The sequence below is a fragment of the Plantibacter sp. CFBP 8775 genome (genome assembly GCF_014839505.1).
Classification (GTDB): Bacteria; Actinomycetota; Actinomycetes; order Actinomycetales; family Microbacteriaceae; genus Plantibacter; species Plantibacter auratus.
Map to the genome: position 1 here is coordinate 170805 of NZ_JACYNV010000002.1, position 56815 is coordinate 227619.

51 protein-coding genes and 1 tRNA gene (2 of these 52 only partly in view) are annotated in these 56815 nt (G+C 69.7%); 18 read left to right on the forward strand and 34 right to left on the reverse strand.

All coding sequences use genetic code 11. The features are described 5' to 3' along the window. On the forward strand, positions 1 to 311 hold the 3' portion of the coding sequence (locus IFR14_RS13410) for a diguanylate cyclase domain-containing protein (RefSeq protein ID WP_079707181.1). It extends 862 nt beyond the left edge of the window; the window shows 311 of its 1173 coding nt (coding positions 863-1173); the start codon falls outside the window, past its left edge; it ends in the stop codon at positions 309 to 311. Between the two features lie 19 nt (positions 312 to 330). On the opposite strand, the gene IFR14_RS13415 is transcribed toward IFR14_RS13410, so the two are convergent. Further along, positions 331 to 969, reverse strand: coding sequence for a hypothetical protein (locus IFR14_RS13415; RefSeq protein WP_229939078.1), 639 nt, complete (start codon positions 967 to 969; stop codon positions 331 to 333). Between the two features lie 199 nt (positions 970 to 1168). On the opposite strand from IFR14_RS13415, the gene IFR14_RS13420 reads away from it, so the two are divergent. Both IFR14_RS13420 and IFR14_RS13425 read left to right on the forward strand, forming a co-directional pair. Continuing rightward, on the forward strand, positions 1169 to 2665 hold the full coding sequence (locus IFR14_RS13420) for a glycosyltransferase (RefSeq protein ID WP_079707182.1): 1497 nt from the start codon (positions 1169 to 1171) through the stop codon (positions 2663 to 2665). Continuing rightward, on the forward strand, positions 2662 to 3039 hold the full coding sequence (locus tag IFR14_RS13425; protein ID WP_137243289.1) for a hypothetical protein: 378 nt from the start codon (positions 2662 to 2664) through the stop codon (positions 3037 to 3039). Before IFR14_RS13420 ends, IFR14_RS13425 begins: the two co-directional genes overlap by 4 nt. Before the next feature lie 64 nt (positions 3040 to 3103). Here the strand turns inward: IFR14_RS13425 and IFR14_RS13430 are convergent, their stop codons facing one another. Both IFR14_RS13430 and IFR14_RS13435 read right to left on the reverse strand, forming a co-directional pair. Beyond that, positions 3104 to 4042, reverse strand: coding sequence for a response regulator transcription factor (locus tag IFR14_RS13430; protein ID WP_371742739.1), 939 nt, complete (start codon positions 4040 to 4042; stop codon positions 3104 to 3106). Positions 4043 to 4097: 55 nt separating this feature from the next. Continuing rightward, on the reverse strand, positions 4098 to 5159 hold the full coding sequence (locus IFR14_RS13435; RefSeq protein ID WP_191941400.1) for a glycoside hydrolase family 6 protein: 1062 nt from the start codon (positions 5157 to 5159) through the stop codon (positions 4098 to 4100). A 263-nt stretch (positions 5160 to 5422) separates the two neighbouring features. On the opposite strand from IFR14_RS13435, the gene IFR14_RS13440 reads away from it, so the two are divergent. After that, the gene (locus tag IFR14_RS13440; RefSeq protein ID WP_446728089.1) at positions 5423 to 7189 is read left to right on the forward strand and encodes a BCCT family transporter; all 1767 of its coding nucleotides are present in this window, start codon (positions 5423 to 5425) and stop codon (positions 7187 to 7189) included. Positions 7190 to 7198: 9 nt separating this feature from the next. Here IFR14_RS13440 and IFR14_RS13445 read toward each other — a convergent pair whose 3' ends face one another. Continuing rightward, a complete protein-coding gene (locus tag IFR14_RS13445) occupies positions 7199 to 8167 on the reverse strand; it encodes an aldo/keto reductase (RefSeq protein WP_191941402.1) in 969 nt (322 codons plus the stop codon). Between the two features lie 108 nt (positions 8168 to 8275). Between IFR14_RS13445 and IFR14_RS13450 the strand changes: the two genes are divergently transcribed. Together IFR14_RS13450 and IFR14_RS13455 are read left to right on the forward strand one after the other, a co-directional pair. Beyond that, on the forward strand, positions 8276 to 8824 hold the full coding sequence (locus tag IFR14_RS13450; protein ID WP_228501987.1) for a methylated-DNA--[protein]-cysteine S-methyltransferase: 549 nt from the start codon (positions 8276 to 8278) through the stop codon (positions 8822 to 8824). Then, a complete protein-coding gene (locus IFR14_RS13455; protein WP_191941403.1) occupies positions 8821 to 9408 on the forward strand; it encodes a DNA-3-methyladenine glycosylase I in 588 nt (195 codons plus the stop codon). The genes IFR14_RS13450 and IFR14_RS13455 overlap by 4 nt, the downstream gene beginning before the upstream one ends. Positions 9409 to 9418: 10 nt before the next feature. Here IFR14_RS13455 and IFR14_RS13460 read toward each other — a convergent pair whose 3' ends face one another. The 16 genes from IFR14_RS13460 to IFR14_RS13535 all read right to left on the reverse strand — a co-directional run bounded on the left by IFR14_RS13460 (position 9419) and on the right by IFR14_RS13535 (position 24393). After that, positions 9419 to 10180: a peroxide stress protein YaaA gene (locus IFR14_RS13460; RefSeq protein WP_191941404.1), complete on the reverse strand. Its 762-nt coding sequence runs from the start codon at positions 10178 to 10180 to the stop codon at positions 9419 to 9421. Positions 10181 to 10184: 4 nt separating this feature from the next. Beyond that, the gene (locus IFR14_RS13465; RefSeq protein WP_064295316.1) at positions 10185 to 10460 is read right to left on the reverse strand and encodes a F0F1 ATP synthase subunit epsilon; all 276 of its coding nucleotides are present in this window, start codon (positions 10458 to 10460) and stop codon (positions 10185 to 10187) included. 2 nt (positions 10461 to 10462) lie between these two features. Further along, positions 10463 to 11929, reverse strand: a complete 1467-nt coding sequence (gene atpD / locus IFR14_RS13470) for a F0F1 ATP synthase subunit beta (protein WP_064295315.1) — start codon at positions 11927 to 11929, stop codon at positions 10463 to 10465. 47 nt (positions 11930 to 11976) lie between these two features. Further along, complete coding sequence (locus IFR14_RS13475; RefSeq protein ID WP_064295314.1) at positions 11977 to 12870, reverse strand: F0F1 ATP synthase subunit gamma; 894 nt, start codon at positions 12868 to 12870, stop codon at positions 11977 to 11979. A 3-nt stretch (positions 12871 to 12873) separates the two neighbouring features. Further along, positions 12874 to 14502 carry a F0F1 ATP synthase subunit alpha gene (gene atpA, locus IFR14_RS13480; RefSeq protein ID WP_071262368.1) on the reverse strand — a complete coding sequence of 543 codons (1629 nt, stop codon included), beginning with the start codon at positions 14500 to 14502 and terminating at the stop codon, positions 12874 to 12876. A gap of 109 nt (positions 14503 to 14611) precedes the next feature. Further along, positions 14612 to 15409 (reverse strand): F0F1 ATP synthase subunit delta, encoded by a 798-nt coding sequence (locus IFR14_RS13485; RefSeq protein WP_191941405.1) that lies wholly within the window; start codon positions 15407 to 15409, stop codon positions 14612 to 14614. Next, entirely contained in the window at positions 15409 to 15960 is a 552-nt protein-coding gene (locus tag IFR14_RS13490) for a F0F1 ATP synthase subunit B (RefSeq protein WP_064295311.1), read from the reverse strand. The genes IFR14_RS13485 and IFR14_RS13490 overlap by 1 nt, the downstream gene beginning before the upstream one ends. Before the next feature lie 30 nt (positions 15961 to 15990). Next, a complete protein-coding gene (gene atpE, locus IFR14_RS13495) occupies positions 15991 to 16224 on the reverse strand; it encodes an ATP synthase F0 subunit C (protein ID WP_064295310.1) in 234 nt (77 codons plus the stop codon). A 46-nt stretch (positions 16225 to 16270) separates the two neighbouring features. Then, positions 16271 to 17050 carry a F0F1 ATP synthase subunit A gene (atpB, locus tag IFR14_RS13500; protein ID WP_175117868.1) on the reverse strand — a complete coding sequence of 260 codons (780 nt, stop codon included), beginning with the start codon at positions 17048 to 17050 and terminating at the stop codon, positions 16271 to 16273. A gap of 275 nt (positions 17051 to 17325) precedes the next feature. Further along, positions 17326 to 17811 carry a hypothetical protein gene (locus IFR14_RS13505; RefSeq protein WP_085513235.1) on the reverse strand — a complete coding sequence of 162 codons (486 nt, stop codon included), beginning with the start codon at positions 17809 to 17811 and terminating at the stop codon, positions 17326 to 17328. Beyond that, the gene (locus IFR14_RS13510) at positions 17808 to 19073 is read right to left on the reverse strand and encodes an MraY family glycosyltransferase (RefSeq protein ID WP_191941406.1); all 1266 of its coding nucleotides are present in this window, start codon (positions 19071 to 19073) and stop codon (positions 17808 to 17810) included. Before IFR14_RS13510 ends, IFR14_RS13505 begins: the two co-directional genes overlap by 4 nt. Further along, positions 19070 to 19738, reverse strand: coding sequence for an L-threonylcarbamoyladenylate synthase (locus tag IFR14_RS13515; RefSeq protein WP_191941407.1), 669 nt, complete (start codon positions 19736 to 19738; stop codon positions 19070 to 19072). The genes IFR14_RS13510 and IFR14_RS13515 overlap by 4 nt, the downstream gene beginning before the upstream one ends. Before the next feature lie 73 nt (positions 19739 to 19811). Next, positions 19812 to 20798 carry an MraY family glycosyltransferase gene (locus IFR14_RS13520; RefSeq protein ID WP_191941408.1) on the reverse strand — a complete coding sequence of 329 codons (987 nt, stop codon included), beginning with the start codon at positions 20796 to 20798 and terminating at the stop codon, positions 19812 to 19814. After that, complete coding sequence (locus tag IFR14_RS13525; RefSeq protein ID WP_079002758.1) at positions 20795 to 22615, reverse strand: polysaccharide biosynthesis protein; 1821 nt, start codon at positions 22613 to 22615, stop codon at positions 20795 to 20797. Before IFR14_RS13525 ends, IFR14_RS13520 begins: the two co-directional genes overlap by 4 nt. Before the next feature lie 12 nt (positions 22616 to 22627). Beyond that, positions 22628 to 23599, reverse strand: coding sequence for an NAD-dependent epimerase/dehydratase family protein (locus tag IFR14_RS13530; RefSeq protein ID WP_191941409.1), 972 nt, complete (start codon positions 23597 to 23599; stop codon positions 22628 to 22630). After that, positions 23596 to 24393: a glycosyltransferase gene (locus tag IFR14_RS13535; RefSeq protein ID WP_191941410.1), complete on the reverse strand. Its 798-nt coding sequence runs from the start codon at positions 24391 to 24393 to the stop codon at positions 23596 to 23598. Before IFR14_RS13535 ends, IFR14_RS13530 begins: the two co-directional genes overlap by 4 nt. 125 nt (positions 24394 to 24518) lie before the next feature. Between IFR14_RS13535 and IFR14_RS13540 the strand changes: the two genes are divergently transcribed. Continuing rightward, entirely contained in the window at positions 24519 to 25157 is a 639-nt protein-coding gene (locus tag IFR14_RS13540; RefSeq protein WP_342365704.1) for an HAD-IA family hydrolase, read from the forward strand. Between the two features lie 220 nt (positions 25158 to 25377). Here the strand turns inward: IFR14_RS13540 and prmC are convergent, their stop codons facing one another. Next, positions 25378 to 26286 (reverse strand): peptide chain release factor N(5)-glutamine methyltransferase, encoded by a 909-nt coding sequence (gene prmC, locus IFR14_RS13545; protein WP_241160911.1) that lies wholly within the window; start codon positions 26284 to 26286, stop codon positions 25378 to 25380. Positions 26287 to 26449: 163 nt separating this feature from the next. Between prmC and cysK the strand changes: the two genes are divergently transcribed. The 3 genes from cysK to IFR14_RS13560 all read left to right on the forward strand — a co-directional run bounded on the left by cysK (position 26450) and on the right by IFR14_RS13560 (position 29612). Further along, positions 26450 to 27388 (forward strand): cysteine synthase A, encoded by a 939-nt coding sequence (gene cysK, locus IFR14_RS13550; protein ID WP_191941411.1) that lies wholly within the window; start codon positions 26450 to 26452, stop codon positions 27386 to 27388. 9 nt (positions 27389 to 27397) lie between these two features. Further along, positions 27398 to 27964 (forward strand): serine O-acetyltransferase EpsC, encoded by a 567-nt coding sequence (gene epsC, locus IFR14_RS13555; RefSeq protein WP_191941412.1) that lies wholly within the window; start codon positions 27398 to 27400, stop codon positions 27962 to 27964. 91 nt (positions 27965 to 28055) lie between these two features. Next, positions 28056 to 29612: an ABC-F family ATP-binding cassette domain-containing protein gene (locus IFR14_RS13560; protein ID WP_191941413.1), complete on the forward strand. Its 1557-nt coding sequence runs from the start codon at positions 28056 to 28058 to the stop codon at positions 29610 to 29612. Between the two features lie 65 nt (positions 29613 to 29677). Here the strand turns inward: IFR14_RS13560 and prfA are convergent, their stop codons facing one another. From prfA to IFR14_RS13605, 9 genes are all read right to left on the reverse strand, one after another. After that, positions 29678 to 30757: a peptide chain release factor 1 gene (gene prfA, locus IFR14_RS13565; protein ID WP_071262434.1), complete on the reverse strand. Its 1080-nt coding sequence runs from the start codon at positions 30755 to 30757 to the stop codon at positions 29678 to 29680. Between the two features lie 109 nt (positions 30758 to 30866). Next, positions 30867 to 33086, reverse strand: coding sequence for a transcription termination factor Rho (gene rho, locus IFR14_RS13570; RefSeq protein ID WP_191941414.1), 2220 nt, complete (start codon positions 33084 to 33086; stop codon positions 30867 to 30869). Positions 33087 to 33318: 232 nt separating this feature from the next. Next, on the reverse strand, positions 33319 to 34275 hold the full coding sequence (thrB, locus tag IFR14_RS13575) for a homoserine kinase (protein ID WP_071262436.1): 957 nt from the start codon (positions 34273 to 34275) through the stop codon (positions 33319 to 33321). Positions 34276 to 34340: 65 nt separating this feature from the next. Then, positions 34341 to 35660, reverse strand: coding sequence for a homoserine dehydrogenase (locus IFR14_RS13580; protein ID WP_079002763.1), 1320 nt, complete (start codon positions 35658 to 35660; stop codon positions 34341 to 34343). Further along, entirely contained in the window at positions 35657 to 37063 is a 1407-nt protein-coding gene (lysA, locus tag IFR14_RS13585) for a diaminopimelate decarboxylase (RefSeq protein ID WP_191941415.1), read from the reverse strand. Before lysA ends, IFR14_RS13580 begins: the two co-directional genes overlap by 4 nt. A 323-nt stretch (positions 37064 to 37386) precedes the next feature. Beyond that, the gene (locus IFR14_RS13590) at positions 37387 to 38154 is read right to left on the reverse strand and encodes an LmeA family phospholipid-binding protein (RefSeq protein ID WP_191941416.1); all 768 of its coding nucleotides are present in this window, start codon (positions 38152 to 38154) and stop codon (positions 37387 to 37389) included. Positions 38155 to 38191: 37 nt separating this feature from the next. Further along, entirely contained in the window at positions 38192 to 38773 is a 582-nt protein-coding gene (locus tag IFR14_RS13595; protein ID WP_191941417.1) for a hypothetical protein, read from the reverse strand. A gap of 118 nt (positions 38774 to 38891) precedes the next feature. Then, entirely contained in the window at positions 38892 to 40562 is a 1671-nt protein-coding gene (locus tag IFR14_RS13600; RefSeq protein WP_137243306.1) for an arginine--tRNA ligase, read from the reverse strand. A 60-nt stretch (positions 40563 to 40622) separates the two neighbouring features. Next, the gene (locus IFR14_RS13605) at positions 40623 to 41456 is read right to left on the reverse strand and encodes a transglutaminase-like domain-containing protein (protein ID WP_086473968.1); all 834 of its coding nucleotides are present in this window, start codon (positions 41454 to 41456) and stop codon (positions 40623 to 40625) included. A 90-nt stretch (positions 41457 to 41546) separates the two neighbouring features. On the opposite strand from IFR14_RS13605, the gene IFR14_RS13610 reads away from it, so the two are divergent. After that, positions 41547 to 41621: transfer RNA gene (locus IFR14_RS13610), tRNA-Arg, on the forward strand. Positions 41622 to 41676: 55 nt separating this feature from the next. After that, a complete protein-coding gene (locus IFR14_RS13615) occupies positions 41677 to 42345 on the forward strand; it encodes a 4'-phosphopantetheinyl transferase family protein (RefSeq protein ID WP_191941418.1) in 669 nt (222 codons plus the stop codon). Between the two features lie 6 nt (positions 42346 to 42351). Here the strand turns inward: IFR14_RS13615 and IFR14_RS13620 are convergent, their stop codons facing one another. Then, on the reverse strand, positions 42352 to 43686 hold the full coding sequence (locus IFR14_RS13620; protein ID WP_137243308.1) for a M1 family metallopeptidase: 1335 nt from the start codon (positions 43684 to 43686) through the stop codon (positions 42352 to 42354). Beyond that, on the reverse strand, positions 43686 to 47690 hold the full coding sequence (locus tag IFR14_RS13625; RefSeq protein ID WP_191941419.1) for a Pls/PosA family non-ribosomal peptide synthetase: 4005 nt from the start codon (positions 47688 to 47690) through the stop codon (positions 43686 to 43688). Before IFR14_RS13625 ends, IFR14_RS13620 begins: the two co-directional genes overlap by 1 nt. Positions 47691 to 47849: 159 nt before the next feature. Between IFR14_RS13625 and IFR14_RS13630 the strand changes: the two genes are divergently transcribed. After that, positions 47850 to 49184: an aminotransferase class III-fold pyridoxal phosphate-dependent enzyme gene (locus IFR14_RS13630; protein WP_371416574.1), complete on the forward strand. Its 1335-nt coding sequence runs from the start codon at positions 47850 to 47852 to the stop codon at positions 49182 to 49184. Between the two features lie 223 nt (positions 49185 to 49407). On the opposite strand, the gene IFR14_RS13635 is transcribed toward IFR14_RS13630, so the two are convergent. Next, positions 49408 to 50238, reverse strand: coding sequence for a DUF3097 domain-containing protein (locus IFR14_RS13635; RefSeq protein WP_124769602.1), 831 nt, complete (start codon positions 50236 to 50238; stop codon positions 49408 to 49410). Positions 50239 to 50423: 185 nt separating this feature from the next. Beyond that, positions 50424 to 51170: a gamma-glutamyl-gamma-aminobutyrate hydrolase family protein gene (locus IFR14_RS13640; protein WP_064295286.1), complete on the reverse strand. Its 747-nt coding sequence runs from the start codon at positions 51168 to 51170 to the stop codon at positions 50424 to 50426. Between the two features lie 277 nt (positions 51171 to 51447). Here IFR14_RS13640 and IFR14_RS13645 point away from each other — a divergent pair, with 277 nt between their 5' ends. From IFR14_RS13645 to IFR14_RS13665, 5 genes are all read left to right on the forward strand, one after another. After that, positions 51448 to 53520, forward strand: coding sequence for a TPM domain-containing protein (locus IFR14_RS13645; protein ID WP_191941420.1), 2073 nt, complete (start codon positions 51448 to 51450; stop codon positions 53518 to 53520). 74 nt (positions 53521 to 53594) lie between these two features. Then, positions 53595 to 54368 (forward strand): PspA/IM30 family protein, encoded by a 774-nt coding sequence (locus IFR14_RS13650; RefSeq protein WP_064295284.1) that lies wholly within the window; start codon positions 53595 to 53597, stop codon positions 54366 to 54368. A gap of 79 nt (positions 54369 to 54447) precedes the next feature. Beyond that, positions 54448 to 55308 (forward strand): arginase family protein, encoded by an 861-nt coding sequence (locus IFR14_RS13655; protein ID WP_064295283.1) that lies wholly within the window; start codon positions 54448 to 54450, stop codon positions 55306 to 55308. After that, positions 55305 to 56720, forward strand: a complete 1416-nt coding sequence (locus IFR14_RS13660) for a dihydrolipoyl dehydrogenase family protein (protein WP_191941421.1) — start codon at positions 55305 to 55307, stop codon at positions 56718 to 56720. Before IFR14_RS13655 ends, IFR14_RS13660 begins: the two co-directional genes overlap by 4 nt. Continuing rightward, a protein-coding gene (locus IFR14_RS13665; RefSeq protein ID WP_064295281.1) for a hypothetical protein crosses the window boundary here: on the forward strand, positions 56717 to 56815 show its beginning. The gene runs 312 nt beyond the window's last position; only the first 99 of its 411 coding nucleotides appear in the window; it begins with the start codon at positions 56717 to 56719; its stop codon lies beyond the right edge, outside the window. The genes IFR14_RS13660 and IFR14_RS13665 overlap by 4 nt, the downstream gene beginning before the upstream one ends.

A 56815-nucleotide genomic window follows, 5' to 3' on the forward strand; every position in this document is an offset into this window, starting at 1 on the left:
TCCGTCGGTACGGCCCGACGCTCTCCGACATCGGCGAGGACGGCGCGGGGTGTCTCCTGATCGCGACCCCCGCAACGGACGCCGACGTCGCGCTCCAGGCGGCCAAGGGCATCCAGGACGGCCTGCTCGACCACCCCGTCGAGACCACGCCGCGCCTGCGCCCGACGGCCAGCATCGGGATCGCTCTGACCGACTACCTCGGGTACGACGTCGCCGTCCTCACGCGTGCCGCCAGCGACGCCAGCCTGCGTGCCGCAGCGTCCGGCGGGAACCGCACGGTCCTCGCCTCGTCCTCGCCGACGGGCCGCTGACGGATCGGATCGAGCTCGGTCAGGCGGGCGGGGCGATCGCGATGGTCAGGGTGTCCACCGCAGTCTGCTTCGCATATTCGGCGGACGTCGGCGTCGCCTGCACCAGCAGCTCGTAGGTGATCGTCAAGGTGACGCCGGTCGCGGTGCTGTCCACCTCGGGGAGGACGAACGTCTGGCTGTAGCTGTACGGTGCCTTGATGAGGTACCCCGGTGCCACCGTCGACTGGTCGGTGAACGGGGCAGGCGACTCCAGCTGCCCCTTCGGTCCGTGGACGGTCGTGGTGAGCGTCACCCGCGAGAGATAGAGCGCCTGGAGGTCGTCGGGGTTGAGCACGCCGCTGAGCGAGAAGCTCACCGGTTTGTTGACGTCCGCGGTCCACGCGTCCATCGACAGTGTGGACCAGTAGTCGACCGTGAGGGTGGCGGAGCCCGCCGTGAGCGTGTGCTTGGCACTCCCGCTCGCGAGTTCGTTGGTGATCGCACTCACCGTCGGCCTCGGTGTCTTCGACACGCGCGGCGAGCTGGTCGGCTGCGCGCCCGGCTCCTCCCACGGAGGCGTCCCGCAGGCGCTCAGCCCGAGGACGAGCGCGGCGGCGGTCGCGGCCTGGAGGGCGTGCCTGACGTGCCGGTTCCGGACCGGGCTTGGGTGGTTCGACATGAGGCTCCTGGCGGGTGTCGGAGGGATGATCGAGTGACCCTCGAGGGTCCGTATGACCCACGAACTGGGGCCAGCGCGAATCTTGAGGAAATCCTGAGCCGACGCTATCGCATTCACGCGCGAAAGCCGCGCCCAACGCGGCAGAGTTGCAACTGCAGCGCGAACCGTTGCACTCGACCCACTCGGAACAGGACCCCTGATGTCAGAACTCGAAGCGCGACCGGACAGCTCTCGGCCCAACGCCCAGCAGCCTGACCCTCGGTACATTCAGACGCAGCCGCTTCTCGCGCCCGAACTTGAAGCGTATGCCAACGAATTCATCGACTCGGTCAACTCGCTCCCCGAGTACCGCGCGACCATCGGGTGCATCATCCCCGCCTACAACGAGGAGGAGTCGCTGCCGGCGGTGCTCGCGTCCCTCCTCGAGCAGACGCGGATGCCCGATGTGATCCACGTGGTCATCAACAACACCACGGACCGGTCGGTCGACGTCGCCGCGCCCTACGCCGGCCCGCACTCCCGGGTCGACGAGGACGGCTACGAGCAGTTCACCGAGGTGTTCATCCACGACATCGGGAAGAACCCCGACAAGAAGGTGGGCGCGCTCAACTACGGCTTCACGCTCGTCGAAGGCTACGACTACCTGCTCGGTGTCGACGGTGACACGGTCGCCGACCCGACCGCGATCGAGTCGCTCGAAGCCGAGATCGTCTCGGACAGTCGCATCGGCGGCATCTCCGCGATCTTCTCGATCGACGACGAGCCGTTCAAGAAGCAGCTCGTCCCGGCGTTCCTCATCGCCGGCCAGCGCACGCAGTTCGCCGCGTTCAACATGCAGAACATGCTCCGAGGCCGCAACATGGCCGTGCTCGGCGGGCAGTACTCGATCTTCTCCGTCCAGGCCCTGCGCGACGCCATGGAGCAGAACCACCAGTCCACCCCGTGGGTGAAGGACTCCGAGGTGGAGGACTCGCTCCTGTCGCTGCAGATCAAGAGCGCCGGCTACCTCACGAAGATCAGCGCCCGTGCCCGTGCCGACGTCGGCGGGATGACCACGGTCCGCTCCCTCGACGCCCAGCAGGTCAAGTGGAACTACGGCGCGATCGAGCTCATGTGGCCCGGCCAGCGCGGCGACACCAAGGGGCAGCCGTTCCACCCGAACCTCCGACTGCGGTGGCTCGAGAACGCGGAGATGCTCCTCAACATCGTCACGCGCATCCTCTTCGTCGTGCTGCTCGCCGGGTCGCTGTCGATCCACGCCTTCGTGTTCAGCCCCGTGTGGCTCATCCCGCCGCTGGTCGCGATCTTCCTCAACCTGCGCATCGCGCTGTCGATGAAGAAGCGGAACGCCCGCGACATCCTCTTCGCGGTCCTCATCTTCCCAGCCGAGTTCTACATGTGGATCCGCATGGGCCACTTCATCCGTGCCTGGTCGAAGTTCGCGTCGAACAAGAAGGTCGACAACTGGGCCGAGCAGGCGAAGGCAGAACGCGGCTCGGGCAACGCGCACCTCGCGCCGCTCCTGTTCGTCCTCGCCGCCATCATCGCGATCGTCGCCGCCTGGACCCAGCTCTCCCCCGTCGTCCAGTCCACGATCCTCTGGGCGGGCTGGCCGGTCCTCGGCGTCATCACCGTGCTGCAGACGCTCAGCATGTTCGGCAAGCTCATCCGTCGTCAGCGCGGCTACCGCGTGTGACGTCCCCCGACCCGGGCACGGTCGACGCCGACGAACTGCGCAGGTTGCTCCGAGAACTCTCGGGCGACCTGCGCAGTCGTCGTCGGTTCGTCCAGACCTACGTCGAGATGTGGCCCACCCGTCTGGCACGTCTGGGAGCGGCGCTCGACGCGCATGACACCGACGAGTCCAAGGTCGTCCTCCTCAGCATCCGCTCCTCCAGCGTCATGCTGGGCGTGATCGGGGTGGCCGGACTCGCGAGTGCCGGTCTCCAGGCGATCGAGCTGGGGCGACTCGAACGCGCACGCGAGATCCACACCGCCCTCCAGGAGGTCGGCCGCCGCAGCTGCGAACGACTGCTCGAACTCGACGCGGCAGACGCAGCGGAATCCTGAGCTCCGTCCACCAGGCGTCGTTGGTCGCCGGCGAGGCTCCGTCGCGGTCGGGACCGCGGTGGTCTCAGTCGTCGGAGGTCATGCGGTAGCCGACGCCGCGCACCGTCTCGATGAACCGCGGGGCCACGGTGCTGTCCGCGAGCTTCCGTCGCAGGTTGGCGAGATGCACCTCGATCGCACGCTTGTCGGCTTCGCTGACGTAGTAGGCCGTGATGTAGCTCTCGCCACGGAGCATGAGCGCGAGGTCCGCCTTGCTGCGCACTCGACGGCGGGACTCCATCAGTGCCTGCAACAGGTCGAACTCGCTCCGCGTGAGGTCGACCTCGGTGCCGTCGACCTCGACGATGCGGGTGGCCGAGCTGAGCTTCAGACCGCGGTGGACGAGCCACCCCTCGCCGTCGTCGGGCGCTGCGGCAGCCGGTTGCATGATGATCGGGACGACCGACTGACCGACGGGAGCGGCATGACGCGCGACGGTCTCGTGGACGATCGTGGGGTCGGGCGACGACACCTGCTGCTGCAGCGGCGGAGTCGCGACCTGAGCGACGGGAGCCGGCGCGACCGCGGTCGGAGCCGGTTGCGCCGGTGCCGCCGCGGCGACGGCCGGAGCATCACCGTTCGCGCGAGGCCGACGCAGCATCGCCTCGATGCGGGCACGGAGCTCGCGCGGACGGAAGGGCTTGGTCATGTAGTCGTCGGCGCCGGAGTCGAGGCCCTGCAGGGTGTCGATCTCGTCGCCTCGGGCGGTCAGCATGACGATGTAGGTGGAGCTGATGGCGCGGATGCGCTTGGCAGCCTCGAAGCCGTCGATACCCGGCATGCTGACGTCGAGGGTCGTGACGAGGGGGTTGTGCCTCCGCACCGCCTCGACGCCGTCCAGACCGTTCGCAGCGGACACGGTCTCGAATCCGGCCTGCTCGAGAACGGTCTCGAGCAGTTGGCGGATGTCCGCGTCGTCTTCGATGACGACCGCGGTCCGACGTTCGCTCAGCTCTTCGGTCACGATGCCCCTACCCGTTCCACCCGTCAGCGACGTGCCGGATGTAGCCGTTGCCGACTCACCACGCGCTGAATCCCTTGGCCAGTTGCACGGCCTGCTCCGGCCACCATACCCCAGCAAGGGGGCCACCGTTGCACGCTCCGTCGCTCTCGCCGGGGGCTTTCACCCAGAGGTTCGCGTCGAGGTGTTCGGCCTGCGCGGTGAGGGGCTGCTGCCCCACCGTCCGGCCGGACGGGTTGCACCATTCGCCGTTCGAGCCACTGCCGTTCCGAGAGGTGTCGATCACGTAATGGGCGCCGTCGAGGAGGCCGCTCAGTTCCTCCGCATAGGCGATCTCGTCCTCGGTCGTGTTGTAGTTGGAGACGTTGGTGGCGAAGCCCGTTGCGTCGGCGACACCGGCCTCCCGGAGGAGCTCGGCCATCTCGGCGGGCGGTCGCCAGTCGGAGTGGCCGCCGTCGAGGTACACGGGGACCGATGCGTCCGCGAACTGCTCGGTCGCGGCTGCAAGTTGCCGCATCCGCGCGGTGCGGTCACCGCAGTCCGGCGCGAGCGCGACGGCATCCGGTTCGAGGATGACGGCGACGCGGTGATCCGCGACGGCGGCGACGATCTCGGCGACCCAGTCCTGGTACTCGTCGCTCGACAACCCACCGGCGGACTGGTTGCCGCAGTCCCGCTCCGGCACGCCGTAGACCGTGAAGACCGGCATGGACCCGGAGCGCTCGGCGGACCGGACGACCTCGGAGACGGTGTCCCGGACGGTTCCGATCGGGTAGCGCTCCGGCACGAGCCAGATCGCGGTCGGCTCCGCCGCGAGCCGCTGCGCCGCTGCGAGCTGTTGGGCGACGTCGCTCGGGTCGCCGTTCGAACCGCCGCTCGTCCCGGCCGTGGCGGAACTCGTCGGTTCCTCGGTCGCGGCCGCCGGATCGGCTGCGGCGGCTCGGGCGGCAAGCGAGGACGGATCGACGTACAACTGCGCTCCGTCGAACGGGCCGGCAGCGGCGTTCGGGACGCGGCTCACGAGCGACACCGCGAGCGCACCGCCGGCGAGGAGGACGGCGACGACGCCGAGGGCGACGGCCGTCCGGGTACGTCGTCGGTCGCGGGGCGTTCTCGGCACGGATCCTCCTGCATGGTCATCCGCAATTGTGCCCGACAAAGCCTCGCCACGGTGCCGATTCGCTCGAATCCGTGCCCCGAGTGGGGGTGGGCGCGATGTCCGAGAGGCACCGACGCGTCCGGGACCGCCCAGCCGGTCGACGAGCGCGCACGCCGGACTGCACACCAGGGCCCGCTGCGCAACGTTGTCCGGATCGCCGCGGCTCCCTACCCTTGATGATCGTGGCGACGCAGGGTCGCCCGCACGGCCCGAGGAGCGCACACGTGAGCACGAAGACCATCCCCACCTCCGACGCGGCGGCTGGTGGCGCCCCCGCGAAGGTCATCCCCTGGGTGCTCGGGCCGGCCCTCGTGGTCATCCTCGGTGTCGCGCTGTTCTCGATCCTGCTCCCGAAACAGGCCGAGTCCGTCTTCAACGCCATCCAGTCCGGGATCATCGGAGGCCTCGGGTGGTACTACGTCCTGCTCGTCGCCGGGTTCGTCATCGTGGCGATCGTCTTCGCCGTCTCGAAGTTCGGCGACATCAAGCTCGGCAAGGACGACGACGAACCGGAGTTCTCGCTCCTGTCCTGGTTCTCCATGCTGTTCGCCGCCGGAATGGGGATCGGCCTGGTCTTCTACGGTGTCGGTGAGCCGCTCACACACTTCCTCGAGCCGCGCCCCGGGGTCACGGGCTCCCAGCAGTCCCTGGCCCAGCAGGCCATGAGTCAGACCTATCTCCACTGGGGACTCCACGCCTGGTCGATCTACGCGGTCGTGGGTGTGGCGCTGGCGTACGCTGTGCATCGCAAGGGGCGCCCGATGTCGATCCGGTGGTCGATCGAGCCGTTGCTCGGCAAGCGCGTGCAGGGCGGCTGGGGCAATGCGATCGACGCGATCGCCGTCATCGGTACCGTGTTCGGCGTCGCGACCTCGCTCGGCCTCGGTGTGCTGCAGATCTCCGCGGGGCTCGGGTACACGGGCATCGCCGAACCGAACATCGTCACGCAGGTCATCCTCATCCTCGTGATCACCGGCGTCACGATCTTCTCCCTCGTCTCCGGCGTGCACAAGGGCATGAAGTGGATCTCGAACACCAACCTCGTCCTCGCGGCGCTGCTGCTGTTCTTCGTCCTGTTCGCCGGCCCGACGCTGTTCCTCCTCCGCGAATGGGTGCAGGCCATGGGCGCCTACCTCCAGAACGTGGTCGGGCTCACCTTCAACGTCTCCGCGTACCAGGGTGCGGCGGGCGAGGCCTGGCAGTCCTCGTGGACGACCTTCTACTGGGGCTGGTGGATGTCGTGGGCGCCCTTCGTCGGCGTCTTCATCGCCCGCATCTCGAAGGGACGCACCGTGCGGCAGTTCGTGCTCGGCGTCCTGCTCGTCCCGACCCTCGTCACCTTCCTCTGGTTCGCCGTGCTCGGCGGCACCGCCATCATGCAGTCGCTGGAGGGCCGTGACTTCAGCGGCGCCGACGGCCCGGTGGATCTCAACACCGCCCTGTTCAACATGCTCGCCGGGCTCCCCGGCGGATCGATCGCGACCGTCGGTGCCCTGCTGCTCATCCTCCTGTTCTTCGTGACCTCGGCCGACTCGGGATCGCTCGTGATGGGCATGCTCACCACCGGCGGCACGGAACCGCGGAACCGGGTGCGGATCGCGTGGGCGCTCGTGACGAGCCTCCTGGCCATCTCGCTGCTGATTGCCGGCGGTCTCGCATCGATGCAGACGGCGGCCATCATCACCGCGCTGCCCTTCAGCGTCGTGATCATCCTCATGTGCATCTCGTCGTTCAAGGCATTCGGGATCGAGGTGCGACGGGAGCAGCGGGCGAAGCGCCGCCTGTTCGCCGCAGAGCTCACCGAGAGCGTCTCAGCCGACGTGAGCGAACAGCTGTCGGATCAGGTCTCGGAGCAGGTCACGGAGCACTTCGGCACGATGACCGCCCAGCTCAACCTCCGGCAGCTCGCGTCCCCGGACGCACCGGGGTCATCGGCCGCATCCACGGAACCGCAGACGCAGGACCCGGAGCAGCGCCGCTCGAAGGACTGACCGGACGGCTCAACCGACGGGGAAGCGGTCCGAGATCCAGGCCGCTTCCTCGGCGGTCGGCGACCACGCCGAACCGGCCGCGGCGTTCGCGCGGATCTGTTGCGGAGTGGTCGCACCGGCGATGACACTCGTGAGCCCGTCCTGAGCGAGCAACCAGCCGAAGGTCGCCTCGAGCATGGAGATGCCGCGCTCGTCGCAGAAGGCCTGGTAGGCCTCGATCGCATCCCAGGGCGCCGTGTCGAGGAGGTGCTTGCGCTGGCGCATGATGCGGCTGTCGGCCGGCCCGCCGTCGCGGGAGAACTTCCCCGTGAACAGGCCGTTGTAGAGCGGGAAGTACGGGAGGAAGCCGACACCGGCGGCGCGCATGGCCGGGAACAGCTCGCGCTCCGCGCCCCGGACGAGCAGGCTGTACTCGTTCTGGGCCGAGATGAAGGCGGGGTGGCCGGCGGTACGAGCCGCCCAGTCCGCCTCGGTCAGCTGCCAACCGGCGAAGTTCGAGTGGCCGGCGTAGCGGATCTTCCCCTCCTGGACGAGCTCGTCCAGGGCCGCGATCGTCTCCTCGATCGGCGTGAACGGGTCGGGGGTGTGCAGCTGGTACAGGTCGATCCAGTCGGTGCCCAGACGGCGGAGCGAGCCCTCGACCGCGAGCCGGATGTAGCGACGGGAGCCCTTGGCCCCCCAGTTCGGAATCGGGCTCTCGTAGTCCACATGGCCGAACTTGGTAGCGAGCACGATCTCATCCCGCCGCCCGGCGATCGCCTGCCCGAGGAGTTCTTCGCTCAGCCCGTACTCCCGGCCGTAGATGTCCGCGGTGTCGAAGAGGGTGACCCCGGCGTCGATCGCCGTGTCGACGACGGCTCGCGTGCCGTCCAGGCTCTCGGTGACCGTGCCCTCGCGTCCGAAGTTGTTGCAGCCGATACCGACCGCTGAGACGAGGAGGCCGCTGCGACCGAGTGGGCGATAGTTGAGATCAGACATGCATCCAGGCTAGCCCGAGCGTCCTCCACAGGCACCCGTCGGCCCCCGACGCCGCGGCCAGGCCCACGCGACGCATCGCGCCGATCACGGGCTTCCTACGCTCGGTGCATGACCACACACCTCACCATCACCGATCCCGTACTCCCCTGCTCCGTCATCGCCGACCCGACCGCCGAGGGCTTCCTCAGGATGCCGACACCGGTGGGGCGGATCGAGCTCCGCTCCGTCGACGACGCGGTCTCAGCCGTGCGCTTCGAGCACCACGGGCGACTCCCACTCGACGGGGTGGACGAACGCCCCACCGCGGTCCTCCTCGACGCCGCGGAGCAGATCGACGAGTACTTCCGCGGACGACGCACCGTGTTCGACCTCCCGCTCGTCACGACCGGCACGCCGTTCCAGCAGGCGGTCTGGTCGGCACTCGGCGAAGTGCCGTTCGGCGACACCATCGGGTACGGCGCCCTTGCGGCCGCGGCCGGTGCCCCGCAGGGCGGCCGGGCGGCCGGCCAGGCGGTTCGGGCGAACACCATCGCGCTCCTCATCCCCTGTCATCGCGTCCTCGGAACCGGGCGGATCGTGACGGGCTATTCTGGCGGAGACGGACCGGCCACCAAACGCTGGCTCCTCGACCACGAAGGGATCCCGTACCGCCGATGAGTCCAGCCTCCCCGACCATCGTCGGCACCGACGGCCTGACCCGCTGCGCCTGGGCCGGGACGGACGCGGAGTACCAGCGCTATCACGACGAGGAGTGGGGCGTGCCGCTCCACGGACAGCGGCAGGTCTTCGAGAAGATCAGTCTCGAAGGGTTCCAGGCCGGGCTCTCCTGGATCACGATCCTTCGGAAGCGACCGGCGTTCCGGGAACGGTTCCACGGCTTCGACCTCGACGCCGTCGCAGCCATGACGGAGGCGGATGTCGAGAGCCTGCTCGATGACGCCCGGATCATCCGCCACCGCGGGAAGATCAACGCGGTCATCGGCAATGCCCGCACCGCCGTCGAGCTGGGCGACGACCTGGACGAGCTCCTCTGGAGCTTCGCTCCCCCGCCACGGCCCGCGCGGTTCGCCCAGTGGACCGAGGTCCCCGCGGTGACCCCCGAGTCCACCGCACTCAGTGCCCACCTGCGGAAGCGCGGCTACCGCTTCGTGGGCCCGACGACGATGTACGCCCTCATGCAGTCCGGAGGCCTCGTCGACGACCACCTCGTCGGCTGCTGGCGCTCCGACAGCGCTCCCTGATCCGGAGGGGTCAGACGACGAGGGCGAGCTCGGTCGCTCGACCGTCGTCGGCACGGGCGTGGACGTCGAGCACCCATCCGGTCGATCGCGCCCAGTCGAGCAACGAGTCGACATCAGGGTGGTCGACACCGGCCTCCAACACCGCGCGGGTGAACCGGCCCTTGCCCTGCTTGTTGAAGTGGTTGAGCGCGCGGCGGCGGCCATCGTCGCCGACCGTGAGCACACGCAGGTAGACGGCCCCGACGCGGGCCGGCAACGGCCCGAGCGCCGCGTAGCCTTCCGAGCGCAGGTCCAACAGGACACCCGGGACGACGTTCAACTCGCGGGCGACGGGCCCCGCCCAGTGCCGCTTGAGCACGAACCCCGGGAGCCTGGAGTCGTGGGAGAGCCGATAGGCCGGAATGGGATCGAGCGCGCCGACCGGGCCGAGCAACGCCGAGTGCACGACCAGGTGCTCAGCGGCGAAGCGTCGCGCGTCCGCTGAGAGCGTGTCTGCTTCGAGCGCGTCGTACAGCACCCCCGTGTACCGGTCGATCGCCGGCATCGTCGCGGACGTCGCCGCCACGCGGTTGCGCTGGACCTCACCGAGCTGCTTGGGACCGAGCTTCAGGGCCTTGACCGTCGCGGTCTCATCGGCAGCGAGCGACACCAGGGCGTCAACGACATCGTTCCGGGACGAGGAGAGCCCTGGAAACCGCAGCAGGGCGGTGTCCAGGGCTCGTCCGTCGCCGCCGTCCCGCTTCGTCTCCGAAGGGGGAAGGAGGATCAGCACCGAATCAGGAGCTGGTCACGAGCGTGGCGTTGCCGGCCACGACGGTGACGGTGTTGTTCTCGACCGACAGGAAGCCGTCTTCAGCGTTCGCGACGATCTTCGAGCCGTCTTCGAGCGTGACACGGACCTCACCGGCGGCGAGGATGGCCAGCATCGGCTCGTGGCCGGGCAGGATACCGATCTCGCCGTCGACGGTCTTCGCGATCAACTGGCGTGCCGGGCCCGACCACACTTCGTGGTCGGCCGCGACGACGCTCACGGTCAGAGGAGCGGAGGCCATGACTAGCCGTTCTCCTTCTGGATCTGAGCCCACTTCTCTTCGACGTCGGAGATGGCACCGACGTTGAAGAAGGCCTGCTCGGCCACGTGGTCGAACTCACCCTTGGCGATGGCGTCGAACGACTCGATCGTCTCCTTGAGCGGAACGGTCGAACCCTCGACACCGGTGAACTTCTTCGCCATGTAGGTGTTCTGCGAGAGGAACTGCTGGATCCGGCGCGCACGCGACACCGTGATCTTGTCTTCCTCGGAGAGCTCATCGACACCGAGGATGGCGATGATCTCCTGCAGTTCCTTGTTCTTCTGGAGGATCTGCTTGACCGTGGTGGCGACGCGGTAGTGGTCGGCACCCAGGTAGCGGGGGTCGAGGATACGGCTCGTCGAGGTCAGCGGGTCGACGGCCGGGTACAGACCCTTCGACGCGATCTCACGGGAGAGCTCGGTCGTCGCGTCGAGGTGCGCGAAGGTGGTCGCCGGTGCCGGGTCGGTGTAGTCGTCGGCGGGGACGTAGATCGCCTGCAGCGAGGTGATCGAGTGACCACGCGTCGAGGTGATGCGCTCCTGGAGGAGACCCATCTCGTCTGCGAGGTTCGGCTGGTACCCCACGGCGGACGGCATACGACCGAGCAGGGTCGACACCTCGGAACCGGCCTGGGTGAAGCGGAAGATGTTGTCGATGAAGAGCAGCACGTCCTGCTTCTGGACGTCGCGGAAGTATTCCGCCATAGTCAGCGCGGAGAGGGCGACGCGGAGACGCGTTCCCGGCGGCTCGTCCATCTGGCCGAACACGAGGGCCGTCTTCTCGAAGACACCCGCCTCTTCCATCTCGTGGATGAGGTCGTTGCCCTCACGGGTGCGCTCACCGACACCGGCGAACACCGACACACCACCGTGGTCCTGCGCGACGCGCTGGATCATCTCCTGGATGAGGACGGTCTTGCCGACACCGGCACCACCGAACAGACCGATCTTGCCACCGAGGACGTACGGCGTCAGGAGGTCGATGACCTTGATGCCGGTCTCGAACAGCTGCGTCTTCGATTCGAGCTGGTCGAACGACGGCGGCTGGCGGTGGATCGGCCAGCGCTCGGTGATCTCGATCTGCTCGCCGGGCTCGGCGTTGAGCACCTCGCCGATGACGTTGAAGACCTTGCCCTTGGTGACGTCGCCGACGGGCACCGAGATGGGCGAACCCGTGTCGGTGACCTCCTGGCCGCGGACGAGGCCGTCCGTCGGGTTCAGGGCGATGGCGCGCACGAGGTCGTCGCCGAGGTGCTGTGCGACCTCAAGCGTGAGGACCATCGTCTGCTCGCCGATCACGACGCTGGTCTTCAGGGCGTTGTAGATGCCCGGGATCGCGTCGTGCGGGAACTCGATGTCGACGACCGGGCCGGTGACGCGGGAGATGCGGCCGACGGCGCCGGCCTTCACCTCTGCAGCGCCCTGCTCGGCAGTTGCGGTGGGAGTCATGTTCTTCTCTTCTCTGTCTCTACAGATACGTGTGCGTGTTGCGATGACTAGGACGAGAGCGCGTCTGCGCCACCAACGATTTCGGAAATCTGCTGGGTGATCTCGGCCTGCCTCGCGTTGTTGCGGAGGCGGGTGTAGTCGGTGATGAGCTTGTCGGCGTTGTCGCTGGCCGACTTCATAGCCTTCTGCGTCGCGGCGTGCTTCGCGGCGGAGGACTGCAACAGCGCGTTGAAGATCCGGCTCTCGATGTAGTTCGGGAGCAGTGCATCGAGCACGCTCTCGGCATCCGGCTCGAACTCGTACAGCGGCAGCACAGCGGTGTCGGTGGGCTCCTCGACGCCTTCGACGACCTCGAGCGGCAGGAGACGGACGACCTCGGGGGTCTGCGTCATCATGCTCACGAGGCGGTTGTAGACGATGTGGATCTCGTCGACGCCACCCTCGGAGGCGTCCGTGAGGAACGCCTTGAGGATGGACTCGCTGATCTCCTGCGCCGTGGCGAAGTCGGGGTTCTCCGTGTTGCCGACCCACTCCCCTGCAGCCTGCATCCGTCGGAACGTGAAGTAGGCGACGGCCTTCCGGCCCACGAGGTAGTGCGTGACGTCCTTACCCTGGCTACGCAGGAGCTCGGTCAGCTCGGCGGCCTCACGGAGGACCTGCGAGTTGAAGGCGCCGGCGAGGCCTCGGTCGGATGCGAACACGACGACCGCAGCCCGCTCAACCTTCTCCGGCTCGGTCGTGAGCACGTGGTCGACGTTGGAGTACGTCGCGACGGCGGACACGGCACGAGTGATCGCACGAGAATAGGGTCCGGATGCCGCCACCCGCGCCTGCGCCTTCTGGATGCGCGACGCGGCGATGAGCTCCATCGCCTTCGTGATCTTCTTGGTCGTCTGCGCAGACTTGATCTTCTGCGTGTAGACCCGGAGTTGAGCGCCCATGGACTAGCGGCGACCCTTCACGATCTTCTCCTGGTTGACGTCTTCAACCGGGAGCTCCTCGACCTGCTCCGAACCGAGGGCAGCGCCCTCGCCCGTCTGGAACTCGAGCTTGAACTGGTCGACAGCGGCATCGAGCTTCGAGACGGTGTCGTCGTCGAGCACGTTCGTGTCGCGCAGCGTGGTGAGGACCTCGGTGTTCCGACCCAGGTAGTCGAGCAGTTCGCGCTCGAAGCGGAGGACGTCCTCGACCGGGACGTCGTCCAGCTTGCCCTTGGTTCCGGCCCAGATCGAGACGACCTGCTCCTCGACGGGGTACGGCGAGTACTGCGGCTGCTTGAGCAGCTCGGTGAGGCGGGCGCCTCGGGCGAGCTGACGGCGGCTGGCCGCGTCGAGGTCCGAGGCGAACATCGCGAACGCCTCGAGCGAGCGGTACTGCGCGAGCTCGAGCTTCAGCGTTCCGGAGACCTTCTTGATGCTCTTCACCTGAGCGTCACCACCGACGCGCGAGACGGAGATACCGACGTCGACCGCGGGGCGCTGGTTGGAGTTGAAGAGGTCGGACTGCAGGAAGATCTGACCGTCGGTGATCGAGATCACGTTGGTCGGGATGTACGCCGAGACGTCGTTCGCCTTGGTCTCGATGATCGGCAGACCCGTCATCGAACCGGCGCCGAGTTCGTCGGACAGCTTCGCGCAACGCTCCAGCAGACGGGAGTGCAGGTAGAAGACGTCACCCGGGTAGGCCTCGCGTCCCGGCGGACGACGGAGGAGGAGGGAGACGGCACGGTAGGCCTCGGCCTGCTTCGACAGGTCGTCGAAGATGATCAGGACGTGCTTGCCCTCGTACATCCAGTGCTGGCCGATGGCCGAACCGGTGTACGGAGCGAGGTACTTGAAGCCGGCCGGGTCGGACGCAGGCGAGGCGACGATCGTCGTGTACTCGAGCGCGCCGGCCTCTTCCAGCGCACCCTTGACGGAGGCGATGGTCGAGCCCTTCTGGCCGATGGCGACGTAGATGCAGCGGACCTGCTTGTTGACGTCGCCCGACTCCCAGTTGGCCTTCTGGTTGATGATGGTGTCGATCGCGATCGCGGTCTTGCCGGTCTGGCGGTCGCCGATGATGAGCTGGCGCTGGCCACGGCCGACGGGGATCATGGCGTCGATCGCCTTGATGCCGGTCTGGAGCGGCTCGTGAACCGACTTGCGCTGCATGACGCCGGGAGCCTGGAGCTCCAGTGCGCGGCGGCCGGTGCTGGCGATCTCGCCGAGGCCGTCGATCGGGTTGCCGAGCGTGTCGACGACACGGCCGAGGTAGCCGTCGCCGACGGGGACCGAGAGGACCTCGCCCGTGCGGGTGACGTCCATGCCTTCGACGATCTCGTCGAACTCACCGAGGACGACGACGCCGATCTCGTGCTCGTCGAGGTTCAGCGCGAGGCCGAGGGTGCCGTTCGCGAAGCGGAGGAGCTCGTTCGCCATGGCGCCCGGGAGGCCCTCGACGTGGGCGATGCCGTCAGCGGCATCGATCACGCGTCCGACCTCGGTGGCCGCGGCGGTGCCGGGCTCGTAGGCCTTGACGAAGTCCTTGAGAGCATCCCGGATCTCGTCTGGGCTGATCGTGAGTTCTGCCATCATGTTCCTTTTGGTTGTGGAACCCGGGGGTTCCGAGAGGTGCGATCCGTCAGGATCAACGTCTTGAGTTGTGGAGACCGTCGGGCCGGTCCCCGCGCTGCACGGGCCGTTATCCGGCCAGTTGCAGACGGAGGTCGTTCAGTCGGGCAGCGAGGCTGCCGTCGATGACGTCGTCCCCGAGCTGCACGCGCAGTCCACCGACGACGGCGGGGTCGATCACCTGGTTGATCTTCACCTGACGGCCGTAGGCCGTGGCGAGGTGGCGCTCGAGGCGCTGGAGCTGCGACGCCTCGATCGGTGCGGCTGCCGTGACCGTGGCGACCGCGAGGCCCTGCTGGTCGGCGACGATGCCTGATGCGTACCGGAGCAGTTCTCCGATCCGACGGTCTCGCGGCTGCTGCACGAGCTGACCGACGATGCTGACGGTCTGCGGGCTCGCCTTGCCCGCGAGGAGGGACGCCGCCAGGGCGCCCTTCGCAGCGGACGAACCGAGCTTGCTGCTGAGCGCGAGTTCGAGCTCGTGGTTGCTCGACACGAGCTTCCCGAACTCGAACAACTCGGCCTCGATGTCGCCCTGCGCACCGGCGGAGATCGAGGCGGCCCGGAGGCCGAGCTCCTCGATGCCTGCGAGCAGGTCGGTCTCGCTGGACCAGCGGCCGGAGACGACGGTCTGCAGCAGGCCGAGCGCCTGCGCGCTCAGCTGGGTGCCGAAGATCCGCTCGACGACGGTGCGCTTGGCACCGGCGTCGGCTGCGGGGTCGCTGAGCGCCGCGCTCAGGTGGCTCGAGCCGCCGATGGCCCGGCCCGCTGCGAACAGTCCGTCCGCGGTGGCCAGATCGGCCCCGGCGCCGAGGGCGGCGAGGGCCTCCTTCGACGAGGCGAGTGCTTCTCTGGTCGCGCTTCCCATTACTTGGCTGCCTTCTCCGACGCTTCGAGGTCCGCGAGGAACCGGTCGACGACCGCCGTGGCCTTCGCGTCGTCGTTCAGCGTCTCGCCGATGACGCCACTGGCGAGGTCGAGCGCGAGCGTGCCGACCTCGGCACGCAGCGACACGACGGCCGCCTGACGCTCGGCTTCGATCTGTGCCTGAGCGCTCGCGGTGACGCGAGCGGCTTCGACCGTGGCCTGCTCCTTGAGCTCGGCGAGGATCGTCTGACCCTCGACACGAGCCTGCTCGCGGATGCGGCCGGCTTCCTGACGGGCCTCGGCGAGCTGAGCGTTGTACTGCTCGAGCGCCGCTTCGGCCTGCTTCTGCGCTTCATCGGCCTTGGCGATGTTGCCCTCGATGGCCGCTGCGCGGTCGTCGAGGAGCTTCTGCACCTTGGGCAGGACCAGCTTCCAGAAGAAGCCGAGGATGATGATGAAGACGACGGCAGACCAGACGATGTCGTAGACCGCTGGGATGAGAGGGTTCGTCGGAGCGCCCTCTTCAGCAGCGATGATCACTGCATCAAACATCTTGCCTCCTTCGGAGATGTGAAAGGGGGCTTAGACGAAGATGAAGTAGGTCGCGATGCCGATGAAGGCGAGCGCCTCGGTGAAGGCGATACCGATCCACATGAGGACCTGGAGACGACCACCCAGCTCGGGCTGACGCGCGGTGCCTTCGATCGTCTTGCCGACGACGATACCCACACCGATGGCGGGGCCGATGGCTGCGAGACCGTAACCGACCGTCGCGATGTTTCCTTCAAGGGCGGCGAGAACGGTAGTTGCGTCCACGTTTGTTTCCTTCCGTTGGGTGAGACCTGGCGGGTGCCGGGCTCGATTAGTGCTCTTCTGCGACCGCGAGCTGGATGTAGACCGCGGTGAGGAGGGTGAAGACGTAGGCCTGGAGGACTGCGACCAGGAGTTCGAAGAGGGTGAAGACGAGGCCGAAGGCCAGCGTCCCGACACCCATCAGGGCGAACCATCCGCCGAGGTTCACGATGAAGAACTGCGTCGCCGCGAAGAACAGGACGAGGAGCAGGTGCCCGACGATCATGTTCATGAGGAGTCGGAGCGTCAGCGTGAGCGGGCGGATGACGAAGGTCGAGATGAGCTCGATCGGCGTGACGATGATGTACACCGGCCACGGCACCCCGGAGGGGAAGAGGGAGTTCTTGAAGAACTTGCCCGGGCTCTTCTTGATACCGGCGTAGATGAAGGTGACGTAGGACACCAGTGCGAGCACCAACGGGACACCGATGACCGAGGTACCGGCCAGGTTCAGCCCGGGGATGATGCCCGTCAGGTTCATCGCGAGGACCATGAAGAAGATGGTCGTCAGGATCGGCAGGAACCGGAGGCCGTCCTTCTTGCCGAGCAGGTCTTCCGCGATGTTGACGCGGACGAAGCCGAGCCCCATCTCGGCGAGGCTCTGCGCGCGGCCGGGGACGAGGCGCATCTTGCGCGTCGACAGCCAGAAGAACAGGAGGAGGGCGATCACCGCGATGAACCGGATCAGGATGACCCGGTTGATCGCGAAGGGCGTGCCCTCGAAGAGGATGATGTCGGGGAAGAACTCGTCGATCGACGGACCGTGGAACTCGCCATCTTCGGCGGCCATCGGTGCGATCAGGTGCACGGCGTTAGCGAACAGCACGTATCTCCAGTTTCGGGGGCGTGGAGCAGAGCTCTCGCGGCGACGAACAGGGGGGATGTCTCCTCGCCGCACGCCGAAGCGGTGCTAGTGGGAGGATTCGTTGACGAGTCTAGCAAGGAAACCCGGCCCCGACGAACCCAGGGGTGGTATTCCACGGCTATATTCCGAGCTGGGACCTCGGCTGTGCCTCGGATACCGGTTCCGGCATGCTCCCGCGCGACCTGGATGCGTCCGCAGCGTCAGCCCTGGTCGGAGTCCTGCGGCGACGCCTTCGGGAGGATGTCGTCCGAGACGTAGGGCACCCGCACCTTCGCCGCCACGACGGCGTCGATCACGAGCGATCCGACGACACCGACGATGACGCTCCCGAACAGGATCGGTGCGTTGACCCACGGCTGGTCCTTCAGGATGAAGCCGAGCACGAGGAAGATGACGAACTTCACGAGCCAGCTGCCCATCACCACCCCGAACAGGATGCCGACGAAGAACTCCTGGCCGGACCAGCGGTTGGCGAAGAGGATGCTCACCGAGGTGATGCCGAGGAACACGAGCGCCATCGCGGTGCCGATGAGCGCACTCGTGAGGCCGCGGGAACCGTCGACGCTCCAGCCGACCACTCCCCCGACGACGGCGATCACGAGCGCGAGGAGCGCGCTGTACCGGAGTGCCGTGCGGAAGACCCGGTTGGCGCTCGCGTGCGAGCCGGCCTGGGCGGGAGGAGTCATGGGTGCTGGTCCTTCTTGGCGAGAGAGTCGAGGGTGTCGAGGGTGTCGCCGCTCACGGGCGCCTCGGGGTCGCGCTGCCCGGAGGCCTCGTCGAGCCGATCGTACAGCGCCGACCCGGGAGCGCCCTCCGTGCCGGCGGCCACGCGCTGCGCGAGCCGGTCGGCCCGCCTGCGGCGACCGATCGGCAGGAGCGTGAACGCCGTGCAGGTGACGACGCCCACGGTGACGAAGAGCACGGCCAGCCAGGTCGGGGCCGCGAAGAACGCCAGGCATCCGACGGAGATGACGACCGTCCAGCCGTAGAAGATGAGGACGGCGTGCACCTGGCTGTGACCGAGGTCGAGCAGCCGGTGGTGGAGGTGCATCCGGTCGGCGCTGAACGGCGACTTGCCGGCGCGGAGACGACGGAGGACGGCCAGCACGAAGTCGGCGAGCGGCACGACCAGGATGGCGAACGGCAGCAGGATCGGGATGAACGCGGGCAAGAGTTGCGTGCGGCCCAGGGCAGCCGGGTCGACCTGGCCGGTCACGGCGGCTGCGGAGGTCGCCATGAGCAGCCCCACGAGCAGCGCACCGGCATCGCCCATGAACAGTCGGGCGGGGTGCCAGTTGAGCGGGAGGAAGCCGAGGCACGCACCGACGAGGATCGCGGCGATCAGCGAAGCGAGGTTGAAGTAGTCGCTCGCCCCGGTGGAGGTCACGAGCAGCTGGGTGTAGACGAAGAACACGGTGTTCGCGATGACGGCGACACCGGCGACGAGCCCGTCGAGTCCGTCGACGAAGTTGATCGCGTTCATCACGAGCACGATGGCGAAGACCGTCATCGAGAAGGACACCCACGACGAACCGACCGTCAGTCCACCGATGGGTAGGGAGTAGATCTGCACACCGAGCCAGGCGACGAGCCCTGCCGCCATGAACTGCGCGGCGAGCTTGATCATCCAGTCGAGGTCCCACAGGTCGTCGGCGACACCGATGCCGACGATGAACAGGGCGGCACCGAGGATCGCCAGCACCGGCTCCGGATCGGCGAACACGAGGTCGAAGAAGGGCAGCTGCCAGGCCACGCCGAACGCGACGAGGATGCCGATGAACATCGCGACCCCACCGAGGCGCGGCGTCGGCGTCTGGTGGACGTCCCGTTCGCGGATCGGCGGGTGGAGACCGTACTTCACACCGACCCGCCGCGCGAGGTGTGCGAAGCCGAAGGTGATGCCCGCGCTCACGACGAGCACGATGAGGTACCCGGAGAACTGGTTCATGGTTCGCGCGGCTCGGGGAGCAGATCGCCCACCACGCCGCGGATCGCCTCGCGGGAGACGGCTCCATCGCGCAGGACGACGATCCGTTCGTCGGCCGTGCCGAGTCGGGTCGCGTCGATGATCGTCGACGACTGCTCGCCGCTCTCGCCGCCGTCGAGGTAGACCGAGACCGAGTCGCCGAGCATCTCGAGCGCGGCAGCGGCGGAGGTGGCGGCCGGTCGGCCGGTGAGGTTCGCCGAGGAGACCGCGAGCGGGCCCGTGTCCTGCAGGAGTTCGAGGGTCACCGGGTTCGACGGCATCCGGAGCGCGACCGTACCGGCGGTCTCGCCGAGGTCCCAGGCGAGCGACGGCTGGGCGTCGAGCACGATGGTCAGGCCGCCGGGCCAGAACGCCTCGACCAGCCGGTGCACGGCATCGGGCACGGACGCCGCCAAGGCCTCGAGCGTGTTCACACCCGAGACGAGGACGGGCGGCGGTGACTGCCGGGTCCGACCCTTCGCGTCGAGCAGGCGCTGTACCGCGGCCGGCGAGAACGCGTCGGCGGCCACCCCGTAGACCGTGTCGGTCGGGAGCACGACCAGCTCACCCCTCGCCAGGGCCGTCCGCGCCAGGCGCATCCCGGCGAGCAGCTGCGCGTGATCCTGGCAATCGAAGGTCTGCGGCATGTGGTGGGTCCTGGCTGAACGGGGCCGCCGATCGGTGATCAGTCGGCCGGATGATCGGGGTGACGACGCTCAATCATAGCCTCGGGCGTCTTCCGAGCAGTCTGGGCAGGCACAGGTAGACGGCGAGGACGAGCAGGATGCCGAGGACGGCGAGGACCTGGAAGGGCCAGGCGCCGGTCGCGACGACCACCCCGAGGAGTCCGGTGGCGAGGGTCGCGACGCTGACGACGGCGGTGGACCCGAGGTGACCGAGTCCGCCGGCGGCGAGACGCTGGTACACGTGGCTGCGATGTGCCTCGTGCAGCGGCTCCCCCCGCCGCCAGCGCGCGATGATCGTCGTCCCGGTGTCCGCGACGTACACGAGGACCGGGCCGATCAGCGCGACGAAGGAGATACCGCTGAAGGCCGCGTAGATGGCGACCGCGACGAGGGAGCCGCCGAGGAGGTAGCTGCCGACGTCGCCCAGGAACATCCGGCGCCGAGCGAGGTTCCACGGCAGGAACCCGAGGAACGCGGCCGCCACGACGAGGCCGGCTGCCGTGACGCCCGGGAGACCGGCCACGGCGCCGAGACCGGCGTAGAACCCGCCGACGACCGTGCCGTGCATCGAGGAGATGCCGTTGACGCCGTCCATGAAGTTCGCGATGTTCGTGTAAGCGACGAGTGCCAGGATCCCGAGCGGGATCCACCAGAAACTCGCGGCCATCGACACGACGAGCACCCAGGTCGCCACGAGTCCGAGCACGACCTGCAACCCGAAGCGCACCCGGACGGGGAGTCCGCGGACGTCCTCCACGGCTCCGATGGCAGCGTTCACGACCGACACGGCGGCGACGATCCAGAGCGGCAGGCTGTGGAGCAGGACCGCCGCCGTGCCGAGACCGACGGCGACCGCGACGGCGACGCCGATCCCTCCCCCGCGGATCGTCGGGGTGACGTGCATGGATCGGTGGTTCGGGGTGTCGACGACCGACCGACGGATGAGGATCGGGCGGATGGCGAGCTGGGACAGCAGGCTCACGACGAGCGCGAACACCCCCGCCAGGATGGCAACCGTCATTGCACCAGGTGGTGGGTGCCGGCGCCCTCGTCGGCGATCGTCTCCCGCCAGACGGCGATGTCGAGCAGTGCCGGGTCGAGCGGCTGGATCCGCGTGTGCGAGACCTTCGGGTGCTTCGAGCGGTCGGCGATCTCGTCGGTGTCGATGAGGACCTCGTGCAGCTTCTCGCCGTGCCGGAGACCGGTGTACACGATCTCGACGTCCTTGCCGGACGCGGCGATCATGCGCTTGGCGACGTCGAGGATGCGGACCGGACGGCCCATGTCGAGGATGAGGACCTCGCCCGGGTCGCCGATCGCGCCGGCCTGGATGACGAGCTTCGACGCTTCGGGGATCGTCATGAAGAAGCGGGTGACGTCGGGATGCGTGACCGTGACCGGACCGCCGGCCTCGATCTGGGCGGTGAACGCCGGGATGGCGGAGCCGCGGCTGCCGATGACGTTGCCGAACCGGACCGAGAGGTAGCGCGCGTCGGTCTCCTGGGCGCTCATCCAGGCGGTGAGCTTCTCGGCGATGCGTTTGCTGTAGCCGAGGACGGTCGTCGGGTTCGCGGCCTTGTCGGTCGAGATGTTGACGAAGGTGCCGACGCCGACGGCCCGCGCCGCGTTCAGCACGTTCAGGGTGCCGAGGACGTTGTTCTTCCAGGCCTCGTCGGGGTACTGCTCGAGCATCGGAGCGTGCTTCAACGCTGCCGCGTGGAAGACGACGTCGGGACGGCGGTCCTCGAAGATCTCCATGAGCGACGGGAGGTCGCGGATGTCGGCGAGCACGACCTCCTTGGTGTCGAGCAGACCGTGTCCGGAGATCGAGAGCTGCGTGGTGTGGAGCCCTGTCTCGTCGCGGTCGAGCAGGACGAGCTCCGCCGGACCGAACTGGTTGACCTGCCGGGCGATCTCGGAGCCGATGGATCCGCCGGCACCGGTGACGAGCACGCGCTTGCCGGTGAGGTACCCCGCGATGCTCTCGACCTGCAGGTCGACGGTGTTGCGGCCGATGAAGTCCTCGACGTTGAGGTCGCGCAGGCTCGGCGCGCTCTCGCCCGTCCCGGGAGCCAGCATCGTGTCGATGGGCGGCACGACGAGCACCCGGAGCTTCGCCTCGTCGGCTCGCTCACTGACCTGGCGGATGAAGTCGTTGTCGACGTCCGCGATGCTGATGATGAGCGCCTGCGCCCCGGTGCGCTTGACGGCCGCCACCAGGTCGGCTCCCGTGCCGACCACGGCGACGGAGGCGATGCGGAAGTTGCGCTTCGAGGGGTCGTCGTCGATGACACCCACCGGGAGGTAGGGCGACTGCGGGTCGCGCATGAGCCGAGGGATGATCGACATCCCGAGCGCACCGGCTCCGTAGACGAGGACGCGCTGCGCCTCGATCGGCCGGCTGCGGCTGTCGACGAAGAGTCGCTTGACGTAGCGCGTGATGCCCATGAAGACGATCGCGAACGGGAACGCGATCACCGTGGTGGACCGTGGAACCCCCCACGCGACGCCGAACACCGCGTTGACCGCGATGAGGATCGCGGTGACGATCAGCGCGACGACGATGAGCTGTTTCGCCTCGTAGAAGCTGCCGAAGCTGTGCAGGCCGTGGTAGTAGCTCCACAGGTAGGCCACGACGAGCTGGGCGACCACAGCGATGACGCACAGGAGGACCGTCCCCACGAGGGCCACGCGCTCGTACTCGAGCTCGAACCGGACGAGCTGGGCGACCACGATGGCGAGCACCCAGCACAGTGCGTCGAGGGCGGTCTTCGCGGCGAAACGAGGACCGGGCGCCTGCGTCCATCTACGGGGGGCGTCGGGGAGCGTGGAGGTCATAACGTGTCGATCCTACCGATCGCCGGCTTCGCGTTGGCTGCGCACGGACTGCGCGTCGGGGCCGGGCGCACCGCGCTCCGCGGCGAGCGCTGCGATCGAGGACCGGAGACCGTCGTCCGTCGCCGTCGGCATGCGCTCGTGCCCGAGTGCACCGAGCAGTCGGGCTCCGGAGACGCGGTAGTCCTCGGTGAGCTTCGCGAGACGCCCGGAGTTGAGCGGCACGGCGGGGACGCGATCGCCGACGGCGGCCGCCAACCGCACGAGGGCCGGTGGGAGCGCCAGGCGACGGACCCGGCGACCGGTGACCTCGCCGATGAGGGTGACGAGGTGCCCCGTCGACACGGGCTCGTCGTCGGCGACGAGGTAGACACCCGTCGTGACGGCGGGCGTGTCGATGATGCTCGTGATCGCCCACGTGAGGTTCTGGATCGACACGAAGCTGCGCTCGTTGCGGAAGGCGTCGAGCGGGTACGGGATACCGCGGGACAGCAGACCGAACAGGAGGCGCAGGTTGCCCTTGTCCCCCGGCCCGTGCACCATCGTCGGACGGAGGACGATCGTCCGGCGACCGGCGGGCGGTTCGACGGCGAGCAGGAGCCGCTCGGCTGCGAGCTTCGACTTCCCGTACGCGGTCACCGGGTGGGGCTCGGCGGACTCGTCGAGCACGCCGTCGACCGTCGCCTCGTTCACCGCGGCGACGCTGCTCAGCTGGATGAAGGTGGCGGCGTCCGACGCCAGGAAGGCGACGTACGCGCGTTCGGCGAGGTCGGTGTTGATCCGGCGGTACACCTCGGGAGAGGCGGTGCCGTCGAGGTCGTGCGCCTTCCCGGCGAGGTTCACCACGACGTCGACATCCGCGGGGAAAGGCTCCCCCGTCCACCCGCGCAACGAGAACGGCACGACCTCGTGTCCGGCCGCCTCGAGGACGGGGACGAGGTTCGTCCCGATGAAGCCGGTCGCACCGGTCACGAGCACCCGGCTCATCGTCCGAACCATCCCCACGTGCGGAAGTACACGAAGGCCCCCTGGATCGAGTACCACATCAGCTTCCGGTTGTGATGCGAGCCCTTCGCGAAGTGGTGGTGGATCGTCGCGCCGGGGTAGTACGCGGTCCGGGACACCTGGAGGAAGCGACGGGTGAGGTCGGCGTCCTCGATGTACATGAAGATCCGCTCGTCGAAGAAGCCGACGCGGTGCAGGGTGGAGGTCCGGAGGAACATGAAGCAGCCCGAGAGGTAGGGCACGTCGAACATCGTCTTGTTGTAGTCGTGCGCCGGGTTCTCGTCGATGTCGCGGTACTCGTAGCGGGCCATGCGCTTCGCGACGAGTGGCTTCAGCGGACCGGGCAGGAACCGGCGGGCGAACAGGTCGAAGACGGAGGGGTTCCGCTTCACCAGGTACTGGAGGGATCCGTCGGGGTACAGCACCTTCGGCATGACGTGCCCGACCTCGGGGTGCTCGAGCATGAACTCGTGGAGCTGCTCGATCGCCTCCGGCTCGAAGTACACGTCCGGGTTGACCACCATGTGGAACTTCGAACGCCCGAGGACCTTCGCGATCGCGAGGTTGTGGGCGGCGCCGAAGCCGGGGTTCGAGGGGTTGTGCAGGTACTCGACCCGCGGGTCGGCCACGAGGTCTCGGAGCTCGTCCGTCGGCGAGTTGTCGACGAGGTACAGCGTCTCGACGAGCGGGCTCCCGAGGGTCGAGTCGATGGCCGCACGCAGCTTGTCGCGATCGTTCCGGTACATGACGATGCAGGCGGTCACTGGACGGTCCACGGTTCACCCTCTCCGGCGGCGGGGACGGCACCGCCGAGGCACGACGGACGTGGGCCCGACGCGCCTGGTCAGTCTACGTGCTGCCCGCGTCCGGTCCTGGGAGCCCGGGGCCGCATACTGGAGTGGTGCCAGAGCGTGTGTTCTTCTTCGACTGCGACAAGACCCTGTACGACTACGACTTCCGGAAACGCCTCCCGGCGCTCTCCCGGTTGACGGGCGTGAGCCAGTACCGGCTCGCGAAGCTGTGGTGGGTCGGCGGGCATGAGGCCGCGGCCAACATCGGTGAGTACCCGACGAGCGACGACTATCTGGCGGTGTTCGCCGAGGTCACCGGGTACCCGCTGTCCCTCGAGGAGTGGCGCGAGGCCCGCGCGGCGGCGATGACGCCGGTTCCCGGCGTCCTGGCCACCCTCGCCCGTACCGCGACCCTCGGCACGGTCTCCCTGCTGTCGAACAATCCGATCCCGTTCCGGGACTCCTTCGCGCGGCTGGCTCCCGAAGCCGCAGCCCTCCTCGGAGAGAACGACCTCGTATCCGCCGTCCTCGGAGCGGAGAAACCCGAGCCCCGTGTCTACACCCGCGCGCTCAGCCGGTACGGCGTCGCACCCGGCCGCACCATGCTCATCGACGACTCCGCGGCGAACTGCGCGGGCGCCGAGGCCGTGGGGATGCACGCGTTCCAGCTGACGAAGGACGCCTCAGGCGCCTTCGACGTCGCGGGACTCGACGCCGCGGTCGACGCCTTCGTGGCGGCCACACCCTGACTCGGCCCACCGGGCGGTACGTCCCACCGGCCACCGAACCGAACCACCGGTCCCTGAGCCGACCCATCGGTCCCTGAGCCGACCCATCGGTCCCTGAGCCGACCCATCGGTCCCTGAGCTTGTCGAAGGGCGGCGGATCCACGGCTCGGACTCGCCCTTCGACAGGCTCAGGGACCGGAAGAGGGGCCTCCGGAGCGGAGAAGCTCGGGCTCGCGACGCGTCAGCGGATCGCGATGGTGGTGCGGTCGCGGGTGGTGAGGTCGCGGTGGGTCGCCGCAGCGTGCCAGCCGTCGGCCGTGAGCAGCTCGCGGATGGCCTGCCCCTGGAGTTCACCGTGCTCGATGATGAGCGTGCCGCCCCGGTGGAGCAGGCGCTGCGCGGTGGCGGACACCTGACGCACCACGTCGAGACCGTCCGGCCCGCCGTACAGCGCGGCCGAGGGGTCGTGGAGACGCACTTCGGGATCGCGCGGGATCGCGTCGTCCGGGACGTACGGGGGGTTCGAGATCACGACGTCCACCGAGCCGTCGAGCTCGTGGAAGGCGTCGGCGAGGTGCTCGAAGACGACGGTGGCGTTGTCGGCACCGGATTCGGCGAAGTTCCGTCTCGCCCAGATGAACGCCTCGACCGAGTTCTCGGTCGCGTAGATCGCCGCGTTCGGGACCTCGGTCGCCATCGCCAGCGCGATGGCTCCACTGCCGGTGCCGAGGTCGACGCCGATGGGCCGAGGGATCGGCACGGCCCGGAGCGCGTCGATCGCGAACTGCACGACCGACTCGGTCTCGGGGCGCGGGACGAAGACGCCCGGTCCGACCGCGAGTTCCATCGAACGGAACGCGGCGCGACCGGTGATGTGCTGCAGCGGTTCGCGCGCGGCCCGACGCTCGACCAGCTCGGCGAACACGGTGCGCTCTTCGGCGTCGAGCACGCGACCGGTGATCGCCGCGGCCTGCACGGCACCACGACCGAGACCGAGCACGTGTCCGAGGAGGAGCTCCGCGTCGACGTCGGGTGACGGCACGGCTGCGCGGGTGAGGATCTCGACGGCGTGTCGGCGCGCGAGTTCGACGGTCGCAGGGTGGCCGGCGGACGGGGTGTCTGCGGCGGCGGCGGAAGGGGTGCTGGGCATGAGCGAGGTCATCATCTGGGGCGGCCTGGTCGGGTGGGCCGCACCGAGCCTACCCCACCGCCTCGGCGCGGCCGCGGGCCGGCAACCCTCGTCGTCCCACGGGACCCCGCCGATCGACCAGGTCGTAGGCTGAACCGAGCCCCGTTCGAGGAAGAGGAACACCGTGACCGGCACCGTCTACACCGACATCACCCAGGCCTACGGCCGCACCCCGCTCGTCCGTCTGAACCGTATCGCCGAGGGTGTCGAAGCGACCGTCCTGGCGAAGCTGGAGTTCTACAATCCCGGATCGAGTGTCAAGGACCGTCTGGGCATCGCGCTCGTCGATGCGGCGGAGGCCTCGGGCCAGCTGCAGCCCGGAGGGACCATCGTCGAGTCGACGAGCGGGAACACCGGCATCGCGCTCGCCCTCGTGGGAGCCGCGCGCGGCTACCGGGTCATCCTCACGATGCCGGCCTCGATGAGCAAGGAACGCCGGACCCTCCTCCGTGCCTACGGTGCCGAGCTCGTCCTCACCGATCCGACCAAGGGGATGGCGAACGCCGTGCAGGAGGCGCAGCGCATCGTCGCCGAGAACCCCGGCGCCGTCTGGGTCAGGCAGTTCGAGAACGAGGCGAACCCCGCCATCCACCGGCGGACGACCGCACCCGAGATCTGGGAGGACACCGCCGGCACGGTCGACGCGTTCGTCGCGGGCATCGGGACGGGCGGGACGATCACCGGCGTCGGCGGCTGGCTCCGCGAGCACAACCCGGACGTGCAGATCATCGCCGTGGAACCCGCGGACTCCCCGCTGCTCAGCGAGGGTCGCGCCGGTGGACACAAGATCCAGGGCATCGGCCCGAACTTCGTGCCCGACATCCTCGACACCTCCTTGTTCAGCGAGATCATCCCGGTCGAGACCGACACGGCCTACGCGACGGCACGACGCCTCGCGACCGACGACGGCATCATCGGCGGCATGTCCTCCGGCGCCGCGGTGTGGGCGGCCCTCGAAGTCGGCCGTCGGCCGGAGATGGCCGGCAAGACGATCGTCGTCATCATCCCCGACGCGGGCGAGCGCTACCTGTCGACGACGATGTACGACGACCTGCGCGACTAGGCTCGACGCATGGGAATGCTGTCGCGGGTCCGCGAGGACATCGGTGCCGCACGCGCACACGATCCGGCGGCCCGCGGCACCATCGAGATCGCACTCAGCTACTCCGGCCTGCACGCCGTCTGGGCGTACCGGCTACACCATCGCCTGTGGCGGCGCGGCTTCCGCACCCTCGCCCGGTTCGGATCCCAGTTCGCCCGGTTCCTCACCGGGATCGAGATCCACCCGGGCGCCCGGATCGGCAGGCGGTTCTTCATCGACCACGGCATGGGCGTCGTCATCGGCGAGACGGCCGAGGTGGGCGACGACGTCATGATCTTCCACGGCGTGACCCTCGGCGGGAAGAGCCGCGGCGTCGGCAAGCGCCACCCGACGATCGGTGACGGCGTCGCCGTCGGTGCCGGGGCGAAGATCCTCGGGCCCATCCTGATCGGTGCGGGGACCATCGTCGGCGCGAACGCCGTCGTCACCAAGGCGTGCCCACCCCGCAGCCTGCTGCTCGGCGTCCCGGCGGTCGAGCGCCCGCGCGGGAGCGGCACGCACGGTCTCGCGTTGCTCGATCCCGAGTACCACATCTGATCCGCGCGAGGTGAGGCGGTCCGTCGTCCACGCCTCCCCCGGACGACGATCTCCCGCATCCCACCCGCACCCCGTTCCTCGAGAGGTCCCCATGAGTCTCATCCGCCTGCACGACGTCACCGTCCGGTTCGAGGAGCGCCCGGTACTCCGCGACGTCTTCTTCCGGCTCGAGCCAGGCGACCGGGTCGGGCTCATCGGCCGGAACGGCTCCGGCAAGTCCACCCTCCTGAAGCTCGCGCTCGACCAGCTCCAACCGGACTCGGGCACCGTGACCATCGAGGACGGGACGCGGATCGGGTACTTCTCGCAGTTCTCGGAGCTCGACGGCAGCGCCACCATCACCGAGGTCCTCGAAGGACTCTTCGGTCACATCCACGCCATCGAGGCGGAACTCGCATCCATCGACGCCGCGATCGCCGCCGACCCGAACGACCTCGACCGGATGACGAAGCTCATCGAACGGCAGGCCGAGCTCTTCGAGGAGATGGAGCGCCAGGACGGCTGGGACTACCAGCGCCACATCGACACCGCCCTCACCACGCTCGGCTTCGACACCGCTCGCCGCGTGCTCCCCATCGACTCGCTCTCAGGTGGTTGGCGCAACCGCGCGGCGCTCGCGAAGATCCTCCTCGAGCGCCCGGACGTCCTGCTGCTCGACGAGCCGACGAACTTCCTCGACGTCGCGGGGGTCGAGTGGCTCGAATCCTGGTTCGGCTCGTTCCGCGGTGCGGCGATCGTCGTCTCGCACGACCGGACCTTCCTCGACGCCGTGGTCACGCGCATCGTCGAGGTCGAGAACTTCCACCTCCACGAGTACCCCGGCAGCTTCGACGAGTACGTCGTCCAGAAGCAGTTCCGGCTCAAGAGCCTCGAGGCGCAGTTCGTCCACGAGTCCGAACTGCTCGCCTTCGAGGCCGAGGGCATCTCGGACCGTCGCGAGGCGGCCAAGGCCGCCGGGAAGAAGGACCTCTCCTCGCAGCTGGCGAAGATCAAGAAGGCCAGGCCGCCGCGTCCGGTCGACGACATCATCACCGACATCTACGGCGGCCTGCACATCAAGGACACGCTCTGCCGGATCCAGGGGCTCACGAAGGCCTACGGCGAGCACACGCTGTTCGATGGACTCGACCTCGAGATCGGCCGCCGCGAACGCATCGTCGTCCACGGGCCGAACGGCGCGGGCAAGTCCACGTTCCTCCGGATCCTCGAGGGCGACGAACGCCCCGACGCCGGTCACGTCACGTGGACCGGCGGGGTCCGATACGCGTCCTACAACCAGATGGTCGACGAGCTGGACCTCACCGACACGGTCGCGCACGCCGTCGGCGCCATGCCCGACAGCCTCGCCTTCGCAGCGACGAAGAAGTCGGTGAACCGCTTCCTCGGCATGTTCCAGTTCTCCGACGCCGACCTCAAACAGAAGATCGGCATGCTCTCGGGTGGGCAGCGCGCCCGCGTCGCCATGGCCCAGTGCCTGCTTTCCGGAGCTTCGGTGCTCCTCCTCGACGAGCCGACGAACCACCTGGACCTCGCGAGCACGCAGGTGATGGAGCGCGCACTCGTGCACTTCCCCGGCGCCATCGTCGTGGTCAGCCACGACCGGTTCTTCGCCGACAAGGTCGCGACGAAGCGACTGCGCATCGGCTGAACGACGAAAGCGCAGTCGTGGTCGTCATCCGAGCGGGATGACGGCCACGACTGCGCTCACGAGTCCTAGTCCTGGTCGCCGATGTCGGCCAGGCGCGCTTCCTCGTCGGCGGTGATCGCCGATTCGATGATCGGCCCGAGCGCGCCGTTCATGACCCCGTCGAGGTTGTACGCCTTGTACCCCGTCCGGTGGTCGGCGATGCGGTTCTCGGGGAAGTTGTAGGTGCGGATGCGCTCGGAGCGGTCCATGGTGCGGATCTGCGTCTTGCGGGCAGCGCTGTCGAGAGCGGCCTGCTCCTCCTGCTGACGCGCGAGGATGCGGGCGCGGAGCACACGCATGCCGGCCTCACGGTTCTGCAGCTGGCTCTTCTCGTTCTGCATCGACACCACGATGCCGGTCGGCAGGTGGGTGATGCGCACCGCGGAGTCCGTGGTGTTGACCGACTGACCGCCGGGGCCGCTCGACCGGTAGACGTCGATCTTCAGGTCGTTCTGGCTGATCTCGACCTCCTCCGGCTCATCGACCTCGGGGAAGACGAGGACACCCGTGGTGGAGGTGTGGATGCGGCCCTGGGACTCGGTGGCCGGGACGCGCTGCACGCGGTGCACGCCGCCCTCGTACTTGAGGTGCGCCCAGACCCCCTGCGACGGGTCGGTCGCGTTCGACTTGATCGCCACCTGGACGTCCTTGTATCCACCGAGGTCGCTCTCGGTGCGTTCGAGGAGCTCGGTCTTCCACCCCTTGGACTCCGCGTAGTGCAGATACATCCGGAGCAGGTCGGCGGCGAAGAGCGCGCTCTCGGCGCCGCCCTCGCCACCCTTGATCTCCATGATGACGTCGCGGCCGTCGTCGGGGTCGCGCGGGATGAGCAGACGGCGGAGCTTCTCCTGGTTGGTCACCAGCAGCTCTTCGAGCACCGGCACCTCCTCGGCGAACGCCTCGTCCTCCTTGGCGAGTTCCCGAGCGGCGTCGAGGTCCTCCTGCGTCGCCTGCCAGGTGTGGTAGGCCGCGATGATCTTCGACAGCTCGGCGTAGCGGCGGTTGATCTTCTTCGACCGCGCGGGGTCGGCGTGGACCGCCGGGTCGGCGAGCTGATCCTGGAGATCCTTGTGCTCGGCGACGAGCGTCTCAACTGATTCGAACATCGTTCTCTTCCTTCATCACCATCATGCGGCACCGGGGGCGAAACAGGACCGACCCCACCCGTTCCCGATGCCGGTGCGGCGCGGGTACGGATGGGGTCGGTCGGGAGCGCTAGCGGTGGTTGTTCTCGTGTCCGTGGCTGTGCGACGTCGGTGCGGGCATCGACTTCTGCATCTGGACGAGGAACTCCACGTTGGACGTGGTCTCCTTCAGCTTGCCGAGGACGACCTCGAGGGCCTGCTGCTGGTCGAGGCCGGCGAGGGCACGACGCAGCTTCCAGGTGACCTTGACCTCGTCGGGGGCGAGCAGCATCTCCTCGCGGCGGGTCGAGGACGCGTTGACGTCCACGGCCGGGAAGATCCGCTTGTCGGCGAGCTGGCGCGAGAGCCGGAGCTCCGAGTTGCCGGTGCCCTTGAACTCCTCGAAGATGACCTCGTCCATCTTGGAACCGGTCTCGACGAGCGCGGTCGCGAGGATCGTGAGGGATCCGCCGTTCTCGATGTTGCGAGCGGCTCCGAAGAAACGCTTCGGCGGGTACAGCGCCGCGGCGTCGACACCGCCGGAGAGGATCCGACCCGAGGCGGGTGCGGCCAGGTTGTAGGCACGACCGAGACGCGTGATCGAGTCGAGCAGCACGACGACGTCGTGGCCGAGCTCGACGAGACGCTTGGCGCGCTCGATCGCGAGTTCAGCGACCGTCGTGTGGTCCTCGGCCGGACGGTCGAAGGTGGAGGCGATGACCTCACCCTTCACCGTGCGCTGCATGTCGGTGACCTCTTCGGGACGCTCGTCGACGAGCACGACCATGAGGTGGACCTCAGGGTTGTTGATCGAGATCGCGTTGGCGATCTGCTGCAGGACGATGGTCTTCCCGGCCTTCGGCGGGGCGACGATCAGGCCGCGCTGGCCCTTGCCGATCGGTGCGACGAGGTCGATGATGCGCTGCGTGAGCTTCGTCTGCTCCGTCTCGAGACGGAGGCGCTCCTGCGGGTACAGCGGGGTCAGCTTGCCGAACTCGACGCGGGCGCCGGCCTCGTCGACGGACAGGCCGTTGACGGAGTCGACCTTGACGATCGCGTTGTACTTCTGGCGGCTGCTGCTGTCGTTGTCGCGCGGCTGACGGATGGCCCCGACGACGGCGTCGCCCTTGCGCAGGTGGTACTTCTTCACCTGGCCGAGCGAGACGTAGACGTCGTTGGTGCCCGGGAGGTAGCCGGAGGTGCGCACGAAGGCGTAGTTGTCGAGGACGTCGAGGATGCCGGCGACCGGGATGAGGACGTCGTCCTCGGCGATCTCAGGCTCGACGTCGTCGTTCTGCACGGATCCGCGACGCTTGCGGTCGCGGTAGCGGCTGCGGCCGCCACGACCCTCGGAGTCGTCGCCCGGTGCACCCTGGTTGCCCTGACCGCCCTGGTTGCCGCGGTTCTGCCCCTGCTGCTCCTGCTTGGCGTCGGCCTTCTGGCCGGCGTCGGCGTTCTGGCCACCGGTGTTCTGGTTGCCGTTGTTCTGGCCGCCGTTGTTCTGGTTGCGGCCTCGGCCACGACCGCGGCGCCCACCGGACGACTGGCCGTCCTGCTGCTCGCCGTCCTGGGTGTCGTCGGCGTCCGTGTTCGCGGCGTCGTCGTTCGAGTCCTGCTCGGAGGCGTTCTGTGCGGCGCGGTTCTGCTCGCCGCCGGCCTGCTCGCCGGTGCCCTGCTCAGCCGTGTTCTGCTCGGCGTCGTCGGCGTTGCGGTCGCGATCGCGTCCGCGACCACGGCGGTTGCCGCGCGAACGCCTCGGCGTCTGCTCGGGGGTCGTCTCGTCGGCGCTCGGCGACTCAGCGGTCGCGGCGGCGTCATCGGACTGCTCGGCGGGAGCCGCGTCGGCCGGAGCGGACGGTGCCTCGGCCTCGACCGGGGCGGGTGCGGCAGCCGGCGCAGCCGGTGCCTCGACGACGGGGGCGCCGACGATCGGGGTCGCGTTCGGGGCGACGGTGGCCGTCGTGGCCCGGCGGGACTTGCGTCGCGCCGGCGGGGCCGCCTTCTCGGCACCGAAGGCCTGGTCGAGCGCGAGGTCGAGCTCGGGCAGCTTGGACTGCACCGGTGCCTCCGGCGCGACTTCGAGCGCGGAGACCGACTCGATGACGTCGGCGGTCTCGGTGGCCGCGGCGTCGGTGTCGGTGTCGGTGCTGTTCTGGATGGTCTGGATGGCTTCGACCAGCTCGCCCTTGCGGAGCTTCGAGGCTCCGGCCACTCCGAGAGCGGCGGCGAGACGCTGCAGGTCGGCGACCTTGAGCGTCTTCGGGTCGGCATCCAGCGAGACGCCTGAGGCGCCTTCGTTGACGTCTGTCACGTGTGTCTTCCTTCCCTTGCGTCGAGACAGAGCTGTCTCGCGCAGGCGGCGATCGCACCGGAATCCTGTGCGGCGGGTGGGTGATGTTCACACGACGCAGAGCCTGTGCGGATAGCCCGGTGCGACGACCCGGCGGAGCGCTGCTCAGCAGGATGGAAACACGGTGGGACCCGAACAGACGCGATCAATTGGTGCGAAAGCGATGATTGTGCGGAATTGCCCCGGAAGCCGGTTACGCCGAAGAGGCGGGGTGGGCCGGGTGCCCTCCCACTGTAGCACCCTTGAAGTCGACCGCGAGCATGAGCGACTGCCACGGGGTGGTGGCGTGCTCGGCGACCAGCGCGGTGGCTTCGAGGCGTCGTCCGGGATCGTCCGCGAGGACGAGGATCGACGGGCCGGCGCCGGACACGACGGCGGCGAAGCCGTGCTCACGCAGCAGCGTGATGAGGGTGTTCGTCTCGGGCATCGCGGCGGCGCGGTAGCTCTGGTGGAGCCGGTCCTCGGTGGCTGCGAGCAGGAGCTCGGGGCTCTGCGTGAGCGCGGCGACGAGGAGCGCCGAACGCGAGACGTTGAACGCCGCGTCGGCGTGTGGCACGTTGGCAGGCTGCAGGCTGCGGGCGAGTTCCGTGGACATCGTGTGCTCGGGGACGAGCACGAGCGGCGAGACCCCGCGGTGCACGATGAGCTTCTTGTGCTGCGGGCCGTCGTCCGTCGTCCACGCGATCGTCAGGCCGCCGAACAGCGCCGGAGCGACGTTGTCGGGGTGACCCTCCATCTCCGTCGCGAGCCGGAGGAGGTCGTCCGGTCCGAGCTCGACCCGACCCTCGAGGAGCCCCTTCGCCGCCATGATGCCGGAGACGATCGCGGCGCCCGAGGAACCGAGGCCGCGGCCGTGCGGGATGACGTTCCGCGCGACGACGTCGAGACCGGGGAGGTCGTGGCCGTAGGCACGCAGGGCGTGGGCGATCGCGGTGATCACGAGGTTCGACGCGTCGGTCGGCACCTCGCCGGCACCGACGCCGATGACCTCCACGAACACGCCCGGCTCCTCGCGGACCGTGACGGTCAGCTCGTCGTACAGGGCGAGCGCCAGACCGAGCGTGTCGAAGCCGGGTCCGAGGTTGGCGGTGGTCGCCGGCACCTTCACGGTGACGGTGCGTCCGATCGCAAGCGGTTCGGTGTGACTCATAGGGATGCCTGCAATCTGGTGAGAGGTCGGCGAGCGACGCGGTCGGTGGTCGTGCGGTTCGGCACCTACTCGGCTCCTTCGACCCGGAGCACGGACACGACCCGCTCGACGTGGGCGTTCGAGGCGAGCTGCTCGACGGTGGCCGCGAGGGCCGATTCGAGCGCCCGGTGGGTGCCGATGACCAGGGTAGCGGTCGACAGCGTCCCGTCCGAGGAGGCCACGGACTGCTGGAAGGTCTCGACCGAGACGCCGCCGTCGCTGAGGATCCCCGCGACCGCGGCGAGCACGCCGGGTTCGTCCGCCACCTCGAGGGTGACCTGGTATCGCGTCGTGACGCGGCCGATCTCGAGGACCGGCAGGTCGGCGTGCGTGGACTCGCCGACACCGGGGCCGCCGGCGACGTGACGACGGGCCGCCGAGACGAGGTCGCCGAGCACCGCGGAGGCGGTCTCCTTGCCACCGGCGCCGGCGCCGTAGAACATCAGGCTCCCGGCGTTCTCGGCCTCCACGAAGACCGCGTTGTTGCCGCCGTGTACGGCGGCCAGTGGGTGCTCCCGACCGATGAGTGCCGGGTAGACGCGGGCGGACAGGCCCTCCTCGCCGGTGGTCTCGTCGACGATCCGCTCGGCGATCGCCAGCAGCTTGATGACGTAGCCCTCGCTGCGGGCGAGGTCGACCTGCGCCTTCGTGATGCCGGTGATGCCCTCACGGTGGACGGCCTCGACGGGGACGGTGGTGTGGAAGGCGAGACTCGCCAGGATGGTCGCCTTCTGCGCCGCATCGTAGCCCTCGACGTCGAGGGTCGGGTCGGCCTCGAGGTACCCGAGCTCGCTCGCGACGGCTGCCGCGTCCTCCATCGTGTCGCCGAAGCGGTCCATCCGGTCGAGCATGTAGTTCGTGCTGCCGTTGACGATGCCGAGCACCCGGTTGATGCGGTCGCCCGCGAGGCTCTCCCGCAGGGGTCGGATGATCGGGATCGCCGCGGCGACGGCCGCCTCGTAGTACAGCTGGGCGCCGACCTGCTCAGCGGCGTCGAACAGTTCCGGGCCGTGGGTCGCGAGCAGCGCCTTGTTGGCGGTGACGATGTCGGCACCGGCGTTGATGGCCTGCAGGATGTGACTGCGCGCGGGCTCGATGCCGCCGATGAGTTCGATCACGATGTCGGCGCTCAGGATGAGCTGCTCGGCATCGGTCGTGTACAGCTCCTTCGGCAGGTCGACGTCGCGAGGTGCGTCGACGTCGCGCACGGCGATGCCGATGAGCTCGAGGCTCGCTCCGGCGCGGGACGCCAGTTCGTCGGCGTGCTCGAGCAGCAGACGCGCCACCTGCGAGCCCACCGATCCGGCGCCCAGGAGGGCGACCTTCAGTCCGCGGTATTCGATCATTCCGTGTCCAATCCCGCATCGCGGCTGAGGAGGTCGTGCTCGGTCTCGCCGCGCACGATGACGCGGGCCGCGCCACCCGACACGGCGACGACGGCCGGGCGACCGAGGTAGTTGTAGTTGCTCGCGAGGGACCAGCAGTAGGCCCCGGTCGCGGGGACGGCCAGGAGGTCGCCGTCGCGGACGTCCGCCGGCAGGTAGTCGGCGTTCACGACGATGTCGCCCGACTCGCAGTGCTTGCCGGCGATCCGGACGAGCGCGGGGGACGCGTCGCTCACGCGATCGGCGATCCGGACCGTGTAGTCCGCGCCGTACAACGACGGCCGGGCGTTGTCGCTCATCCCGCCGTCGACGCTGACGTAGCGGCGGACGGCCGTCTCGCCCTCGTCGTTCCAGGCGACCACGACGTCCTTGATCGTGCCGACCTCGTAGAGCGTGATGCCGGCGCCGCCGATGATCGCGCGTCCCGGTTCGAAGGCGAGCTTCGGGATCCGGACGCCGTGGAGGTCTGCCGCAGCCTGGACACCGGCGAGGATGTCCGCCGCAAGCTGCTCGATCGGCGTCGGGTCGTCGGCGCTGGTGTAGGCGATGCCGAAGCCGCCACCGAGGTTGAGCTCGGGCACGGGGCCGCCCTCGAGCAGGCGCGCGTGCACGGCGAGCAGACGGGCGGCGGATTCGGCGAACCCGTCGGACCCGAAGATCTGCGAGCCGATGTGGCAGTGGAGTCCGAGGAAGTCGAGCGAGGCGTGCGACCGGATGCGCGCGACGGCGTCGGCGGCGTCCTCGAGCGGCAGGCCGAACTTCTGGTCCTCGTGGGCGGTCGCGAGGTACTCGTGCGTGTGGGCGTGGACGCCGCTGTTCACGCGCAGGCGCACCGACTGGACCCGGCCGGCGCGCTCGGCCGCTGCGGCGACGCGGTCGATCTCGGTGAGGCTGTCGAGCACGATGGCACCGATCCCGACGCCCACGGCTCGCTCGATCTCCGCGACCGACTTGTTGTTGCCGTGGAAGCCCAGCTGGGCCGGATCGGTTCCGGCGGCGAGTGCGACGGCGAGCTCTCCGCCGCTGCAGATGTCGATGCGGAGGCCCTCCGCCGTCATCCACCGCGCGACCTCGACCGAGAGGAACGCCTTCCCCGCGTAGTAGACGGCGACACTCGTGCCGCGGGCGGCCGCCTCGCGCTCGAATGCCTCCCTCAGCGTGCGGGCGCGGGCACGCGCATCGTCCTCGTCGACGACGTAGAGCGGCGTGCCGAAGCGCTCCTGGAGCGTGCGGACGTCGACGCCGCCGAGCTGCAGGAGGCCGTCAGCGTCACGGGCGGCCGACGCCGGCCACACGGCCGGATCGAGCGCGTTCGGATCGACGGGCTCGGCGAGCCAGTCGGGGGCGAGGGGGTTTCTGGCCACGGGGGTGTCCTGAGTCCTGTTGAGCGGAAAAGGAGGTTCTCGTTGGGCGAGCGGACCCGGTTTGGCCCCTGAAGCACCGATTTGTAGAGCACCGAAGAAGGTGGATGCGTACGGCCCGGTGGTTGGTGATCCCGGTCGTCCGCACCCATCGTCGCTCGGTTGGAACGACTGTGGTGGAACACGGGCCGCAAGGCCCGACGGCACACCTCACCGCCCGGTCGGAGCAGTGGGTGTGTGGAAAGTCTAGCGAGACGTGCGTGCCCGTGCAGCATCGTGACGTCGGGTGGCTCGCTCCCCTCCACCGCTGGGTGGCGGGGCGAGGTTCAGTCGCAGCTGCCGAGCGTCTGCAGCGACGCCTCGTCGAGTCGGAGCGTCGTCGACGTCAGGGTGGCGGTCGCCGCCTCCGGCGTCACCGCGAGTCCGTCGAGGTCGACCCCCTTCGGCAGGTACTGGGCGACGCAGATGCTCGGCGGGTCGCCCTGCAGGAAGCCGGTCACGAGCGCCCGTAGGTCGATGACGCCGAGGAGGCCGGTGTCGACGTTGACGGACGTCGGCATGAGGTTCACGCGGTCGGCCGTGGTGGTCGGCGCCACGGAGAAGTCGTACGGGATCGTGAACCCGAGGACGGTCGCCTCGCCTGCGTACCCGATCTCGTCGTCGCCGAGGGTGAGCGTGCCCGGGAGCCCGGCCGTCTTGGCGAGTTCCGCCGCTCCGGCAGCATCGATCGTGATGGTCGCTACCACTCGACCGATGGTCTGCTCCGGGTCGAGGGGGACCCTGTCCGCACTGACCCGGAGGTCCAGCGGGACGCCGTCGACGCTCGCATCCGGTGCACGCAGGTCGACGTGCTCGAACGTTCCGGTGAGGTACTGGGCGATGACCGAGGCACCGCCGATCGACACGGCGACGTCCGCATCGACGTTGTCCGGCAGGCTCTGCTCGATCTGTGTCGCGACGCGCTCCTCGGCGACGCCGCGCACGATCGTGTCGGCGATCAGGAACGCGCCGACGAGGACGACGAGCACCCCGACGACGATGACGATCGGAAGCCAGGGACGCCTGCGCTTACCCGACGGTTGCTGCTCACTCATGTTCCGAGGGTAGCGAACCGTCGTCTCCGTGGACGCGTCAGCAGGCCTGGTCGAGCTCGACCTCCGGCATGTCGAGCACCCTGCCGCTGAATCGCTCCCAGTCGGCGGCCGAGGTGGGGTACAAGGCAGCCAGCGTGAACCCCTCCAGCTCGGTGAGGTTCGAGTCCTCCAGGGAACTCTTCGTCAGGACGTCCGGGGAGGTGAATGCCGCACGAACCGGGTCTCCGGGGATGACGAACGCCGGCGCGACCGTCTTCCCGCCCTCGCCCCGGACGACGACGGAGAGTGCCCCGTCGATCTGCAGCGTGCTCGTACCCACCTCCTCGAGCTCGATCTCGAACGGCGCGCACTGCACCGGAGGCGAGACGATGTTCTGGAGGTAGTCCATGGTGCCGACGCTGCCGGCGTGCAGGCCGTCGGGGAACCGCAGGCGGATCGAGACACCGGACCCTTCCGTCCCGAACGGCGCGAACGCACGGAGGTCCACGGCCGACGCGGAGGTCGCGCTCGGCGTCGCGGTGCCGGGAACGCCCGAGCCCTGGCCGACACAGCCGGAGAGCGACAGGGCCGCCGCGATCACGACGACGACGAGGGACTGGCGGGACGTGAGGCTGCGCATCCTGTCACGCTACCGAAGGACTCACCGCTCGGACAGCGCACACCGGAGATCGGCGCGAGCGCAGGACCGCTCCCGAGGGACTGTCCTGTGCTCCCGCGGATCTCCTGCTGCGCGGATGCTACATCCGCTCCGGCGCGGAGACGCCGAGGAGCGCCAGCCCGTTCCGGATGACGGTGCCGGTCGCGTCGTTCAGCCAGAGGCGCGTGCGGTGCAGGTCGGTGACCGGCTCCTCCCCCATCGGGACGACCCGGCAGCTGTCGTACCACTTGTGGTACAGGCTCGCGGTCTCCTCCAGGTGCCGGGCGACGCGGTGCGGCTCGCGCAGCTGTGCGGCCTGCGCGACGATCCGCGGGAACTCCTGGAGGACGCCGAGGAGCGCCGACTCCGTCTCGTGGACGAGCAGCTCCGGTGCGAAGGCGCTGCGATCGACCCCGGCCGAGGCGGCGTTGCGCGCCACCGAGTTCGTGCGGGCGTGCGCGTACTGGACGTAGAACACGGGGTTGTCGTTCGTCCGGCTGCGGAGCTGCTCCGGGTCGAGGGCCAACGGCGAATCGGCCGGGTAGCGACCGAGCGAGTACCGCAGGGCGTCCGTCCCGATCCAGGCCTGCAGGTCGTCCAGCTCGATGATGTTGCCGGCGCGCTTGGAGAGTCGGGCGCCGTTCACGCTGACGAGCTGCCCGATGAGCACCTCGATGTCGCGGTCCGGGTCGTCTCCGGCCGCACCCGCGAGGGCCTTCAGCCGGTGGACGTAGCCGTGGTGGTCGGCGCCGAGCAGGTAGATCTTGTGCTGGAAGCCGCGGTCGCCCTTGTTCAGGTAGTACGCGGCGTCGGCGGCGAAGTAGGTGTAGACACCGTTGGAGCGACGGATGACGCGGTTCTTGTCGTCGCCGAAGTCCGTCGTGCGCACCCAGACGGCGCCCTCCTCGTCGAACACGTGCCCCTGCTCGCGCAACCGGTCCACGGCCTGGTCGATGAGGCTCGTGCCGTCCTCGCCCGTCGCGTGCAGGGTGCGCTCGCTGAACCAGACGTCGAAGTGGACGTTGAAGCGCTCGAGGGACGCGCGGATCTCACCGAGCTGCAGGGCGTAGGCGCGTTCCCGCGCGACCTCACGGGCGTCCGGACGCTCGAGGAGGTCGGGGATCTCGGCCAGCACGGTCTTCGCGAGGTCGCCGATGTACGCCCCGGGATAGCCGCCCTCAGGCGTCGGCTCACCCTTGGCCGCGGCGAGGATCGAGTCCGCGAAGGTGTCCATCTGGTTGCCGGCGTCGTTGATGTAGTACTCGCTGACGAGCGTCGCACCGGACGCGCTCAGCACGCGAGCCAGGGAGTCGCCGAGCGCGGCCCAGCGCGTGTGGCCGATGTGCAGCGGGCCGGTCGGGTTGGCCGAGACGAACTCGATGTTGATGGTCTGACCGGCGAGGCTGTCGTTGCGGCCGAACGCGTCGCCGGCGTCGACGATCACCTTCGCGAGCGCACCCGCGGCAGCGGCGTCGAGGCGCACGTTGATGAACCCGGGGCCGGCTACCTCGACCGAGGCGACACCGTCGACCTGCACGAGCGCGTCGGCGAACTCCTGCGCGAGCTCGCGCGGGTTCGCCCCCACGCGCTTCGCGAGCTTCATCGCGATATTGCAGGCCCAGTCGCCGTGATCGCGGTTCTTCGGACGCTCCAGCACCACGTCGTCGATCGACACCGCGACCTCGTCGGTGATGCCCGCCGCCTCGCGTCGTCGTTCGACGATCGGAACGACGATGGCGTGCAGGGCGGAGGCGAGGTCTTCAGGAGTCACGAGGAGCGATTCTACCCGGGCGCGTCGCACCGGCGACACGGTGGGCCTCGGGGGCGACCGTCAGGCGAGCACGACCGCCTGCGCGGGGTCGTCGGCGGGCAGGACGTCGATCAGGGCGTCGATCCGCATGTCCTCGACGGTCACGTTGCCGTGATGGTTGCTCAACCAGGCCACGTCCGCGGCGTCGCGTCCGGTGGCGATGCGGACGAGCGACTGACGCGGTGCCAGGCCCGTCGCGTCGACCACGTGCCAGGCGCCGTCGACGAAGCCCTCGGCCACCGCGTGGAAGTCCATGGGGACGAGACCCGGGGCGTAGACCGCGGCGTACCGGGCCGGGATGTCGAGCGCCCGAAGCATCGCGATGGTCAGGTGCGCGAAGTCCCGGCACACGCCACGCCCCGCGGCCAGGGTCGACACCGCACTGTCCGACACGGTCGTGGAGCCGGAGACGTAGGAGAGGTGTCGTCCGACCCAGGCCGCCACCCACGGCAGCACCTGCAGACCGCCGGACACCGTGCCGTCCTCGTGCAGGCGACGGTGCTCGAGCAGGTAGCCGAGCTCGGAACGCGCGAGCGAGAACAGCGCGTCCGACTCGCAGTACCGGCTGGGACGGAGGTAGGTCACGGTCTCCAAGGCGTCCACGGGACGCGGCACGGCCTGCCCGACGACCACCGCCTCGTAGTCGACCTGCAAGCGGCCGGGCTCGGCGATGACCCGGTGGAGTCGTGTGTCGTCCGGACCCACGATCTCGGTGACGGCGCACGGGCCGTCCGAGGAGTGCACCTGCAGTCGCTCGCTCGCCAGCGGGGTGCCGCCGGCTGCAGCGATGGAGAAGATGAGGTCGGCTCGATCGTGCACCCGCAGATCGAGCGACGCGGTCAGGGTGCGCTGCATGACCTCATTGTTCCACGCGACGGGCGACGCGGAACCCGCACGCCTCCGGTACCGGCGTGGGTCCCGACTCTGGTAGCTTGGACACGTTCCGCCTTCGTAGCTCAGCGGAAGAGCGCTTCCCTCCGGAGGAAGAAGTCGCTGGTTCGAATCCAGTCGAGGGCACCATCACCATCTCGCGAGGTCCTGCTTCGCATCGCTCCGACTCCGGAACGCGGGGGCCATGCACCGAGCCGATCCCCTCCCGCAGCCGACGGTCCGCTTCCTGCGCTGGGCCAGCGCCGCTGAGCTCGACCTCGCCGGCACGGCCGCCCGGCTGGACGCGTCCGCCCGTGACCGCCTCGACACCTCCTCCGCTGCCGCGGCCCGTCGGTTCCTGTTCGGTCGCGCACTGCTCGTGCGCACCGTCGCGGAGACGATCGGCACCGGCCCCGAGCGGATCGAGGTCACGGCGGTCTGCCCGGACTGCGGTCTCGCGCACGGACGACCACGGGTGCGCTTCGGAGACCGGACCGTCCACGTGAGCGTCTCCCACACCGCCGACGCCTCCGCTGTAGCGGTGTCGATCGAGCACCCCGTCGGTGTCGACGTCGAACGGCTCGACGCGGCCCGGTTCGCCGGCGTCGAGGACGTCGCCCTCACCCCCGCGGAACGGGAGCAGTGGCAGCGACTGCCGGACCGACGACGCCTCCGGGCGCTCGCCGAGCGTTGGACGGCGAAGGAGGCCGTGACGAAGGCCCTCGGTACGGGCCTCACGACCGATCCCGCGACGATCGACCTCGGGCCGGATGCCGCACCACACGTCACCGAGACCGCGGGCCACCGCTTCGTCGTCGACCACCCGGAGCCCGTGCCGGGATTCGTCGTCGCGACTGCCCTCCTGCTCCCCTGACCCGGTTCAGCCGACGGGGAACGGCGGGAGCGCCTCCTGGAAGAGCCACGCGTCGAGGAGCGGCTCGACCGGTGCCGGCGCATGTCGATCGGCCGTCCGGATGAAGTCGTCCGTCGACACGCTCGAGTGCCGGAAGGACGCCACCCAGTCACGCAGGAGGTCGAAGAACGCCTCGTCGCCGAGCAGTCGACGCACGGCGTGCAAGGCGATCGCGCCCCGCTTGTAGACCCGGTCGTCGAACATGTCCGCGGGTCCCGGGTCGCCGACGACGAGGTCCTGCGGTGCCCGTCGGAGCGCCGCGTAGTGCGCCCGAGCACAGGCGTCGGCCGTCTCAGCGCCCGACTCCTCCGACCACAGCCACTCGGCGTAGCAGGCGAAGCCCTCGTGCAACCAGATGTCCCGCCAGGTGGCGATCGTCAGGCTGTTCCCGAACCACTGGTGGGCGAGCTCGTGCGCGATCAACCGCTCCGAACCGCTGACGCCGTCGACGTGGTTGCGGCCGAACACGCTCATCCCCTGCGCCTCGAGGGGGATCTCCAGCACGTCGTCCGTGACGACGACGCCGTAGCTGCCGAAGGGATAGGGCCCGAAGGCGCGCTCGAAGCACGCCAGCATGTCGACCTGGTCGGCGAAGTCATGTCGGAACCGCGCGGTGAGGTCGCGCGGCAGGTGCGCGACGACCGGCACCGTGCTCGTCGCGACCCGAGCGCTGACGGCGAGCCGCTGGTACCGGCCGATCTGCACCGTCGCGAGGTAGGCGGCCATCGGTTCAGGCTGCTCGTAGACCCACGTGGTCCGGCTCGCGCGGGCGACCCGCGACACCAGCTCCCCGGGGGCGACGACCGTGTACGCCGACGACGCCGTGACACTGATCCGGTAGGACGACTTGTCCGAGGGGTGGTCGTTGCAGGGGAACCAACTCGATGCGCCGCACGGCTGGGACGCCACGATGACGCCGTCCTCGAGTTCCTCCCAGCCGATCTCGCCCCAGGGGCTGCGCACGGGACGGGGCGCACCCGAGTACCGGACGAGCACGGAGAACTCGGCGCCGTCCGCGATGGTGTTCCGGGGCGTCAGCGTGAGCTTGCCCGAGCTGTGCGTCCGCTTCGCCTCGACCCCGTCGACCTGGACACGGGTGACGCGCAGCGCGGCGAGGTCGAGCGAGAACCGCGTGAGCTCCTCCGTCGCGACGGCGGTGAGTCGAGCCGTCCCGGACAGGGCGTTTCGGTCGACGTCGTAGTCGAGCTCCAGCTCGTACCGGACGACGCGGTAGCCACGGTTCCCGCTGGAGGGCGTGTAGGGGTCACCTGCGCTCCGCAGACGGGCGAGAGCCTCCCCCATCAGGACGCGACCTGGGGCTCCCGGTACTCCGCCGTCGTCACCTCGCGCCACGGGCCGATCGGGTTGCCGCTCCACCGGGTGCCCGCGGGGACGCGTTCGCCGCGCATGACGAGCGAGGCCGGTCCGACCGTCGCGTCGTCGTCGATCCGCGCTCCGGGGAGGATGACGCTGTGCGGCCCGAGCGTGGCGCCCGATGCGAGTTCGACCTGATCCATACTCATGATTCGATCATGGAACAGGTGCGTTTGCACAACGCAGCCCCGGTTGACCGTCGCGCCGTCGCCGAGTCGGACGAGGTCGGCCTCCGGCAGCCAGTAGCTCTCGCACCAGACCCCACGACCGATGCGGGCACCGAGCGAGCGCAACCACCAGGTGAGGGCGGGGGTGCCGGTGGCGGGTGCCGCGAACCAGGGCGCCGCGACCATCTCGACGAAGGTGTCGGACACCTCGTTGCGCCAGATGAACGAGGACCAGAGCGGGTGCTCCCCTGTGCGGATCGGGCCGACGATCACCCATTTGGCGACGGTCGTGATCCCCGCCGCGACCGCGCCGGCGGCCAGGAGCACGGCACCGCTGACGGCGATCGCGACACCGAGACCCCAGGTGTCGGCGAACCAGGCGAGCGCGAGGAGCACCAGGAGCGCGATGCCGGTCGTCACCATGACGGGGACGATGCGGCAGAGTTCCCACAGTGCGCGGGCGATCCGGAGCCGGAGCGGCGGGTCGTAGGTCCGGTCGAGATCGGCGTCGGACACCTGCCGCCGGAGTCGCATCGGTGGGCTCCCGAGCCAGGACGAGCCGGACTTGGCCTTCCGCGGTGCGGCCGACAGCACGGCGACGAGCCCGTTCTTCGGAACGTGCATGCCGGGGCCCGCCATGCCGGAGTTGCCGAGGAAGGCGCGCTTGCCGACGGACGCACCGGCGATCCGCATCCACCCGCCACCGAGCTCGTAGGAGGCCACCATCGTGTCGTCCGCGAGGAACGCACCGTCGCCGACGGTCGTCATCCGCGGAAGGAGGAGGACCGTCGACGCCTCCACGTTGCGCCCGACCTTCGCCCCGAGCAGGCGGAGCCAGACGGGCGTGAAGAGGCTCGCGTACAGGGGGAAGAGGAGGGTGCGCGCGGCGTCCAGGAGCCGCTCCGTCGCCCACACCTGCCAACCGACCCGACTGCGCACCGGGAAGTAGCCCTCGCTGAGACCGAGGCCGAGCAGCCGGACGAGGCCGATCGTGCTGATCGCCAGGACGACGAACCACACGAGGGTGGCGACGGGCACCCAGAGGAGTGCGCGCCAGGAGAACTCGAGCAGGCTGGTCGCGCCCGACGCGCCGGCCGCCACGACCGCCGCCGCCAGCACGAAGGCGAGGAACGGCAGCACCGACAGCAGCGCCGATCCCGCGCCGTACGCGAACAGCCAGCGTCGGCGACGCGGGGGTCGTTCGGTCGGCCACACCGGTTTCGCCTTGCCGACGCGGACGGCGGGCGACCCTGACCACAGGTGTCCGGAGGGGACGCGGCCGAAGACGGACGATCCTGGAGCGATCTCCGCACGCTTGCCGATCCGGGTGCCGGCGAGCAGGGTGCTGCGAGCGCCGACCGTGCTCTCGGCGCCGATGTGGACGTGGCCGAGTCTGAGCGTGTCGCCGTCGACCCAGTAGCCGCGGAGGTCGACCTCGGGCTCGATCGATGCGCGCGCCCCGATGGTGAGGAAACCGGTGACCGGCGGCACGCTGTGGAGGTCCGCGTCGGCACCGATCTTCGCGCCGAGCGCCCTGGCGTAGCCCGAGATCCAGGGGGCTCCGGCGAGACTCACCGCGCCGACGGTGTCGGCGACGCGTTCGGCGAGCCAGAGTCGCACATGGACCGAGCCGCCGCGCGGGTAGTCGCCCGGGCGGACGCCGACGAGGAGGAGCTTCGCCGCGACGACGGAGATCGCCATGCGTCCGATCGGGGTGATGACCACGAGGAACCCGAGGGCGATCCACCACCAGGAGACCATGGGGAGGTACGGGACGTCCGCGACGAGGCCGAGGACCCGACTGCCGGCGAGCAGGTACACGAGCCACCGGAGTCCGACGAGGATGAGGAGCGGGACACCCAGGAGGGTCTGTGCCCACTGGGTCGCGAGCGGCGTCGGGAGCACGGGGTCCGCGACGGCCGCCCGCCTGCGACGCTCGGGGCGTCGGCCGTCGAGTTCGGCGGCCATCGCGCCGAGTCGGGGGTGGCCGTAGATGTCGGCGACGGTGAACTCGGCGTCGCGGGTGCGGATGAGCGAGACGAGCTGCGCGGCCGCCAGGCTCCCGCCGCCCAGGCTGAAGAAGTTGTCGCTCTCGGCCGTGACCCGGACCCCGAGGACGGCCGTCCACTGCTCGGCGAGCCACGCGGCGGTGCCCGACAGGGTCGAGGCGTCCTCCCCGTCGGCGGCGTCGAGCGGCCACGGCAGCGCGGCCCGGTCGACCTTGCCGGAGGTGCGGGTGGGCAGCTCGCCGACGACCGCGAGGAGCGGGACGAGCGGTGCCGGGAGCTGCTCACGGAGGGTGTCGAGCGCCCGCTCGACGGAGAACCCGTCGCGGTCGGGCACCGCGAGGTACCCCACGAGGACGGCGTTCCCGGCGGCGGTACGCTGGACGGCTGCTGCCGCACCCGAGACGCCCGGCAGCGCCTGCAGAGCGGCCTCGATCTCCCCGAGTTCCACGCGCCGACCGCCGATCTTCACCTGATCGTCCGCGCGCCCCTGGAACACGAGTCCTGCGGCCTCGTAGCGGACGAGGTCGCCGCTCCGGTACGCCCGCGACCACCCGATGCTCGGCATGGGCGCATACCGTTCGGCGTCCTTGACGGGGTCGAGGTACCGGGCGAGTCCGACGCCGCCGATGATGAGCTCACCGACGCCGCCCTCCTCGACCGGGATGCCCTCGGCGTCGACCACGGCGAGGTCCCAGCCGTCGAGTGGCAGTCCGATGCGCACGGGCTGCTCGCCGGTCAACAGCGCGGCGCAGGCGACGACCGTGGCCTCGGTGGGTCCGTAGGTGTTCCAGACTTCGCGACCGTCCACGGCCAGCCGGGCGGCGAGCTCCGGCGGGCAGGCCTCGCCGCCGAAGATGAGCATGCGGATGTTCTCGAGGGATTCGGCGGGCCACATCGCCGCCAACGTGGGCACCGTCGACACCACGGTGATGCCCTTCGCGGTGAGCCAGGGTCCGAGGTCCATGCCGCTGCGGACGAGCGAGCGCGGCGCCGGGACCAGGCACGCGCTGTGTCCCCAGGCGAGCCACATCTCCTCGCAGGACGCGTCGAAGGCGACGGACAGGCCGGCCAGCACACGATCACCGGGGCCGAGGGGTTCCGCCTGGAGGAAGATCCGCGCCTCGGCGTCGACGAACGCGGCGGCAGAGCGGTGCGAGACGGCGACGCCCTTCGGCGTGCCCGTCGAGCCGGAGGTGAAGATGATCCAGGAGTCGTCGTCGAGTCGCGGTGGTTCGAGGACCGGGATCGCCCGGGTGCCCGGGTGGGGTGCCGCGCCCGTCGCGAGTTGCACCCGGTCGGGATCGGCGCCGTCATCGGCCGGGTCCTCAGTGCCTCGGCGCGAACGCTCGAAGACACCGCCGTCGACCAGGACGCCGACGACGGCCGCCTCACCGAACACGAGTCGTGCCCGCTCCTCCGGGTCGTCGGCGTCGACGGGCACGTAGGCCGCTCCGGTGAACAGGATCCCGAGGATCCCGAGGTAGAGGTCGCGGGTGCCCGAGGCGATCCGGACACCGACCCGGTCACCGCGGCGGACCCCGGCGGCGAACAGCCCAGCCGCGACCCGCTCGGCACTGAGGACGAGCTCACGGTAGCTGAGCGCCCCCTCCGCGTCCTCGATCGCCGAGGCCTCGGGGTGCGACGCGGCGACGTCACGGAGGATGTCGAGAAGGGTGCGCTCGGCCGGTGCGCGCACGCCACCGAGCAGGGCGGGCTGCCGCTCGATGAGGAGGGCGGTGCTGGTGTCGGCGTCCATACGCGATCCCCTGTCGTCCGGCTGTTCAGCGCCGCCAACGGTAGGCAGCGCGCATGGACGGTTGGTGAACACCAGTCAACCGCCAGATGTCGTGGAATCGTCGGCGACGCTCCGTCGGCCCCCGGCATCCTCGGAGGACGCGCGCCTACCATGGCCTGCATGACCATCGACTACTCCGTGCCCCAGGAACGCCAGCTCGTGACCGCCATCCCCGGCCCCCGATCGCTCGCCCTCACGGAACGGCGCCGCCGCGCTGTGTCGCGCGGTGCCGGCAACCTCGCGCCGGTGTGGATGGACCACGGCTCCGGCGGCATCCTCGTGGATGTCGACGGCAACCACATCATCGACCTCGGAACGGGCATCGGCGTGACGACCATCGGGCACGCCAACCCCGACGTCGCCGCGGCAGCAGCCGAGCAGGCGACGAAGCTCACGCACACGCTCTTCACCGTGACGCCGTACGAGAACTACCTGCGCGTCGCGGAGAAGCTGTCCGAGATCACGCCGGGCGACTTCGAGAAGCGCTCGATCCTCCTGAACTCCGGTGCCGAAGCCGTCGAGAACGCGGTGAAGATCGCGAAGAAGTACACCGGACGTCGCGCGATCGTCGCCCTCGACCACGCCTTCCACGGACGCACGAACCTGACGATGGCGATGACCTACCGGCCTGCGCCCGAGCGCCTCGGGTTCGGCCCGTTCCCGGGTGAGATCTACAGCGTCCCGCTCTCCTACCCCTTCCGCGACGGACTCGACGGACCGGCGGCTGCCGAGGTGACGATCGACTACATCGAGCGGCACATCGGTGCGAGTGAGGTCGCCGCGTTCTTCGCCGAACCGGTCCTCGGCGACGGCGGCATCGTCATCCCCGCGCCCGGCTACTTCGCGCGCATCAGCGAGTGGTGCACCGAGAACGGGATCGTGTTCGTCGCCGACGAGATCCAGGCCGGCATCGGCCGCACCGGCGCCTGGTACTCGATCGAGCACCACGGTGTCGTGCCCGATCTCATCACGAGTGCCAAGGGCATCGCCGGCGGCTTCCCGCTGTCGGCCGTGACCGGGCGCGCCGAGATCATGGACGCCGTCCAGCCCGGTGGCATCGGCGGCACCTTCGGCGGCAACCCGGTGTCCACGGCGGCCGCGCTCGCGACGTTCGAGGTCATCGAGCGCGAGGACCTGCTGGGCGAGGCCCGTCGGGTGGAGGCGACCCTGCGATCGCTCATGGGTGACTGGGCCGAGCGGTTCGACATCGTCGGCGAGGTCCGGATCATCGGTGCGATGGCCGGCGTCGAGTTGGTCGTCCCCGGCACGAAGCAGCCGCACCCCACGGCACTGCAGACCGTCATCGACGCGGCGATCGCCCAGGGGGTGCTCGTGCTCGACGCCGGCTCCTGGGACTCGGTGCTGCGACTCCTCCCGAGCGCGGTCATGTCCGACGAGCTCCTCCGCGACGCGGTGTCCGTCCTCGAGGACGCCCTGGGTCAGGTCTCCTCCTAGCGGCAGCGGTCGCCTCCGCTGGTGAGATCTCAGCGCGGTGCGCTGACGCGAGCGCGGGTCTGCGGCCGCCGTACCCTTCCGCGAGCGCGGTGCGCTGACGCGAACCCACCCGAATCGGCGCGAGCGCGGCCCGGGCGCGTGAGCGCGGGTCTCCGGAGGGTCGCGCTCGCGGCGGTGCCCCGCGGTGACGTCAGCGCACCGCGCTGGCGCAACCGGCGGCGGCTCAGTCGACGGTGACGAAGTCGATGAGCTGCTCGACGCGACCGAGGAGCTCCGGCTCGAGGTCGTTGAAGGTCCGGACCTGACCGAGGATGCGCTTCCAGGCACGGGCGATGTCGGCCTGCGAGTCGTGCGGCCAGCCGAACGCCTGGCAGATGCCCTTCTTCCACTCGATGGAGCGAGGGACGGTCGGCCACTCGCGCAGGCCGACCCTGGCGGGCTTCACGGCCTGCCAGACGTCGACGTACGGGTGCCCGACGATGAGGACGTTGCGGCCGTTCGGTCCGGCCATGACGGCGTCGGCGATCCGCTGCTCCTTGGAACCGGGGACCAGATGGTCGACGAGGACGCCGACACGACGGTCGGGGCCCGGCCGGAACTCGGCGAGCGCGGCGTCGAGGTGGTCGACGCCCGCGAGGTACTCGACGACGACGCCCTCCACGCGGAGGTCGTCGCCCCAGACCCGCTCGACGAGTTCCGCATCGTGGCGGCCCTCGACGAAGATCCGGCTCGCGCGAGCCACCCGAGCGGTCGTCTCCACCGCGAAGGAGCCGGAAGCGGTGCGCGCCCGCCCCGTCGGTGCGCGCTTCGGCACGACGAGGACGACGGGCTCACCCTCGAGGAGGAACCCCGCCCCCATGGGGAACACGCGTCGCTTGCCGCGGTAGTCCTCGAGCTCGACCGTCTTCGCCTCGACGCGCGTGATCGCGCCGCAGAAGCCGCCGAGTTCCTCGACCACGAGGTCGGTCACCGCCTCGACCTCGCGGGCCACCACGCGGTTCTTCTTCCGCCAGTCCCCCGCGAGGACGTCCTGACCGTACCTGTCTTCGAACACCCGTCAACGCTAACCAACCCTCCGACCTTTCTCAGGACGGCCCCGGCGTGGCGTGGCCGACACGCCGCAATCCAGGCTCGACACGCCGACGCCGTCCTGAGTCGGGGACAGGTCGAGCGGTGGGTCGCCTGCAGCGGGAGGGCCTCCTGGCATGCGAAGCCGCCCGGTGCGGAGACACGCCCCGACTAGGCGGCGGCGCGCTCCGCCTCGCGGGCGAGACCGCCGAGCAGGAGCCCGAGCTGGTCGTCGACAGTGCCGGGGTCCTCGGGGTGCCACTGCACGCCGGTGATCGGCAGGGTGCGGTGCTCGATCGCCTCGACGGTGCCGTCGGAGGCCCAGGCGACGGCGCGGAGGCCTTCGCCCAGTTCGCCGACCGACTGGTGGTGGGCGCTCTGCACCTGGAGGTGACGGGCACCGAGTCGGAACGCGAGGGCACTCGAGGGGTCGAGCTCGACCTCGTGCGGGGTCATACTCTCATCGACCGGGACGCCCTCGTTGCGGTGGGCGCTGTGCTCACCGAGGTCCTGCACGAGCGTCCCGCCGAGGGCGACGTTGATGATCTGGTGACCACGGCAGATCCCGAGCAGCGGCGTGCCTCGCTCGGCGGCGCGACGGGCGACCGCGAGCTGGGCGCGGTCGGCCTCGGGGAAGTGCTGGCCCTCGGCGCGGTAGCCGGTGGTTCCGCCGTACTGGGCGGGATCGATGTCGGCGCCGCCCATGATGACGACGGCGGAGGCCCCGTCGGTCGAGGCGAGGAGCGCATCGGTGCCGAGGTCGTGCGCGGCCAACCGGGTCACGCGCCAGCCGGCCCGTTCGGCGGCGGCGATGGTCCGTCCGACGAGGATCTGCACGTACTCGTGGTACGCCTGATCGTCCTCACGGAACCTGGTGACCTCGACGAGCGCCAGCATGGGTGAGACGTGTCCTTGCATGATGCTCCTTCCAGGGGTTCCGTGAGGTGACTCGACCAGTCTCGCCGGGCAGATGCCCTCGCGCGAGTGGCCGCGTCACGGTCGGTAACAGAGTCCGTCACGGTCGGTGACAGCGTCACGTTCCGTGTCACCGAAGCACCGCCACCGCCGTATAGCACAGCTCCGGTTCGGTGCGCTCGCTGGGAGCCCGCTGTAGAGATGTCGAGGGCCCGGACCTAGACTCGGAACCGAGCCGCGGGGTGGGGCTCCAGGGTCCGAACGAGTGACGAGGTGGCCGATGCGGGTTCGCTGGGCGGTATCGATCTGGGCGTTCTGCGTGGCCGTGCTCCTCGGAGCGGGAGCCACCGCCGCCTGGGCGGAGAGCCCGGTGCAGCTCGGCGCCGGGCGCGTGTCCGACAGCGCGGGTGTCCTCAGCAGCGGTGAGGTCTCCGAGATCACGACGGCCGTCGACGACCTGGCCGCGGATCACGGCGTCGACCTCTGGGTGGTCTACGTGCCGACCTTCACCGACCCGAGCGATGCCGAGTCCTGGGCGAACCAGACCGCGAAGGACAACAACCTCGGACCGAACCAGTACCTGCTGGCCGTGGCGACCGAGGGCCGCGCCTATTACCTCTCCGGCGACTCCAGCGGACCGGTGAGCGGCGATCAGCTGACCGAGATCGAGCAGCAGCGCATCCTGCCGCAGCTGCGTGACGAGAACTGGGCCGGGGCCGGCGTCGCTGCCGCCGAAGGCCTGGGTGCCGCCGTCGGCGGCGGGTCGATCGGGGGTGCCGGTAGCGGATCAGGCGGCTCGACCGGGTGGCTGACGATCCTGCTGATCGTGGTCGTCGCCGTCGTGGCCGTCGTCCTCCTGGTCGTCTTCCTCCGCCGACGCCGCGCTGCGAACGGCGACGGCGGGGTGACCGCGGGCCGGCAGGGCGCACCGGTCGACCCACTGACCACCGCCCCGATCCCCGAGCTCGAACGACTCGCCGGCAGTGCGCTCGTCCAGACCGACGACGCCGTCCGGACGAGCGAGGAGGAGCTCGGCTTCGCGACCGCCTCCTACGGCGAACCGGCCACGGCCGCGTTCACCGCTGCCCTCGCCGGAGCGAAGGACGACCTCTCGCACGCCTTCGCACTCAAGCAGCGGCTCGACGACGCCGAGCCGGACACGGAGCAGCAACAACGCGACTGGAACCTCCAGATCATCCGGCTCTGCGAGCACGCGAACCATGTGCTCGACGAACAGGCCGCCTCCTTCGACGAGCTCCGCGCACTCGAGAAGAACGCGCCCGCCGCGGTCGAGGAGCTGCGAGCCAGGGCGGCCGCAGCCGGACCGACGGTGACGGCCGCGCAAGACGCGGTGCACGCCCTGCAGACGCGCTACAGCCCCGACGCCCTCATCACCGTGATCGACAACCCGGCGCAGGCGACCGAGCGACTCGCCTTCGCCACCGCAGCGATCTCCGACGCAGCTGCACGGCTCGCCGCCGGAGACTCGGGCGAGGCCGCCGTCGGCATCCGCGCCGCGGAGGAAGCGCTCGACCAGGCCACCCAGCTCACCGGGGCCGTGAAGCGGCTGCAGGCCGATCTGTCGACCGCCGAGCAGCACCTCGCCGCCCGACTGGCCGAGTTGGACGGGGACATCGCCGCGGCGGGCGGCCAACCCGACCCGACCGGCACCCTCGCCGCAGCGGTCGCGAGCACCACCGCGACGGTCTCCCAGGTGCGCGGCGCGCTCGGCGCTCCGAACAACCCGATCGCCCTCCTCGCCCGCCTGGATGCGGCGAACACGCAGATCGACGGTGCTCTCCAGGGAGTGCGCACCGCGGCGGAGCAGCGACAACGCGCCGCAGCCGCCCTCGGGCAGACCCTGCAGACGGCGGGCGCGCAGGTGTCGGCTGCAGAGGACTTCATCGTCTCGCGGCGCGGAGCCGTCGGCCCGGAGGCCCGGACGCGCCTCGCCGAGGCCGGCCGCACCCTCGTGCAGGCCCAGGGTCTCGCCGCGACCGACCCAACGCAGGCGCTCTCCCTCGCCCAGCGCGCCAACTCGCTCGCGAGTCAAGCGGTGCAGCTCGCCCAGGCCGACCTCGGGCAGTTCCAGAGCCAGTCGGCGGGCGGACTCGACGGCATGTTCGGCGGCGGCCAGGGGCAGCAGGGTGGCAACGGGATGCTCGGTGCCGTCCTCGGCGGCATCCTGATCAACTCCGTCCTCGGCGGCGGCGGGTCCCGTTCCGGCGGCGGCATGTTCGGCGGCGGAGGATCGAGCGGCGGCATGTTCGGCGGCGGCTCCGGTCGCTCACGCAGCGCCGGCAGCTTCGGTGGCGGCGGCACCCGTTCCCGACGCGGTGGCGGTCGCTTCTGATCCGCTGCACCACCCACCTCATCACCAGACACCGACCGACACGACCCAGCAGGACACGAGAGAGGAACAACACCATGGCAGAGAAGCAGTCCATCTTCGGACGCATCGCCCAGCTGACCAAGGCCAACATCAATGCGCTGCTCGACTCCGCCGAGGACCCGCAGAAGATGCTCGACCAGATGGTCCGGGACTACACGAACTCGATCGCCGACGCCGAGAGCGCGATCGCCGAGACGATCGGCAACCTCCGGCTCCTCGAGCAGGACCACCAGCAGGACGTCGAGGCGGCCTCCGAGTGGGGCACCAAGGCGCTGGCCGCGAGTCGCAAGGCCGACGAGTACCGTCAGGCGGGCAACGCCGCGGACGCCGACAAGTTCGACAACCTCGCGAAGATCGCGCTCCAGCGCCAGATCGGCGCCGAGAACGAGGCCAAGCAGGCCGAGCCGCAGCTGGCGTCGCAGACGAAGGTCGTCGAGCAGCTGAAGAACGGCCTCAACGGCATGAAGACGAAGCTCGAGCAGCTGAAGACGAAGCGCAGCGAGCTCGTCGCCCGTGCCAAGACCGCCGAGGCCCAGCGTAAGGTCGCGGATGCGGTCGGCAGCATCGACATCATGGACCCGACGAGCGACCTCAGCCGCTACGAGGACAAGATCCGCCGCGAGGAGGCGAAGGTGCTCGGCCAGCAGGAGCTCGCCGCCTCGAGTCTCGACGCGCAGTTCAACGACCTCGAGGACCTCGGCGAGCTGACCGAGGTCGAGGCCCGCCTCGCCGCGCTGAAGGGCGGCGGTTCCGCGTCTCCCGCGATCGAGTCCTCCGGACCCGAGTACACGCCGAACGCCGGACAGTAGTACCGATCCGACGGGCCCTCGGGACCTCCCGAGGGCCCGTCGCCCTCGCCCCCTCGCACCATCTCCAGGAAGGCACCGCATGACGAAGTTCGTCGTCGTCCCCCAGTGGCAGGGCTCCGGCTCGTCCAGGGCCATGCAGTTGATCGATGGAGCCGAGGCGATCCGTGGCGACCTGCCGACGGCGGCCACGACACTCGTCCACGTGCCGACCGAGGCCGGCGAGGCCCTCGACACCGACATCCGGCGCGCCAGTTCCCTCGTGACGACCGCGGAACTCCAACGTCAGGCGCTCGTCGGGATCGACGAGCCCGTCATCACCATCGGCGGGGACTGCGGCGTCGAACTCGCGTCGGTCGGTGAGGCCCTCCGACGCGACCCCGGCATCGCCGTCGTCTGGTTCGACGCCCACGGCGACCTCAACACCCCGCTCAGCTCGCCGTCCGGGTCGTTCAGCGGCATGGTCGCCCGGGCACTCACGGGCGAAGGCGCCGCGATGCTGCTGCCCGAGGCCCCACTCGATCCCGCCCGACTCGTCCTCGTGGGGGTGCGTGACCTCGACGACGGTGAACTCGCCCACATCGAGGAGCGTGGCATCCCCATGGTCTCCTCGGTGATGACGAGCGCCGCCGAGGTGGTCGCCGCCGTCGAGGCGACGGGCGCCGACCGCGTCTACCTGCACGTGGACGTCGACGTCCTCGACCCCGCCGTCATCGCCGGCGTCAGCTCGGCCGTCCCCTTCGGTCTCGAACTCGGCACCCTGCTCGACTGCATCACCGCCCTCCGCGCCCGATTCGGCTTCGCCGGGGCCGGGGTCACGGGCTTCTCCCCCGGTTCCCCCGACGCCGCAGCCGACGACCTCGGAACCATCCTCCGCATCATCGGCGCGATCAGTCGCGAACCGAAACCCGACAGCACCAACCCGACAGGAGTCACCCCATGAGCCGTACCGTCGATCTCGTCGTCATCGGAGCCGGACCCGTCGGCGAGAACGTCGCCGACTACGCCCACCAGAGCGGTCTGAGCGTCGTCATCGTCGAGAGCGAACTGGTCGGCGGTGAGTGCTCCTACTGGGCCTGCATGCCGTCCAAGGCCCTCATCCGCTCGGGAGCCGCCCTGCGGGCCGCCAAGCGCACGGGGGGAGCCATCCCCGAGGACACCGCGCTCGATCCGCTCAAGGTCCTCGCGCGACGGGACTCGTTCACGAGTGACTGGTCGGACGACGGCCAGGTCGAGTGGCTCGAGGGCGCCGGCATCGAGCTGGTGCGTGGGCACGGTCGCCTGACCGGCCAACGCGAGGTCACCGTGACGGCCGCCGACGGCTCGACGACGGTGCTCACGGCGACGCACGCCGTCGCGGTCTGCACCGGCTCCGCCGCGCTCCTGCCCGACATCGCAGGGCTGGCGGCGGTGGAGCCGTGGACGAGCCGCGAGGCCACGAGCGTCCAGACCCTGCCAGCGTCCGTCGCCTTCCTCGGTGGCGGCGTCGTCGCCGTCGAGCTCGCGACCGCCTACCGCTCGCTCGGGGTCGACGTCACGCTCGTCGCCCGCAGCGGCCTGCTCGGCAACACCGAGCCGTTCGCCGGCGAGCTCGTCGAGTCCTCCCTGCGTGAACTCGGCGTGACGATCGTGCACGCGTCCCCCACCGCCGTCTCGCGGGCCGCCGACGGTGCCGTCACGCTCGAGTTCGACGACCGGGACGCGGTGACGACGGCGGAACTCGTCGTGGCCACCGGCCGGACGCCACGGACGGACGACCTCGGGCTCGAGACCGTCGGCCTGGAACCGGGTGCCTGGATCGAGGTCGACGATCAGCTCCTCGCTCACGGCAGCGACTGGCTCTACGCCGTCGGCGACGTCAACCACCGGGCTCTCCTGACGCACCAGGGCAAGTATCAGGCACGCGCCGCGGGCGCGGTCATCGCGGCACGGGCGAACGGCGAGGACGTCGACACCAGCCCGTGGAGCGACCACGCGGCGACCGCCGACCACCGTGCCGTGCCGCAGGTCGTCTTCTCCGAACCGGAGGTCGCCGCCATCGGACTCACTGCCGCGCAGGCCGAGGCGGCGGGGATCGACCACCGGGTGGTCGACTACGACCTCGGTGGCATCGCGGGCTCGAGCCTCCACGCCGACGGCTACACCGGGCAGGCGAGGATGGTCGTCGACGAGGAGCGCGGCGTGATCATCGGGATGACCTTCGTGGGTCAGGACGTCGCCGAACTCGTCCACGCGGCGACGATCGCCGTCGTGGGTGAGGTGCCGCTGCACCGCCTCTGGCACGCGGTGCCGTCCTACCCGACGATGAGCGAGATCTGGCTGCGGCTCCTCGAGACCTACCGGAGCGGTGCGTGACCCGTCCCGGCGACGTCGATGAGCCGCGGAGCCGTCGTTCCGGCGGCCCGTGGCTCGACTCACCCCTCAGCCGGATCGGGTACTGGTACGCCACG

What these genes read in the sequence shown, in the direction of transcription:
- IFR14_RS13645 (WP_191941420.1), top strand. Translation starts at nt 51,448, where the DNA reads ATGCGGGTTCGCTGGGCGGTATCGATCTGGGCGTTCTGCGTGGCCGTG.
- IFR14_RS13560 (WP_191941413.1), top strand. Translation starts at nt 28,056, where the DNA reads ATGAGTCTCATCCGCCTGCACGACGTCACCGTCCGGTTCGAGGAGCGC.
- IFR14_RS13510 (WP_191941406.1), bottom strand. Translation starts at nt 19,073, where the DNA reads ATGAACCAGTTCTCCGGGTACCTCATCGTGCTCGTCGTGAGCGCGGGC.
- thrB (WP_071262436.1), bottom strand. Translation starts at nt 34,275, where the DNA reads ATGAGTCACACCGAACCGCTTGCGATCGGACGCACCGTCACCGTGAAG.
- IFR14_RS13595 (WP_191941417.1), bottom strand. Translation starts at nt 38,773, where the DNA reads ATGCGCAGCCTCACGTCCCGCCAGTCCCTCGTCGTCGTCGTGATCGCG.
- atpD (WP_064295315.1), bottom strand. Translation starts at nt 11,929, where the DNA reads ATGACTCCCACCGCAACTGCCGAGCAGGGCGCTGCAGAGGTGAAGGCC.
- prmC (WP_241160911.1), bottom strand. Translation starts at nt 26,286, where the DNA reads ATGCCCAGCACCCCTTCCGCCGCCGCCGCAGACACCCCGTCCGCCGGC.
- IFR14_RS13530 (WP_191941409.1), bottom strand. Translation starts at nt 23,599, where the DNA reads ATGAGCCGGGTGCTCGTGACCGGTGCGACCGGCTTCATCGGGACGAAC.
- IFR14_RS13445 (WP_191941402.1), bottom strand. Translation starts at nt 8,167, where the DNA reads ATGTCTGATCTCAACTATCGCCCACTCGGTCGCAGCGGCCTCCTCGTC.
- IFR14_RS13415 (WP_229939078.1), bottom strand. Translation starts at nt 969, where the DNA reads ATGTCGAACCACCCAAGCCCGGTCCGGAACCGGCACGTCAGGCACGCC.
- IFR14_RS13490 (WP_064295311.1), bottom strand. Translation starts at nt 15,960, where the DNA reads ATGTTTGATGCAGTGATCATCGCTGCTGAAGAGGGCGCTCCGACGAAC.
- IFR14_RS13625 (WP_191941419.1), bottom strand. Translation starts at nt 47,690, where the DNA reads ATGGACGCCGACACCAGCACCGCCCTCCTCATCGAGCGGCAGCCCGCC.
- IFR14_RS13450 (WP_228501987.1), top strand. Translation starts at nt 8,276, where the DNA reads ATGACCACACACCTCACCATCACCGATCCCGTACTCCCCTGCTCCGTC.
- prfA (WP_071262434.1), bottom strand. Translation starts at nt 30,757, where the DNA reads ATGTTCGAATCAGTTGAGACGCTCGTCGCCGAGCACAAGGATCTCCAG.
- IFR14_RS13475 (WP_064295314.1), bottom strand. Translation starts at nt 12,870, where the DNA reads ATGGGCGCTCAACTCCGGGTCTACACGCAGAAGATCAAGTCTGCGCAG.
- IFR14_RS13655 (WP_064295283.1), top strand. Translation starts at nt 54,448, where the DNA reads ATGACGAAGTTCGTCGTCGTCCCCCAGTGGCAGGGCTCCGGCTCGTCC.
- IFR14_RS13515 (WP_191941407.1), bottom strand. Translation starts at nt 19,738, where the DNA reads ATGCCGCAGACCTTCGATTGCCAGGATCACGCGCAGCTGCTCGCCGGG.
- IFR14_RS13505 (WP_085513235.1), bottom strand. Translation starts at nt 17,811, where the DNA reads ATGACTCCTCCCGCCCAGGCCGGCTCGCACGCGAGCGCCAACCGGGTC.
- IFR14_RS13605 (WP_086473968.1), bottom strand. Translation starts at nt 41,456, where the DNA reads ATGCAGCGCACCCTGACCGCGTCGCTCGATCTGCGGGTGCACGATCGA.
- IFR14_RS13580 (WP_079002763.1), bottom strand. Translation starts at nt 35,660, where the DNA reads ATGATCGAATACCGCGGACTGAAGGTCGCCCTCCTGGGCGCCGGATCG.
- IFR14_RS13420 (WP_079707182.1), top strand. Translation starts at nt 1,169, where the DNA reads ATGTCAGAACTCGAAGCGCGACCGGACAGCTCTCGGCCCAACGCCCAG.
- IFR14_RS13615 (WP_191941418.1), top strand. Translation starts at nt 41,677, where the DNA reads ATGCACCGAGCCGATCCCCTCCCGCAGCCGACGGTCCGCTTCCTGCGC.
- IFR14_RS13590 (WP_191941416.1), bottom strand. Translation starts at nt 38,154, where the DNA reads ATGAGTGAGCAGCAACCGTCGGGTAAGCGCAGGCGTCCCTGGCTTCCG.
- IFR14_RS13650 (WP_064295284.1), top strand. Translation starts at nt 53,595, where the DNA reads ATGGCAGAGAAGCAGTCCATCTTCGGACGCATCGCCCAGCTGACCAAG.
- IFR14_RS13465 (WP_064295316.1), bottom strand. Translation starts at nt 10,460, where the DNA reads ATGGCCTCCGCTCCTCTGACCGTGAGCGTCGTCGCGGCCGACCACGAA.
- IFR14_RS13520 (WP_191941408.1), bottom strand. Translation starts at nt 20,798, where the DNA reads ATGACGGTTGCCATCCTGGCGGGGGTGTTCGCGCTCGTCGTGAGCCTG.
- IFR14_RS13620 (WP_137243308.1), bottom strand. Translation starts at nt 43,686, where the DNA reads ATGGGGGAGGCTCTCGCCCGTCTGCGGAGCGCAGGTGACCCCTACACG.
- IFR14_RS13640 (WP_064295286.1), bottom strand. Translation starts at nt 51,170, where the DNA reads ATGCAAGGACACGTCTCACCCATGCTGGCGCTCGTCGAGGTCACCAGG.
- IFR14_RS13660 (WP_191941421.1), top strand. Translation starts at nt 55,305, where the DNA reads ATGAGCCGTACCGTCGATCTCGTCGTCATCGGAGCCGGACCCGTCGGC.
- IFR14_RS13485 (WP_191941405.1), bottom strand. Translation starts at nt 15,409, where the DNA reads ATGGGAAGCGCGACCAGAGAAGCACTCGCCTCGTCGAAGGAGGCCCTC.
- atpA (WP_071262368.1), bottom strand. Translation starts at nt 14,502, where the DNA reads ATGGCAGAACTCACGATCAGCCCAGACGAGATCCGGGATGCTCTCAAG.
- IFR14_RS13455 (WP_191941403.1), top strand. Translation starts at nt 8,821, where the DNA reads ATGAGTCCAGCCTCCCCGACCATCGTCGGCACCGACGGCCTGACCCGC.
- epsC (WP_191941412.1), top strand. Translation starts at nt 27,398, where the DNA reads ATGGGAATGCTGTCGCGGGTCCGCGAGGACATCGGTGCCGCACGCGCA.
- atpB (WP_175117868.1), bottom strand. Translation starts at nt 17,050, where the DNA reads ATGGCCGCCGAAGATGGCGAGTTCCACGGTCCGTCGATCGACGAGTTC.
- IFR14_RS13525 (WP_079002758.1), bottom strand. Translation starts at nt 22,615, where the DNA reads ATGACCTCCACGCTCCCCGACGCCCCCCGTAGATGGACGCAGGCGCCC.
- IFR14_RS13630 (WP_371416574.1), top strand. Translation starts at nt 47,850, where the DNA reads ATGACCATCGACTACTCCGTGCCCCAGGAACGCCAGCTCGTGACCGCC.